The sequence below is a fragment of the Pseudoalteromonas sp. CO348 genome (assembly GCF_004208845.1).
Taxonomy (GTDB): Bacteria; Pseudomonadota; Gammaproteobacteria; order Enterobacterales; family Alteromonadaceae; genus Pseudoalteromonas; species Pseudoalteromonas maricaloris.
Map to the genome: position 1 here is coordinate 115343 of NZ_SGPI01000010.1, position 57671 is coordinate 173013.

52 protein-coding genes (2 of these 52 running past the window's edge) are annotated in these 57671 nt (G+C 44.2%); 25 read left to right on the forward strand and 27 right to left on the reverse strand.

The window, feature by feature from the left end; genetic code table 11:
- Together EXT48_RS03185 and EXT48_RS03190 are read right to left on the reverse strand one after the other, a co-directional pair.
- On the reverse strand, positions 1–989 hold the 5' portion of the coding sequence (locus EXT48_RS03185) for a methyl-accepting chemotaxis protein (RefSeq protein WP_045988951.1). 652 nt of this gene lie to the left of the window's left edge; only the first 989 of its 1641 coding nucleotides appear in the window; the start codon lies at positions 987–989; its stop codon lies off the left edge, out of view.
- A 375-nt stretch (positions 990–1364) separates the two neighbouring features.
- Positions 1365–3596 carry a S9 family peptidase gene (locus EXT48_RS03190; protein ID WP_069022973.1) on the reverse strand — a complete coding sequence of 744 codons (2232 nt, stop codon included), beginning with the start codon at positions 3594–3596 and terminating at the stop codon, positions 1365–1367.
- Between the two features lie 112 nt (positions 3597–3708).
- On the opposite strand from EXT48_RS03190, the gene EXT48_RS03195 reads away from it, so the two are divergent.
- Together EXT48_RS03195 and EXT48_RS03200 are read left to right on the forward strand one after the other, a co-directional pair.
- On the forward strand, positions 3709–4101 hold the full coding sequence (locus EXT48_RS03195) for an HIT domain-containing protein (RefSeq protein WP_069022971.1): 393 nt from the start codon (positions 3709–3711) through the stop codon (positions 4099–4101).
- A gap of 136 nt (positions 4102–4237) precedes the next feature.
- Entirely contained in the window at positions 4238–4519 is a 282-nt protein-coding gene (locus tag EXT48_RS03200; RefSeq protein WP_069022969.1) for a hypothetical protein, read from the forward strand.
- Positions 4520–4566: 47 nt separating this feature from the next.
- Here EXT48_RS03200 and EXT48_RS03205 read toward each other — a convergent pair whose 3' ends face one another.
- Positions 4567–6267 carry a Zn-dependent hydrolase gene (locus tag EXT48_RS03205; RefSeq protein ID WP_069022967.1) on the reverse strand — a complete coding sequence of 567 codons (1701 nt, stop codon included), beginning with the start codon at positions 6265–6267 and terminating at the stop codon, positions 4567–4569.
- A 393-nt stretch (positions 6268–6660) separates the two neighbouring features.
- On the opposite strand from EXT48_RS03205, the gene EXT48_RS03210 reads away from it, so the two are divergent.
- Complete coding sequence (locus EXT48_RS03210; RefSeq protein ID WP_017216375.1) at positions 6661–7500, forward strand: HDOD domain-containing protein; 840 nt, start codon at positions 6661–6663, stop codon at positions 7498–7500.
- A gap of 50 nt (positions 7501–7550) precedes the next feature.
- On the opposite strand, the gene EXT48_RS03215 is transcribed toward EXT48_RS03210, so the two are convergent.
- From EXT48_RS03215 to EXT48_RS03225, 3 genes are all read right to left on the reverse strand, one after another.
- Positions 7551–8444, reverse strand: a complete 894-nt coding sequence (locus EXT48_RS03215; protein ID WP_045988947.1) for an EamA family transporter — start codon at positions 8442–8444, stop codon at positions 7551–7553.
- 350 nt (positions 8445–8794) lie between these two features.
- Positions 8795–9709 carry a recombination-associated protein RdgC gene (gene rdgC / locus EXT48_RS03220; protein WP_010606126.1) on the reverse strand — a complete coding sequence of 305 codons (915 nt, stop codon included), beginning with the start codon at positions 9707–9709 and terminating at the stop codon, positions 8795–8797.
- 157 nt (positions 9710–9866) lie between these two features.
- Positions 9867–11627: a sensor histidine kinase gene (locus EXT48_RS03225; RefSeq protein WP_010372128.1), complete on the reverse strand. Its 1761-nt coding sequence runs from the start codon at positions 11625–11627 to the stop codon at positions 9867–9869.
- A gap of 198 nt (positions 11628–11825) precedes the next feature.
- On the opposite strand from EXT48_RS03225, the gene EXT48_RS03230 reads away from it, so the two are divergent.
- From EXT48_RS03230 to EXT48_RS03295, 14 genes are all read left to right on the forward strand, one after another.
- A complete protein-coding gene (locus EXT48_RS03230; protein ID WP_010372125.1) occupies positions 11826–12191 on the forward strand; it encodes a response regulator in 366 nt (121 codons plus the stop codon).
- 240 nt (positions 12192–12431) lie between these two features.
- Positions 12432–14846: a bifunctional aspartate kinase/homoserine dehydrogenase I gene (gene thrA / locus EXT48_RS03235; protein WP_130163593.1), complete on the forward strand. Its 2415-nt coding sequence runs from the start codon at positions 12432–12434 to the stop codon at positions 14844–14846.
- A 5-nt stretch (positions 14847–14851) separates the two neighbouring features.
- Positions 14852–15790 carry a homoserine kinase gene (gene thrB, locus EXT48_RS03240; protein WP_130163556.1) on the forward strand — a complete coding sequence of 313 codons (939 nt, stop codon included), beginning with the start codon at positions 14852–14854 and terminating at the stop codon, positions 15788–15790.
- Positions 15790–17073: a threonine synthase gene (gene thrC / locus EXT48_RS03245; RefSeq protein WP_130163557.1), complete on the forward strand. Its 1284-nt coding sequence runs from the start codon at positions 15790–15792 to the stop codon at positions 17071–17073. Before thrB ends, thrC begins: the two co-directional genes overlap by 1 nt.
- Before the next feature lie 257 nt (positions 17074–17330).
- The gene (gene glyA, locus EXT48_RS03250) at positions 17331–18587 is read left to right on the forward strand and encodes a serine hydroxymethyltransferase (protein WP_010372111.1); all 1257 of its coding nucleotides are present in this window, start codon (positions 17331–17333) and stop codon (positions 18585–18587) included.
- Positions 18588–18672: 85 nt separating this feature from the next.
- The gene (gene nrdR / locus EXT48_RS03255; RefSeq protein WP_010372109.1) at positions 18673–19122 is read left to right on the forward strand and encodes a transcriptional regulator NrdR; all 450 of its coding nucleotides are present in this window, start codon (positions 18673–18675) and stop codon (positions 19120–19122) included.
- Positions 19119–20231, forward strand: a complete 1113-nt coding sequence (gene ribD / locus EXT48_RS03260) for a bifunctional diaminohydroxyphosphoribosylaminopyrimidine deaminase/5-amino-6-(5-phosphoribosylamino)uracil reductase RibD (protein WP_130163558.1) — start codon at positions 19119–19121, stop codon at positions 20229–20231. The genes nrdR and ribD overlap by 4 nt, the downstream gene beginning before the upstream one ends.
- Position 20232: 1 nt before the next feature.
- Positions 20233–20889: a riboflavin synthase gene (locus EXT48_RS03265; protein ID WP_010372102.1), complete on the forward strand. Its 657-nt coding sequence runs from the start codon at positions 20233–20235 to the stop codon at positions 20887–20889.
- 28 nt (positions 20890–20917) lie between these two features.
- Entirely contained in the window at positions 20918–22030 is a 1113-nt protein-coding gene (gene ribBA, locus EXT48_RS03270) for a bifunctional 3,4-dihydroxy-2-butanone-4-phosphate synthase/GTP cyclohydrolase II (RefSeq protein ID WP_069022948.1), read from the forward strand.
- Between the two features lie 116 nt (positions 22031–22146).
- The gene (ribE, locus tag EXT48_RS03275) at positions 22147–22611 is read left to right on the forward strand and encodes a 6,7-dimethyl-8-ribityllumazine synthase (protein ID WP_010372096.1); all 465 of its coding nucleotides are present in this window, start codon (positions 22147–22149) and stop codon (positions 22609–22611) included.
- A gap of 11 nt (positions 22612–22622) precedes the next feature.
- On the forward strand, positions 22623–23033 hold the full coding sequence (nusB, locus tag EXT48_RS03280) for a transcription antitermination factor NusB (protein WP_010372094.1): 411 nt from the start codon (positions 22623–22625) through the stop codon (positions 23031–23033).
- A gap of 43 nt (positions 23034–23076) precedes the next feature.
- Positions 23077–24039 (forward strand): thiamine-phosphate kinase, encoded by a 963-nt coding sequence (gene thiL, locus EXT48_RS03285; protein WP_130163559.1) that lies wholly within the window; start codon positions 23077–23079, stop codon positions 24037–24039.
- A gap of 8 nt (positions 24040–24047) precedes the next feature.
- Complete coding sequence (locus EXT48_RS03290; protein ID WP_010606135.1) at positions 24048–24530, forward strand: phosphatidylglycerophosphatase A; 483 nt, start codon at positions 24048–24050, stop codon at positions 24528–24530.
- A gap of 24 nt (positions 24531–24554) precedes the next feature.
- Entirely contained in the window at positions 24555–27635 is a 3081-nt protein-coding gene (locus EXT48_RS03295) for a ligand-binding sensor domain-containing diguanylate cyclase (RefSeq protein ID WP_130163560.1), read from the forward strand.
- A gap of 99 nt (positions 27636–27734) precedes the next feature.
- Here EXT48_RS03295 and dxs read toward each other — a convergent pair whose 3' ends face one another.
- The 3 genes from dxs to xseB all read right to left on the reverse strand — a co-directional run bounded on the left by dxs (position 27735) and on the right by xseB (position 30911).
- The gene (gene dxs, locus EXT48_RS03300) at positions 27735–29606 is read right to left on the reverse strand and encodes a 1-deoxy-D-xylulose-5-phosphate synthase (RefSeq protein WP_045988938.1); all 1872 of its coding nucleotides are present in this window, start codon (positions 29604–29606) and stop codon (positions 27735–27737) included.
- Positions 29607–29772: 166 nt separating this feature from the next.
- On the reverse strand, positions 29773–30672 hold the full coding sequence (gene ispA / locus EXT48_RS03305; RefSeq protein ID WP_130163561.1) for a (2E,6E)-farnesyl diphosphate synthase: 900 nt from the start codon (positions 30670–30672) through the stop codon (positions 29773–29775).
- Positions 30672–30911 carry an exodeoxyribonuclease VII small subunit gene (gene xseB, locus EXT48_RS03310; RefSeq protein WP_045988936.1) on the reverse strand — a complete coding sequence of 80 codons (240 nt, stop codon included), beginning with the start codon at positions 30909–30911 and terminating at the stop codon, positions 30672–30674. Before xseB ends, ispA begins: the two co-directional genes overlap by 1 nt.
- A gap of 234 nt (positions 30912–31145) precedes the next feature.
- Here xseB and pomA point away from each other — a divergent pair, with 234 nt between their 5' ends.
- The 3 genes from pomA (at position 31146) to EXT48_RS03325 (ending at position 33536) form a co-directional block, all read left to right on the forward strand.
- Complete coding sequence (pomA, locus tag EXT48_RS03315) at positions 31146–31913, forward strand: flagellar motor protein PomA (RefSeq protein WP_069022938.1); 768 nt, start codon at positions 31146–31148, stop codon at positions 31911–31913.
- A 2-nt stretch (positions 31914–31915) separates the two neighbouring features.
- On the forward strand, positions 31916–32845 hold the full coding sequence (locus EXT48_RS03320) for a flagellar motor protein MotB (protein ID WP_069022936.1): 930 nt from the start codon (positions 31916–31918) through the stop codon (positions 32843–32845).
- Positions 32846–33014: 169 nt separating this feature from the next.
- Positions 33015–33536, forward strand: coding sequence for a hypothetical protein (locus tag EXT48_RS03325; RefSeq protein ID WP_130125885.1), 522 nt, complete (start codon positions 33015–33017; stop codon positions 33534–33536).
- Positions 33537–33596: 60 nt separating this feature from the next.
- Here EXT48_RS03325 and EXT48_RS03330 read toward each other — a convergent pair whose 3' ends face one another.
- From EXT48_RS03330 to leuS, 15 genes are all read right to left on the reverse strand, one after another.
- Positions 33597–34799, reverse strand: coding sequence for an aromatic amino acid transport family protein (locus EXT48_RS03330; RefSeq protein ID WP_188249488.1), 1203 nt, complete (start codon positions 34797–34799; stop codon positions 33597–33599).
- Between the two features lie 253 nt (positions 34800–35052).
- Entirely contained in the window at positions 35053–36129 is a 1077-nt protein-coding gene (locus tag EXT48_RS03335; RefSeq protein WP_010372068.1) for a lipopolysaccharide assembly protein LapB, read from the reverse strand.
- A 216-nt stretch (positions 36130–36345) separates the two neighbouring features.
- Positions 36346–37311, reverse strand: a complete 966-nt coding sequence (lipA, locus tag EXT48_RS03340) for a lipoyl synthase (RefSeq protein ID WP_017216358.1) — start codon at positions 37309–37311, stop codon at positions 36346–36348.
- Positions 37308–37961, reverse strand: a complete 654-nt coding sequence (gene lipB, locus EXT48_RS03345) for a lipoyl(octanoyl) transferase LipB (RefSeq protein ID WP_130163564.1) — start codon at positions 37959–37961, stop codon at positions 37308–37310. The genes lipA and lipB overlap by 4 nt, the downstream gene beginning before the upstream one ends.
- A gap of 19 nt (positions 37962–37980) precedes the next feature.
- A complete protein-coding gene (ybeD, locus tag EXT48_RS03350; protein WP_010372058.1) occupies positions 37981–38259 on the reverse strand; it encodes a DUF493 family protein YbeD in 279 nt (92 codons plus the stop codon).
- A gap of 164 nt (positions 38260–38423) precedes the next feature.
- Entirely contained in the window at positions 38424–39587 is a 1164-nt protein-coding gene (locus EXT48_RS03355; protein WP_039493684.1) for a serine hydrolase, read from the reverse strand.
- 41 nt (positions 39588–39628) lie between these two features.
- Positions 39629–40402, reverse strand: coding sequence for a septal ring lytic transglycosylase RlpA family protein (locus tag EXT48_RS03360; protein WP_010606150.1), 774 nt, complete (start codon positions 40400–40402; stop codon positions 39629–39631).
- On the reverse strand, positions 40402–41508 hold the full coding sequence (gene rodA, locus EXT48_RS03365) for a rod shape-determining protein RodA (RefSeq protein WP_017216356.1): 1107 nt from the start codon (positions 41506–41508) through the stop codon (positions 40402–40404). Before rodA ends, EXT48_RS03360 begins: the two co-directional genes overlap by 1 nt.
- A complete protein-coding gene (mrdA, locus tag EXT48_RS03370) occupies positions 41505–43373 on the reverse strand; it encodes a penicillin-binding protein 2 (RefSeq protein ID WP_130163566.1) in 1869 nt (622 codons plus the stop codon). The genes rodA and mrdA overlap by 4 nt, the downstream gene beginning before the upstream one ends.
- Before the next feature lie 2 nt (positions 43374–43375).
- A complete protein-coding gene (rlmH, locus tag EXT48_RS03375; protein WP_010372039.1) occupies positions 43376–43846 on the reverse strand; it encodes a 23S rRNA (pseudouridine(1915)-N(3))-methyltransferase RlmH in 471 nt (156 codons plus the stop codon).
- Position 43847: 1 nt separating this feature from the next.
- The gene (gene rsfS, locus EXT48_RS03380; protein WP_130163594.1) at positions 43848–44165 is read right to left on the reverse strand and encodes a ribosome silencing factor; all 318 of its coding nucleotides are present in this window, start codon (positions 44163–44165) and stop codon (positions 43848–43850) included.
- Between the two features lie 52 nt (positions 44166–44217).
- Positions 44218–44853 carry a nicotinate-nucleotide adenylyltransferase gene (nadD, locus tag EXT48_RS03385; protein WP_130163567.1) on the reverse strand — a complete coding sequence of 212 codons (636 nt, stop codon included), beginning with the start codon at positions 44851–44853 and terminating at the stop codon, positions 44218–44220.
- A complete protein-coding gene (gene holA / locus EXT48_RS03390) occupies positions 44850–45893 on the reverse strand; it encodes a DNA polymerase III subunit delta (protein ID WP_130163569.1) in 1044 nt (347 codons plus the stop codon). Before holA ends, nadD begins: the two co-directional genes overlap by 4 nt.
- Positions 45893–46405: an LPS assembly lipoprotein LptE gene (gene lptE / locus EXT48_RS03395; protein WP_010606155.1), complete on the reverse strand. Its 513-nt coding sequence runs from the start codon at positions 46403–46405 to the stop codon at positions 45893–45895. Before lptE ends, holA begins: the two co-directional genes overlap by 1 nt.
- Positions 46389–48977 carry a leucine--tRNA ligase gene (gene leuS / locus EXT48_RS03400; RefSeq protein WP_045988933.1) on the reverse strand — a complete coding sequence of 863 codons (2589 nt, stop codon included), beginning with the start codon at positions 48975–48977 and terminating at the stop codon, positions 46389–46391. Before leuS ends, lptE begins: the two co-directional genes overlap by 17 nt.
- Positions 48978–49225: 248 nt before the next feature.
- Here leuS and EXT48_RS03405 point away from each other — a divergent pair, with 248 nt between their 5' ends.
- From EXT48_RS03405 to EXT48_RS03425, 5 genes are all read left to right on the forward strand, one after another.
- On the forward strand, positions 49226–50302 hold the full coding sequence (locus EXT48_RS03405) for a PepSY-associated TM helix domain-containing protein (RefSeq protein WP_165384081.1): 1077 nt from the start codon (positions 49226–49228) through the stop codon (positions 50300–50302).
- Positions 50303–50482: 180 nt separating this feature from the next.
- Complete coding sequence (locus tag EXT48_RS03410) at positions 50483–52618, forward strand: TonB-dependent receptor (protein ID WP_130163571.1); 2136 nt, start codon at positions 50483–50485, stop codon at positions 52616–52618.
- A gap of 134 nt (positions 52619–52752) precedes the next feature.
- Entirely contained in the window at positions 52753–53211 is a 459-nt protein-coding gene (locus EXT48_RS03415) for a hypothetical protein (RefSeq protein WP_017216346.1), read from the forward strand.
- 71 nt (positions 53212–53282) lie between these two features.
- Positions 53283–55712: a Lon protease family protein gene (locus EXT48_RS03420; RefSeq protein WP_130163573.1), complete on the forward strand. Its 2430-nt coding sequence runs from the start codon at positions 53283–53285 to the stop codon at positions 55710–55712.
- Complete coding sequence (locus tag EXT48_RS03425) at positions 55699–56178, forward strand: FKBP-type peptidyl-prolyl cis-trans isomerase (protein WP_130163574.1); 480 nt, start codon at positions 55699–55701, stop codon at positions 56176–56178. Before EXT48_RS03420 ends, EXT48_RS03425 begins: the two co-directional genes overlap by 14 nt.
- A gap of 362 nt (positions 56179–56540) precedes the next feature.
- On the opposite strand, the gene EXT48_RS03430 is transcribed toward EXT48_RS03425, so the two are convergent.
- The 3 genes from EXT48_RS03430 to EXT48_RS03440 form a co-directional block, all read right to left on the reverse strand.
- Positions 56541–56771: a hypothetical protein gene (locus EXT48_RS03430; protein WP_045990621.1), complete on the reverse strand. Its 231-nt coding sequence runs from the start codon at positions 56769–56771 to the stop codon at positions 56541–56543.
- A gap of 68 nt (positions 56772–56839) precedes the next feature.
- The gene (locus EXT48_RS03435) at positions 56840–57166 is read right to left on the reverse strand and encodes a hypothetical protein (protein WP_130125892.1); all 327 of its coding nucleotides are present in this window, start codon (positions 57164–57166) and stop codon (positions 56840–56842) included.
- Positions 57163–57671, reverse strand: partial view of a DUF4178 domain-containing protein gene (locus tag EXT48_RS03440; RefSeq protein ID WP_010606163.1) — the 3' portion only. It continues 130 nt past the right edge of the window; the window shows 509 of its 639 coding nt (coding positions 131–639); its start codon lies beyond the right edge, outside the window; it ends in the stop codon at positions 57163–57165. The genes EXT48_RS03435 and EXT48_RS03440 overlap by 4 nt, the downstream gene beginning before the upstream one ends.

Genomic DNA, 57671 nt, shown 5'->3' on the forward strand with positions numbered 1-57671 from the left:
GAATGCTCTGCAGTGTCTGCATTGCTACTGATCTCACGAACTTGCATGGTCATTTGTTCAGCAGCCGTGGCGACTTGGCGGCTATTGTCATTTTGCGACTCAATAAATGCCAAGTTTTCTTCGCCAGCCGCTTTTACCTGATTGGCCAAAGTTTCAACTTCTTTGGCGTTATGGGCCACTGTCGCGATGGAATGACGCATCTTCTCAGTATACAAGTTGAAATATTTGGCAAGCGCGGTTATCTCATCTTTGCCGCTTTCGTCGAGTTGTCGAGTCAAATCGCCTTCGCCTTGAGCGATATCTTTCATCATGTCTTTGGCTTGTTGAATGGGGGTGATGATGCTCTTACCTATGATTGCACTAAATGGGAATAGCAAAATAATAAGCACCGCCATCTCAATTAATAGCAAATTTCGAATGTGTGCAAACTCAGCTTCGATAGTGTCGAGGTACACACCGGAGCCGATGATCCAACCCCAAGGTGTAAACGCTTTGACGTAAGATATTTTTTCGACAGGAGCTTCTTTACCGGGCTTTGGCCAAAGGTAGGGAACAAACCCCGCACCACTTTTTTCTGCCACTTGTACCATTTCAACGAATAAGCGCTTGCCAGTGGGATCTTTTGATTGGCTGAGATCTTTGCCGTTGAGCTCGCTTTTAAATGGGTGCATCACCATTTTTGGGTGATAGTCGTTGATCCAAAAGTAATTATTACCTTCGTATCGTAAAGCGGCAACGGCATCAAGGGCTGCGGATTTCGCTTGCGCCTCTGGGAGTTTCCCAGATACATATTGTTGATGAAAGTAAGCCACTAAACTATAGGTATTTTCAACAAGGTTTTGAGTTTTATGATATTGCTGCTTTTCGAGAGCATCATACTGTTGCGATAAGCTTACTGCGCTTTGAAGGATAACGCCGATAATAACTACAATGATAAGTAACGCGAGGCGCTGGAAAATGGTGAGATTTCGAAAAAACTGTTTGGACATAACGCAATCCTTATGTCGTTTTTATTATTGAAAGTAGAAGCGCAAACGCCTCATCAATTCATACTAATTAATCTTAGTAGTAATACCAATTGCGTTAATTCTCCAACCAATTTGAAGGGTGAAATACCATATTAGCTTCGTTAAAAATTTCTCATTTAGAACAACTAAATAGCAAAATTTTTGCCTTGCTACTAAAGCTATTTCTCCGCTTCAAATAGCTCATTTACTTAATGCAATTGATATATAACTTGGATAGAACAATAATTTCAGTTTTTCTTAGTCTAGAAGAATAAACAATTAGACCAATGGACTAGAACTAAATGGAGAGAAAAGAAGAAGTGCCCAGCTCATAGGAAGCTGGGCGCTATTAAGTGTTTACTTAGCTTCAACGTCAAAATGACGATTAAAGAAGTCAGTAATGGTTTGATGCAAGTGGGTTTGTACTTTTTTGCCACGCAAGCTGTGCTTCGAGCCTGGATAAGTCATCATTTCAAATGGCTTAACCTCGTCCTGCAACTGCTTAAATAGTTTCGTTGCATGGGTAAATAGTACGTTATCGTCCGCCATACCGTGATAAATCATCAGCGGGCCTTTTAGTCCATCAGCATAAGGGAACACCGCGCTTTGCTCATAGCCCTTAGCATTTGTATCTGGGTGACCCAAGTAACGCTCAGTGTAATGCGTGTCATATAGAGCCCAATCTGTTACTGGCGCACCAGAGACACCAGCTTTAAAGTAGTCGCCTGCTTTAAACATTGTCATCAGCGCCATGTAACCACCATAGCTGTGACCATAAATACCAATACGCTCAGGGTCGACGTACTCTAGTGTACGTAAGAACTCAACGCCTTTAATTTGGTCAGCCACTTCCACTACACCTAAGTGCTTGTAGATTGGATCTTCAAACTTTTTACCACGGTTGTATGAACCTCGGTTATCTAATTGGAAAATCACATAGCCTTGTTGTGCAAGATATTGGAAATACAAGTTTTTGCTACGCCAGCTGTTGGTCACGCGTTGTGCATGAGGTCCGCCATACACGTTCACAATAACCGGATATTTCTTACCGTTTTCAAGCTTTGCTGGCTTAAATAAGCGGTAATACATGGTTTGACCATCTTCCGCTTTAAGCGTGCCATATTCTGGCGTAGCTAGATTGCTCAAATAAGGCGTTAACGGATGTTCGTTATTCAGCGCATTTTCTTCAAGCCAAGTCACAAAGTCACCATTCACTTTTCGTAACGCAACGGCTGGTGGACGGTTTACAGAAGAGCTTTTATCGATAAAGGTGCGGTTATCTTTCGCCAGTACGACACTATGATAGCTGCCTTTTTCGGTAATACGTTTTGCATCACCATCTTTAAAAAGTGGTACGCTGTATAGGTGGCTTTCAAGCGGTGTGTCTTTGCGGCCGGAGAAGTATACGATACCTTTTTTCTCATCGATGCCCTGAAGGCTTTCAACAATCCAATCGCCTTTAGTAATTTGGCGGACAAGTTGGCCATTGGTTCTGTACAGGTAAAGGTGTTTAAAGCCATCGCGCTCAGATGCCCAAACGAAATGCTTTTTGTCCTTTAGGAATTCAAGGTCAAAGTGTAGGTTAATCCAAGTATCACTGGTTTCGGTCAGGGCAACCTGCTGTTTTTTGCTTTTAGTATCGTAAAAGCGCAGTTCCAGTTTTTGCTGTGAGCGATTTTGCCACTGGTATGACAATGTTTTGTTGTCTTTTAACCAATTTGCACGGGCAATATAGATATCTTTATCGTCGCCTAAATCAATCCAATCCACCTTTTGGTCATTGATCTTTACAACACCCAGTTCAATTTCAACGTTAGCAGTACCCGTATATGGATAGCGTTGATTGAATAACTTGACCTCTTCGGCATAGATTTCGTTACGAATGGCTTCTTGAACAGGGCTTTCATCAATGCGTGTGAAGGCGATTTGTTGCTCATCACCCGACCACCAATAGCCCGTCATACGGCTCATCTCTTCTTGAGCAACGAACTCAGCCATGCCGTTTTTAATTACGCCACCGCCGTCTTTAGTTAATTGCGTTTCTTTACCCGATTTAAGGTCAATGGCATAGAGGTTTTGCTCACGAATAAAAGAAACAAAGTTACCTTTTGGTGAGAAGCGAGCGTCGGTTTCGAATGCTTCCGTTTCCGTTAGTTTCTTGCTCTTACCAGAAGCGATTTCATAGTAGTACAAGTCGCCATTGAGTGGGAAAAGTAGCGCTTTGCCATCTTTTGACCATTTGTATTCTAAAATACCACGGCCAAAAATACGTTGACGCTCACGACGTGCTTTTTCTTCATCTGAGAGGTTCTCTGGGCCAGAAAATAGCGCCGCAGAATCTACCAACAAGCGGTTGGTATTGTCTTTTAGATTGTATTCCCAAAGGTCGTAACGGTTATAGTCTTCTTTTTTACCTTGAAGATAAGTAACACGAGAACCGTCAGGAGAAAATTGTAGTTTTACAGGCGCTTTACCTGAAAGAGACGGGTCGTCAAAAAGTCGCTCTAGCGTTAGTTGCTCTGCGCTAACGGTGACAGAGGCAAGCGCTAACGGAAGGGCGATGGTGTAGTGTTTAATGCGAGAGTGCACGGTAGCCACCTTGTTATATTTTTAAAGTCTGATCGGATGGTAATGAAGCCGCTTTGCAATAGCAACAAATTCGGATAGAGTGCCGAGTAAATAGGATTTAAAGAGTTTCACTATGTCATTTGAATTAGCTAAAGAATTACAACGAGACTGTATCTTAATTACCGAGTGGCCGCTGTGTAGCGTATTGTTAATGAATGACTCACAATACCCTTGGTTTATCTTAGTACCTAGGGTTGTGGGCGCGAAAGAAATTATTGATTTACCTGAGTCGCAGCAAGTTCAATTTTGGCAAGAATCGGCCAAGCTGAGTCGTTTGTTACAAGACACCTTTATCCCAGATAAATTAAATGTGGCTGCGCTTGGTAATATGGTGCCGCAACTACATGTGCACCACATCGCACGATTTAAAACCGATATTGCATGGCCAAAACCGGTTTGGGGGCTCTATCCAGCAAAACCCTATAGTGATGAGGAAGTTGAGCAGCTAAAAGCGAGTTTTGCTTAAAGCCTCAAAAAGGCCATTAGACTGTAAACACATCAAGCGCTTTACAAACTTTTAAGCTCTACGTGTTTTGTGTTTATAGCTGAAACTGTTATAACTGAAATTGACTTTTGCCGTTTTAAATCAAGGAGTACGCGATATGAATAAAAGTTTAGTTGTTATTTTGGCAGTATCATTATTATCCGCCTGTAAGGCGACTGTGCCAGAGCCTTATCAAAAAGATCGTGAACCAGAATCCAGAACTGAATATAGTGGTGTGGAAGGGTTGGCGCAGCAACAGCAGGATCAAAACTATTTGATGCGCAAAGAGCTACAAGACAAATGCGATGATGCGAAAGTAAATTTAGCGATTGCTAAATCTGACAAAGCCACAAAAGCCATCAAAAAACACCAAAGAGAAATCGAAGATTATTGTATCTAGGATTAATTACACCATGGTAGTAAGCACTACCATGGTGTGCTCGGTAATTACAGTCCTAGCACCTGCTTACCTTGCTTAAAGGTAACATCAACAGGAATGTTCGCTTTGGAAAGCTTATCTAGATCTTTTTGTAGTTCCGCTTTGATATCGCCGTGTGTGGCGATCAGTTGATCGACTTTTTGATAGTCGCCGTCACCTTGTAGCGTTAGGATAAGGTTAGACAGTTTCTCCATCGCTGCGCCCATCTTCTCCATATTCACTTGATATAAACCATCCGTGTTCTTAGAAAATGCGCCTTCTTCTTTAAAGAAGTTAAAGCGGATCATGTTCGCTTTACCATGTGCACTGGATGCGCCAAAACGTACTGAGCGGAAGATACCAGCCATAAAGGTGATGTAGTAATCCTCAAGCGTACCTTCGGTGATCTCGCCTTTTTTAAGTAGTTGCTCAACCATATATAGGCCTAGGATATCTGCTTTGCCTTCTTCAAGCGCACTGGCGTGTTCTTGCAGTGATTGGCGCACAGTACCTTTACCTGTAATAGTATTTTTAATGCCTAGACCATGGGCCACCTCATGGAACATGGTATTAGCAAAGAAAGCATCAAAGGTGATGTGCTTACGTTGCTCAGGGACGATAAGTTGGTCAGCAATTGGTACTAAGATCTTATCGAATTTTGCGCGCATGGCGTTTTTAAGCTGTAGGCGACGCGTACCTTTTTGGAGTTGCACTTCTTCGTCATTTGGCAGGTTAATCGCAATGGTTTTACTACCCGCGTTTGAATGGCCTGCATAATAAATGACGTCATATGCGTTTAAGTCAGCATCAGATCCAGGCACTTCTTGCTTGTATTTATCGTCAACTGGCAAGCCGGTTTGTAGCTCAGGTAAAAAAGCGGCAAATTTAGCGAGACGCTCACTCCACGCTAAGTCTTTAACCAGAACGTAAGACTCAAAAGCGGCGCGATAGCCAAATAGCTGGTCTTCATAGGTTTCAATTGGGCCAATTACCACATCAATCGGGTTATTCTTCATGTCCATCCAAGCGAAATCAGACGCTTGGTAGCTATTATTGACTAATGCATCTGCGCGCAAGTTTAAGTAGTTTGCAAACTCTTTGTCTTGTGCCAGTTTACTTGCTTGGCGTAAAAGCTCTGCGGCTTTATCCAATTCTGATTTATACGCGGATGAGTAAGAAGTGCTGTATAGCTTGCCGCTTTCATCGCGGCGGATAACAGAATACAGTCCTGTTTTATCTTTTACATCGGCGTTATTTAGCTCGTCTTTGGTGATGTCGCTTGGATAAAATTCTGCACCCAGTGCTTTTTCTTCAAAGCCAGAAAGAAAAACTTGGTCGCCATTTAAACGATCCCAAGGCCCATAGTTAATGTCCGCGAATTGGCGTACTTTTTCGTCTGAGATTTTGCTTAGGAATGTTGCTTTGTCTTCGCCGAACGCTTGCTGCCAAAATAAATCATCCATAATAACCGAAGCGTCGATGAGTAAAGCTAACATCTTTTTCTGGTTATCGTTTAAGTGACTCAAGTCTGTTTCTAGCGTTACTGGGGTATAAATATCTAGCCGGTCTTGAGATGCATTAACTAGCTTATAGCCTGATTGTTTAGTATCAACTTGTGCTTGCTCAGTTTGTGCACTAGGTTTCTCTGAAGAGGTTGATGGCTCAGAGCAGCCTGTTAGGGTGAGACCTGTTGCAAGCGCGATTGCAACTGAAATCATAGAGTGTTTCATAATGCTCCCTTGTTGTCTTAATTATGTGGCGATCACCTTACACGATTTTGTATCACAATACTTAGTTAACTTAGGTTGGCGTGTGATACGCAAGCCGCTGTTAACGTGAAAGGTCATCATTTGTGTCCAGCTGTGGGTCATTTTCAGTATTTTTGCGGCAAAGTTTGCCACAATACACCGTATACTATGAATTCTAACTTGCTAATTATTGAGGGTATATAAATAAAATATTATTTTTTTAGATTTTCTTAACTTTATCCGAAAGTTAGACAATACTTACGTCATAGATACTAAAAATCAGCAGTGTGACCTCCAGCAAGCAAGTGCTTACTTTTGCCATAAGCTTACGCTTGCAGTCGGGTTTTTTATTCAGTTATTAAGGGATTTGGTTTCATGTCTACAGAAAATGCTTTGCTCACGATTCTAACTGACAGAATTAATAACGACACCTTGGTATTGCCGACATTACCTGAAATCGCAGTGCGAGTTAGGCAAGCGGCAGATGACCCTGAAATTAACTTGATGCAGATGGCAGATGTTATTTCTCACGACCCGGCCCTTGCAGCACGTATGATCAAAGTTGCCAACAGCGCTTTTATGGGCCGTTCGGTGAAGGTAAACACCTTAAACCAAGCAGTAACTCGTATCGGTCTCAGACAAATCAAGAATATAGCGACTGCAATGGCGATGGAGCAGCTATTTGTTTCTAATAACAAGCTTATTAAAACTTACATGGACAAAGCTTGGCAGAAAACGCTAAAAGTTGCTTGCCAAGCGATAACAACGATGGATTTTTATCTTCGCGTCAATAAGCATACGTCGCTTAACAAAGATACAATCACTTTGGCTTCTTTGGTGTTTAATATCGGTGTTTTACCGATTTTGACAGAGGCTGAACGTCACCCCGAAGTGTTTGCCAATCCAAGCTTTTTGGCTCATGCCATCCAGAAACTAGGCGGCAAAATTGGGGGGGCAATAATGCGAGAGTGGGAATTCACCGATGAGTTTGTTGAAGTCGCAGAAAGCTGGGCAAATCCAAATTATCGGCCTGAACATGTTTGTTATGTCGACTTTATTCGTGTTGGTGCAATTGTAGAAGGTATTTTGCAGGTGTCGGATAAGTCTGCAGCGCTAAAACAGTATGAAGAAAAAGGGGTAATAAGAGAGGTGAATATGTTTGCTGATGACACTTATTTGAATGTACTCGAAGACGTTAAAACAATGTTTGCTTAGCGCCTTTTGCTTACTGTGAATACAAAGACCTCTGTTGAGGTCTTTGGCGTTTAGGGCATAGCCTCGGCCCGGGGCTTTCTAAATATTCTGCTTATCCGAGCACCTGTAACTGAAATCGTTAAGCCACATAAAATAAAACCACCCCCAACGGCTTCCATTAACATCAATTGCTCATTGAGTAATAGTGCTGAACCTACAATGCCGACAATAGGAATTAATAAAGCAAAAGGCGTCACTGCCGCGGCCTTGTGATTTTTAAGTAGCCAACCCCATATTGCGAATGCAATTAGTGTCGAGATATAACCCACATAGGCAATGGATAGCCAAGACTGTGTTGTAGTGTTTAGTAGTAAGGTCAATGGGGCATCAGTTTCAATAAAATAAGACAGTGTAAAAAGTGGCAATGGCGGCACTAGGCTTACCCAGACAATAAAGTGGAGTAAATTAACGTCTTGCAGGCGCTTCATAATGAGATTTGAAAACGACCAAAATAATGCCGCTAATAGAATGAGCACCGCGCCCAATATTGTCGTTGACCCAGAGGAGTTGATAAAAAACAAACTAAAGCCAAACGTTGCGATGCTAATCCCCACCACTTGAAAGCGATCCATGGTTTCCTTTAACAACAAAACACTTAGCAAAACCGTGAAAATGACTTGGGCTTGTAGCAGCAAAGAAGCAATGCCGGCTGATGCGTTTGACTCCATCGCAATAAACAGCAAGCTAAACTTAAGCACACCTAAAAATAGCCCAACCCCGAGCACGTTCCATACCGACGTGTTAGGAAAAGGAATGAAGAATACTGCAGGGATCGCGACTACCAAAAAACGCAAGCCTGAGAATAAAATAGGAGGCAACTCTGCTAGGCCAAATTTAATGACCGAAAAGTTAAGCCCCCAAATGATCACTACCATCAAAGCCAATGAAATGCTTTTTACATTCACGCGCGTCAAACTCCGTTTAATTGTACGAGTTACCGTTTTCGGGTATCGGGACTACCAGCGTAAACTGTCTTCGATGCCTGAAATTCAGGTTAGCAAAGCGTTACTGCCAAAGCCGAATTGCTATCATGCCATTGACGAGTAAATAAAGCGCGACAAATGCGTTGGTTAGTGCAAATAAAGTGGCGAGTCAGTAACTATACGCTCGTACTTGAGTGCGTGTAATCCGTTCGCTATTGGCGCAAAGTGACCTTGTGAAGATAAAGTATTGAGCAGGATTAAGAAAAATTGATAGCCATATCCGCTATCAATTTTTCGTACCCAGAGGCCAACAGGCCCTAGGTGATACTAAATTAAGACTCTAGGCCTTCGTCGTCACCAAGACCTTTGGTTAGATCTTCTAACAACTCTTTGATTTCTTCCGATACCAAAATAAAGTCAGCATCAAGTTTAACGGCTAGATCTTCTTTAGGGATATCCGCATTTTGGTCTTTAAGTGCTTCTGCATAGCTTAAACGCTTTAATGTGCCATCGTTTTGTAAAACGAACTTCACGCGCTCACGCCAATCTAACGCGAGTTTAGTCACACGTTTACCGTTTTCTAGGTGCGTTTTGATTTCGTCTGATGAAAGGTCATGTTGTTTTAACTTTACCTGAGCGCCGTTGTCGTCTGGCTCTTGCAACTCAGCATCGGTGCCTATTGCAAAGCCTTCAGGTGCACTAAACTCGGTGAGCCAGTGTGTTAGCTGTAAGTCTAAATCATAGTTTGCAAAAGCAGGTACAACAGGAAGCGTGCCCAGAGACTTACGCAGTAGTGCAAGTAGTTCTTCCGCTTTATTGAAGCTGGCACTATTTACAATCACCCAACCTGATTTTTGGTCGATAAAAGCAAATTGCAGGCTCGATTTTTTGAACGCTTGAGGCAATAAAGTGGCTAGGATATTTTCTTTAATATCGTCTTTTTCTTTTTTCTTTACTGGACGATTTTCTTGTTGCTCTATTTGCTCAATTTTTTCGGCGACCATTTCATTGACTACGGCTGCAGGAAGCACTTTTTCTTCACGCTTAGCACACACTAAGATACTGTCTTGAGAAAAATGTGAAAGCATCTGACCATGTTTACCGAAGGCTTTTGTCCAGCCAAAAGTGGTCATGTCTTGGCTACCACAAGGACGAAAAATATCCTGCTCGAGTGCTTTTTCGAAATCTTCTTGTGCGTAAGTTACATCTTGTTTGAATTTGTAGCAGATTAAGTTACTGAACCACATAGAAATATGCCCGTCTGGAATAAAATTGCGGTCATCATAACAAAAAGGTCACGGCTTGTATTCCACTAGATGATGTTTGGTGGTGGGGGATATATCTTGCGCCAATACGCCACTTTGCAGCTTGGCGTATTGGACGGTTGTCGTGTTCTAAACTTGGTTAGCTAAACATCGCCATTGGTTTTTGTAAGTCTTTTGGGAAGCTGATGTAGTAGGTTAGGCCTTTGCCTTCTTCACTATTTACTTCGATATCCCCATTCAAAGTTTGTTTTACGAGGTTTAGGGTAATATGGGTACCAAGCCCACTGCCACCTTGATCGCGTTTGGTCGTAAAGAAGGGGTCAAACAACCGGTCTAGTTGGGCCTTACTTACGCCCTTACCGTTGTCTTTGTAGACGATATTAACCATACCATTGTCTTCTTTGATTTTAATATCTATTTGTCCTTGGTCTTGATTTTCAAAACCATGGATCAAAGAGTTCATGATAAGGTTAGTGAATATTTGGCTAATTGCCCCAGCTGGTAAATTTAGCGTCATGTCTTCAGGGCATTCAACATTCACTTGATGATGAGTTTTCTTCAATTTTGGATGTAATGAGCGGATCACTTCACCAAGGTATTGCTTCAGGTTAATAGTACGAACCGCTTCACTGGCCTGATCGACTGCAATTTGTTTAAAGCTTGCGACAAGCTCAGATGCACGGTCTAAATTAGTGGTAAGTAGGCTAGCACTTTGCTTTGCTTCACTAATAAATTCTTCTAACGCTTTTGGTGATAAGGTTTTTCCGTTGTACGCCGCCTCAAGCTGATCTAAACGTTCCTGTAAAAACGACGTCGCAGTCACGCCGATACCAACGGGCGTATTAATATCGTGCGTAATACCGGCAACGAGACCACCAAGTGCCGCCATTTTTTCAGAGCCTACTAGTCGCTCTTGTGCCATATTCAGCTCATCTACGTACTTCTCAAGTTCTTTTTGTTTCGTTAATAGTTCTTCTTCTGTTTGTTTTCTTAAATCAATCTCTTCTGTGAGCGTTAACTTCTGCTTTTCTAATTCATATTTTTGTTGCTGAAGATCCATCATCGCTTGGCTCAGGTTTGAGGTTTTTCGTGCGACTTCTTGTTCCAACTGAATGTTATGTTGGTCGAGCTTTTCATTGCTGATCAGCAGCTCTTTTTGAGTTTGGTCGAGTTTTTTACGATATTCAGAGACCTTATCAATTAGCTTATTGAATGCCTCTTCCATGATCTTTAGTTCATTGCGCTCTTTTGCGCCGATATCTATTTTATGGCCATCAACGTTGTCGACCTCAAAGTCTTCAATTTGCTCGGTGAGGTCGCTTAATGGCTCGGTAAGTAGCTTTCTGAAGGCAATTAAAAACAGAATAATCAAGAATGTTGTCTTGATCATCGCATTACCTATCAAAAAGTAGATAGAAATCATGATGCGGCTAAAGACGACTTCTCGGCTAGAAAATAATGTTACGTCGCCGACTTGCGTTGCACGTCCCGAGAATTCAAAAATTAATGGAAATGTATAACCAAATAAACCGGATGGCGTATCTTCGATTATTGCTTCTTCTTGAACAAGCTGCTGGCTATACAGCTCGTGAATATCTAGTGAGCGGCCAAGCTGCGAAATAATCTCACCGCTGTCATCACGTACAATAATTCCTTCGATCATGGGGATCGCAAGTAGCCCCTCAGCGGTAGTAACGGTCTGCTTCGTATTGAGTTCCCAAATGGCACGGGTCAAACTGCGGCTAAAGGTTTTTTGCAGCATGGTAAGTTCATTGCGAATATAGTCTTTGGTATTGACGTATTCAGCAACGATTTGACCACATGTGACGACAAAGGTTAGAAGGAAGTAAACCGACAGCACATTGGTGAGCAATTTTTTTGAGAGGCTTTTTTGCAGCATGAATTAAGCTGAGCTCCTACGGTAAGTTCATCGCCTTTGTATAATCTGTTTTTAAAGTTAGCCAATAAATGGTTAAAAATAAATAATTATCTTCATTAATTATGCTTTTTAGCGCCTTACCTAGGAAAGTTTAATGTGTTATAAGATAGCGATATCCAGTGACCGTTTTATTAACGATAGTACAAGACTGACCACTTTATGAGTTATTCCGTCTTAGTTTGCGATGATTCGGCTGTCGCCCGTAAACAAGTCATTAAAAACTTACAGAGCAAATTAGACCTGACCTTGCACCAAGCACAGAATGGCCAGCAGGCGATTGATTTACTGAAAACTCAGCAAATAGATTTATTGTGCCTGGATTTAACCATGCCAATACTTGATGGGATTGCTGTGTTAGAGGCAATAAAAGCACACCGAATTGAATGTTTCGTGGTGGTTATTTCGGCAGATGTTCAGGCCAAGATGAAAGAAAGAGTAGCAAATTTGGGGGCGTTAGGGTTTTTAGAAAAACCGGTTAAAGCAGAGCAGTTATTAGGATTACTGCACCAGTTTGGGATCCGATAACTTATCTATGCAAATTACAAATGTCACTATTAGAAATTTGCATAATCTATTTTGCTCTTTCGTATTGACAGCGCGGCTAAACTTCAGGCACTCTAAAATTATGAAAACGAATATTATCACTACGACCATTATTACAACCACCATCCTAACGGGATAGTGGCATAGGTCAGTGCGAGTTTGAAAAAGGCCTGTGTTCACTAAGAACACAGGCCTTTTTTGTTTTTGGAATGAGGAAAAATGATGCGAGTACTAAAGTTTGGAGGGTCTTCCCTCAAAGATTTTGCCTGTTTACAAAGAGTCAGAGAGCTAGTTAAAGACCATGGCCAACAACAAGCGCTTATCGTGCTGTCGGCTCCCGGTGGCATGACAGATCAGCTCGTTGAGCTTGCTGATTTGGCTGGACGAGGAGAAGCGTTTGACTCCCAGTGGCAGTCATTTACTTCCCGCAGCCAAGGCTTATACGATGAAGTACAAGCGGTGTACGGTGGTGTTGTAGGCTGGCCTGACTTTGAATTACTTAAGAATAAATTAGATGGGGCCAAGTTACTGGGACACTGCCCAGATCAAGCAAGAGCCTATGTTATTAGTTTTGGTGAACGCATTAGCGTTGCGCTGATGGACACTATGCTGCAATCAGACTCAGTGGCGCTCAATGCTGACGCTTGTGTAAAAACGCAGGGCGGGTATCTTGATGCCGAGGTTGACCTTAAGCTAAGTAAGCTATGTTTTGCAGAATTAGTGCGTGCCCAAGCGTCGCGTTTTTATATCATGGCAGGATTTACGGGAAGCAATGAAGCGGGCGAGCTGACAACACTTGGTCGCAATGGTTCTGACTACTCTGCGGCAGTCGCTGCTGCGTGTCTTGAAGCCGAAATCTGCCAAATCTGGACTGACGTTGATGGTGTCTACAGTGCAGATCCTCGCCTAATAAAGAAAGCGACTAAGGTTGACGTGCTATCTTATAAAGAAGCGATGGAGCTATCTTATTTTGGCGCTAAAGTGTTGCACCCAAAAACCATTTTACCTTGCGCCAAAGCAGATGTGCCTTGTGAAATTAAAAATACTCATGACCCAGAAGTGCCGGGTTCACTGATTTGTGCTCAAGGCGGTGGCGAGGCTCCGGTAAAAGCGCTTTCGAGTCTCGATAAACTGGCTATGTTGACCGTGGCAGGACCTGGGATGAAAGGCAAGGTTGGCATGGCTGCTCGGGTCTTTTCCGCACTGGCAGCAGATAATGTATCCATCGTACTTATTACGCAATCTTCTTGTGAATTCAGCATCAGTTTCTGTGTCCATGAGCAAGACTTAACACTTGCGCTGGCTGCGCTTGAGCAGGCATTTGAGCTTGAAACGCAAGCAGGTTTAATCGACCCAATTGAAGTGCAGCGTAACCTTGCTATCGTTACTTTGGTTGGCGACAACATGAAAGCGCACAAAGGTCTTGCGGCCAAATTCTTTGCGTCACTTGCACAGGCTCAGGTGAATATTGTTGCCATCGCGCAGGACTCAACGGAGAGTTCTATTTCGGCGGTGGTTGACGGTGAACTTTGCCAAGATGCGGTAAAAGTGTGTCACGAAAACTTCTTCACGCACGTGCCATCCATCGATGTTTTCTTGATTGGCTGCGGTCTAGTGGGTCAAGAATTAATGAAGCAGTTTCATAAGCAGCAAGCATGGCTTGAAAAACGCAATATCCGTTTGAATCTCTATGGCATTGCAAACTCAAGTAAGTGTTACTTAGACCCAGAAGGCGTACCGTTTGATAACTGGGAGCTGGCGCTTGAGAAAGCTGAGTCGGGCTTTGATTTACAACAGGTGAGCCAGTTTGTTAGACAAAATCATTTAATTAACCCTGTGATTGTCGATTGTAGTGCGGCTCAATTCGTTGCCGATGGCTATTTAGACTTTCTTAATGCGGGCTTTCACGTCGTTGCGGCCAACAAAAAAGCCAATACTGGCAGCTATGAGTATTATCAGTCACTGCAGCAGGCTGCACTTGCTAAGCGCCGTCACTTTCTATACGAAACCAACGTTGGCGCCGGACTCCCTGTATTAGACAACCTTAAATTGCTGTTTGGCGCAGGAGATGAATTGCTTTCATTCAGTGGTATTTTGTCTGGCTCGCTATCGTATATCTTTGGCGTATTGTCGGATGGTTTATCGCTATCGGAAGCGACAGAGAAAGCCAAACAAAGCGGTTTTACAGAGCCAGATCCGCGCGATGACTTATCTGGTACGGATGTCGCGCGTAAGCTGCTTATCATTGCCCGTGAATCGGGGCTGCCGTTGGAGCTCAGTGATATTGAAGTTGAATCAGTATTACCTGAAGGGTTTGCTGAGGGCGCCAGTGTTGATGAATTTATGGCGCAATTACCGCAATTAGATGATGCTTTCGCAGCGCGTATTGCGGCGGCCAAAGCACAAGGCCAAGTGCTACGCTATGTCGGTTCAATCGTTGACGGTAAATGCCGCGTTGGCATTGAAGCGGTAGATAAAGAGCACGCTCTGTACGATATTCGCGATGGTGAAAACGCACTGGCTATTTTAAGCCAATATTATCAACCAAAGCCTTTTGTGATCAGAGGTTATGGCGCGGGCGCAGAAGTGACCTCTGCTGGCGTATTTGCTGATATCCTAAAAACGCTGTCGAGGTAGGAGTTATGAAAACGTTTTATGCACCAGCGTCAATGGGCAATTTTTGTGTTGGCTTTGACGCCCTTGGCGCCGCACTCCAGCCTATTGATGGCAGTTTACTGGGTGATCAGGTCAGCGTTGAAGCCGCAGAGCGTGATACGTTCAATTGTATTGGTCCATATGCCGAAAAGCTCTCCGCCGATCCTAAAGACAATTTGGCGTTCCAGTGTTTACAGCACTTCAAACAGTATGTAGCTCCCAGCATGCCTGCGGTTGCCATGACCTTGTATAAGGGCCTTCCTGTTGGTTCAGGTCTAGGCTCTAGCGCATGCTCTGTGGTTGCCGCTTTCGCTGCACTCAATGATTTTGCCAATACGCAATTAAACCAAGAGGCGCTCATTGAATTGATGGCCGACTTTGAAGCAAAAGTCAGTGGCGGTCGTCACTACGACAACATCACGCCATGCTACCTTGGTGGACTACAACTTACTGCGGACTGCATTCCAAGTAAAGCAATCAGCGTTGCGCATGATGAAAGCTGGTTTTATGTTATTGCATATCCTGGCTTTGCATTGAATACAGCGAAAGCAAGACAAGCACTACCGCAGCAATTTTCTTTGCATCATACGGTGGAATTTGCCCAGCGACTGTCTGGCTTTTGTTTATTGATGCAGTCAGGTCAATTTGACAAAGCACTGTCGATGATGAAAGACAGTATTGCCGAGGAAGCGAGAGCGCCACTCATTGCTGGCTTTTGTGAGGCAAAAGACGCGCTACCAGCTTTAGGTGCTGAGCTGGTGAGTATTTCAGGGGCAGGGCCCACACTATTTGCTATTTGTAAGTCTGAGCAACAGGCAAATGCAGTGCAGCAGTGGTTGCAACAAAATTACATTAATGAAGCGGGTTTTAGCCATATTTGCCGATTAGATGCGCAAGGCACAAGAGAATTAAGGGATCAAAAGTAATGAAATTAGTGAATTTAAAAGACGAACATCAGGTTGTTTCATTTGTTGAAGCGGTAAAAATCGGTTTAGGTCGTAACCAAGGGGTCTTTTTTCCTCCTACATTTGAGCGTATTGCGGATGTTGATGCACTACTTGAATTACCTTTTGCAGAGCGTAGTGCCAAGGTATTACATCACCTTATTGGTGATGAACTACCACAAGATACGCTCAATGCGATGGTAAAACGCGCCTTTAATTTCCCAGCTAAGTTAGTCGAAGTTACTAAAAATCAGCATTGTTTAGAGCTTTTTCATGGACCAACACTGGCGTTTAAGGACTTTGGCGGCCGCTTTATGGCGGAATGCATTAGCATGTTTAATCAAGGTGAGCGCGTGACTATCCTCACCGCAACAAGTGGTGACACTGGCGCCGCCGTTGCCCATGCATTTTACGAAAAAGAAAATGTCGATGTGGTGATCCTTTATCCTCATGGCAAAATTTCGCTTGCCCAACAAAAGCTGTTTACAACACTTGGGAAAAACATTCATTGTTATGCTGTAGATGGCAGCTTTGATGACTGCCAAGCGATGGTAAAGTCAGCATTCCTTGATGACGAAGTAAAGCAAAAGCTTGGTCTTAATTCGGCAAACTCCATCAACATCAGTCGTTTAGTGGCGCAAGTATGTTATTACTTTGAAGCGCTAGCGCAATTACCTAAATCGCAGCGTGATAAAGTGCATGTTTCAGTGCCAAGTGGTAACTTCGGTAATGTCTGTGCAGCAATGATTGCAGCGGCGGTTGGATTACCTATTGCCAAGTTAAGTGCCACGACAAACCAAAATGATACTGTGCCCCGTTACATTGCCTCGGGTGAGTGGCAACCAAACGACACTTTAGAGTCACTCTCTAATGCGATGGACGTGAGTAAACCTAATAACTGGCCTCGTGTTGAAATCATGTTAGAAAGAGGGGATTTTAACAAACATGACTTTTATTCACGTTCGGTGTCAGAAGCGCGGACTCAGGCGGTAATGCAAGAATTACATGACAAAGGTTACTTGGCTGAGCCGCACACTGCGATAGCCTACGAGGGATTAGCGCTGGACTCTCAAGCGGATGAAACCGGAATTTTCCTTGCCACTGCGCATCCTGCGAAATTTAAAGAATCTGTAGAAGGTGTTTTAAATCAGCAGCTTGATATGCCTAAACCATTGAACGATGCATTGCAAAAACCATGTTTGGCAGAGCCGCTTAGTGCAGATTATGATGCTTTGAAGGCGGCAATGTTAGCAAAACTCAACTAAATCAGAGAACCTGTCTGAGTGGGTAGAACGTCCACTCAGATAAGGTCAATTTCAAGACTATATTAGCTTTTCAAATGCAACTTGGGTTGTCTTATTTAAAATATTAATGTTTAAATAAAAAAATATCATCGCGATAGGGGTGTGAAATAAATTCAATCCCTGCTTAAATATGCCCATGCTGATTTCATAGGCAAACTGGTTATCTTGTGATGCTAGATTGTCTTTAAAAATACCCTTACGTTTACCTAGGAGAAACCATGTTAGAACGTAACATGAATATTGCAGATTTTGACCCAGAACTATTTGCAGCGATTGAAGCAGAAACTTCACGTCAAGAAGAGCACATCGAGCTTATCGCTTCTGAGAACTACTGTAGCCCACGTGTACTTGAAGCGCAGGGTTCTCAGCTAACAAACAAGTATGCTGAAGGTTACCCAGGTAAGCGTTACTACGGCGGTTGTGAGCACGTTGACGTGGTTGAGCAGCTCGCGATTGACCGTGCCAATGCGCTATTTGGTTCGACTTACGCTAACGTTCAGCCTCACGCTGGCTCACAAGCAAACGCGGCGGTATTCCAAGCGCTACTTCAGCCACATGATACCGTGCTAGGTATGAGCCTTGCCCACGGTGGTCACTTAACGCACGGTTCACACGTAAACTTCTCTGGTAAAACGTACAATGCTATCCAGTACGGTCTAAACGAAGAAACTGGCGAAATCGATTACGCGCAAGTTGAAGCGTTAGCACTTGAACACAAGCCAAAAATGATCATCGGTGGTTTCTCTGCGTACTCAGGGATCGTTGACTGGGCGAAGTTCCGCGAAATCGCTGATAAAGTAGGCGCTTACCTACTTGTTGATATGGCGCACGTTGCAGGTCTAGTTGCCGCTGGTATTTATCCAAGCCCAGTGCCTCATGCACACGTTGTAACAACAACAACGCACAAAACGCTAGCGGGTCCTCGTGGTGGTCTTATCATCTCTGCTTGTGATGATGAAGAAATCTACAAAAAGCTAAACTCTGCCGTATTCCCTGGTGGCCAAGGTGGTCCTCTATGTCACGTTATCGCTGCGAAGGCGGTTGCGTTCAAAGAAGCACTACAGCCAGAGTTCAAGTCATACCAAGAGCAAGTGGTTAAAAATGCACAAGCTATGGTTGCGGTACTTCAGGAGCGTGGTTATAAAGTGGTTTCTGGCAAAACTGAAAACCACCTGTTCCTACTTGACCTGATTGATAAAGACATCACAGGTAAAGATGCAGATGCAGCGCTTGGCCGTGCAAATATCACAGTAAACAAAAACTCCGTACCAAACGATCCACGTTCACCGTTCGTTACTTCTGGTCTGCGTATAGGTTCTCCTGCAATCACTCGTCGTGGCTTCAAAGAAGCTGAGTCGAAAGAGCTTGCTGGCTGGATCTGTGACGTACTAGACAACATCAATGATGAGTCTGTACAGGCACAAGTGAAAGAAAAAGTAAAAGCAATTTGCGCTAAATTACCTGTTTACGCATAATTTCGCTCACAAAAAAGCAGTTTTTTGTTATGATTAAGGCCGCATTCAAGCGGCCTTTTTTGTTTTTGAGTCAACGAGAGCGTCTATGCATTGTCCATTCTGTACAGCCAAAGATACCAAAGTGATAGATTCACGTTTGGTTGCTTCCGGCCACCAAGTCCGTCGCCGTCGTGAGTGTATTTTATGCCACGAACGCTTTACTACCTTCGAGGGCGCAGAGCTCTTAATGCCGCGCGTGATAAAGCAAGATGGTACCAGAGAGCCTTTCAATGAAGATAAGCTACTCAATGGCATGCACCGAGCGCTGGAAAAGCGCCCAGTCAGCACAGAACAAATAGAAGAAGTAGTACACCAGATTAAATCTCAAATTCGTGGTACGGGTGAACGCGAAGTACCAAGCGACATGATTGGCGAATGTATTATGGAAGCCCTCAAAAAGCTCGATAAAGTGGCTTATGTGCGATTTGCTTCAGTATATCGCTCTTTTGAAGATATTCGTGAGTTTGGTGAAGAAATTGCGAGGTTGGGGGATTGAGCCAGTTCACAGCGCAAGACCATGATTACATGAGCCGCGCCATCACGCTTGCAAAGCGCGGTAAATACACCACAACACCTAATCCAAACGTCGGCTGTGTGATCGTAAAAGACGGTGAAATCGTCGGCGAAGGCGCGCACTTAAAAGCAGGTGAAGGCCATGCTGAAGTGCATGCGCTTAAGCAAGCTGGAGCTAAAGCCGCTGGTGCAACTGCCTATGTAACGCTTGAGCCGTGTAGTCACTATGGCAGAACGCCGCCGTGTGCTAAAGGTCTGATTGACGCAGGCGTCAGCAGAGTGGTTGCAGCCATGGTTGATCCCAACCCACAAGTTGCAGGGCGTGGATTGGCAATGTTAGAGGCCGCGGGAATTGCAACGGCTTTTGGTTTGTTAGAGCCACAAGCAAGGGCACTGAATACCGGATTCTTGAAGCGAATGGAGCATGGATTGCCATTCGTGACTTGTAAGCTTGCCGCTTCTCTTGATGGTAAAACCGCACTAAACAATGGCCAGAGCAAGTGGATTACCTCAGCGGAAGCGCGCTTAGACGTACAGAGCCACCGCGCGCAGAGCTGTGTGGTCTTGACCGGAGCGGATACGGTTATGGTAGACAACGCCAGACTCAATGTTCGTGAGGAGTTTTTGCAAGACACCGATTATCCTCAATCTGAGCTACGCCAGCCGATACGTGCGATTATTGACTCACAAAATCGTCTGACACCAGATCTTGCGCTATTTAAAATTACATCTCCGGTGATTATTTTTCGCCGTACTATTGATAATTCAGCGCAATGGCCTCATTTCGTAGAGCAAATTGTCGTGCCTGAAATCAACGGTAAGCTCGACCTAAAAGCCGTGCTCAACAAGCTGGCTGAAAAGCACTGTAATTATGTTTGGTTAGAAGCCGGTGCCACCCTTGCGGGGGTAATGCATGAACAAGGGCTAATCGATGAATATATCGTCTATTTGGCACCGAAAATAATTGGCGCTGGAAAAGGGCTGTTTAACACCACGCCACTGAGTGCCATGTCGCAAATACCAGAGTTAGTGTTTGGCGACGTTTGCCAAGTGGGGCCTGATCTCAAACTTATCGCGACTAAAGAGAAGTAAAATGTTTACAGGTATTATCGAAGCAACAGGAACATTAACTCAATTGCAGCTCAAGGGCGGCGATTTAATTGTTCGTGTGACCACGACATCTCTTGATATGAGCGATGTAAACTTGGGTGATAGTATTGCCACTAACGGGGTTTGCCTGACCGTAACTGAGAAGTTTCATGATGGCTTCAAAGCCGATGTTTCTAACGAAACCTTAAGTTTGACGCGTTTTGCCGAGTACCAACAAGGCCAAAAGGTAAATCTTGAAAAGGCACTGCAGCCGATTTCACGTCTAGGCGGTCATTTGGTGTCAGGCCATGTGGATGGTATTGCTGAAGTGGTTGAGATAACCGCTAATGCCAGAGCGACTGACTATTGGTTAGCCGCGCCGTCATCGCTAATGAAGTATATTCCGTATAAAGGTTCGGTTGCCATTGATGGTATCAGTTTGACGGTCAATGCCGTGGAACAAAATCGCTTTAAACTGACCATAGTGCCACACACGGCGCAAGAAACGACGATTGCAGGTTTTCAAGTCGGGTCAAAACTAAACCTAGAGGTTGACCAAATCGCCCGCTACCTCGAAAGACTAATTCAGGGTGAGCCAAGCGCTGCCAGCGAGTCCACTCTCACAACCAGTCTATTGGCGAAAGCTGGCTTTATAAAGTAGCCACAGACAAAGTAAAAATGGGAAAACTATGAGTTTAAATAGTGCTGAGGAAATCATCGCGGACATTAAAGCCGGTAAAATGGTTATTTTGATGGACGATGAAGACCGAGAAAATGAAGGTGATCTGATCATTGCAGCAGAGCACATTACACCAGATGCAATTAATTTCATGGCAACATATGGTCGCGGGTTAATCTGTTTGACCATGACACAGGAGCGCTGTGAGCAGCTGAACTTGCCACTAATGGTGAAAACCAATGGCGCTCAGTTCTCTACCAACTTTACTTTGTCTATTGAAGCTGCAAAAGGCGTAACGACGGGGATTTCAGCGGCAGATCGTGCTCGTACAGTGCAAGCTGCAGTTGCCAAAGGTGCGGTGCCTGAAGATATTGTACAACCTGGTCATATCTTCCCAATCATGGCGCAACCAGGCGGCGTTTTAACGCGTGCAGGCCATACTGAAGCTGGATGTGATTTAGCACGTTTGGCGGGATTGGAACCTGCATCTGTGATTGTTGAAATTCTAAATCCAGACGGCACTATGGCACGTCGCCCACAACTAGAAGTATTCGCAAAAGAACACGATATTAAAATCGGCACCATTGCTGATTTAATTGAGTATCGTAATTTAAACGAAACCACTATCGAAAAAGTAGCAGAGTGTAGACTGCCTACTGAGTTTGGTGAGTTTAATCTAGTGACGTACAAAGACACCATTGATAATCAACTTCACTATGCGATGGTAAAAGGCGAGATAAAATCGGAAGAAGCCAATTTAGTACGTGTGCATCTGCAAAGCACGTTTAACGATATTCTTCATTCAGATCGCAGCGCGGATAGAAGCTGGACACTGCAAAGTGCCATGAAGCACATCGCCGACAACGAAGGTGTATTAGTCATTCTTGGTAAGCAAGAACGCAGCGAAGAGATGGAAGCGCTGGTTAAGGCATTTGCTGCGGAAGATGCGGGTGAACAGGTGAACTACCGTAAATTCCAAGGTACTTCGCGCACCGTAGGTGTGGGGTCGCAAATTTTGGCTGATTTAGGCATTCAGAAAATGCGCCTAATGAGTCTACCGAAAAAATATCATGCACTGTCTGGTTTCCACTTAGAAGTGGTTGAATACGTCGAACCAAAATAATTCCAAAATGCCAAATTGATCGCAATCGCCTATATTCAGATAGTAGGCGATTGCCACATTACTGTGCTATCATGCGCCTCAATTTGGCAATTGCTCATACAGATTAGGAACATCTAATGAAAGTAATCGAAGGTAATAAATACGCTCCTGGCAAAAAATTTGCCATTGTCATTTCACGTTTTAACGATTTTATCGGTAGCAGCTTACTTGAAGGCGCTGTAGATGAATTAAAACGTACCGGTGGTGTTAGCGATGAAGACATCACGGTTGTATATGTACCGGGAGCGGTTGAACTACCACTAGCAGCAAAACGCGTTGCGATGAAAAAAGAGCACGACGCGATTATTGCGCTAGGTGTGATTATTCGTGGTGGTACGCCACACTTCGATTTAGTTGCTAACGAGTCTAACAAAGGCTTAGCTAGCGTTTCATTAGATTATGACATCCCTGTTGCTTTTGGTGTACTTACTACTGAAAGCATTGAGCAAGCTATCGAGCGCGCGGGCACTAAAATGGGCAACAAAGGGGGAGAAGCCGCCCTTGGAGCTCTAGAAATGGTGAACGTGCTAGAGCAAATTTAAGAGGAATCTCAGTGAAACCAGCAGCTAGACGCAAAGCACGTGTACTTGCTTTACAAGCTATTTATTCTTGGCAGCTAAGTGGTAACCCAATTGCCGATATCGAACAGCAAATGCTGATCGAAAACGACGTAACGAAAGTCGATGTAGAATACTTCAAAGACTTAGCACGTGGTGTTGTTGTTAACCAAAAGCAGCTAGACGAAGCAATTCGTCCGCATTTAGCTCGTCCACTTGAAGAATTGGATATGGTTGAGCTTGCCGTGTTACGTGTTAGTGCTTATGAGCTTAAATTCCGTGAAGATGTGCCATACAAAGTGGCTATCAACGAAGGTATTGAGTTAGCGAAAATGTTTGGCGCTGAAGAAAGCCACAAATTCGTTAACGGTGTACTGGACAAAGCGGTTAAGTTTATTCGCAAATAAGCTTTACTATAGGAATAGCCGGCCTTGGCCGGCTTTTTTGTGTATGAAAGAATTTGAGCTAATCAATCACTATTTTAAAGGTCGTGGCATTATTCGCCGAGATGTAGAGCTTGGGATCGGTGATGACTGCGCCTTAGTTTCAGTTCCTGCTGGCAATCAGCTTGCGGTAACAACGGATACGCTAGTTGCGGGTGTGCACTTTTTTGAAGATATTCCACCACGGGCGCTTGGCCATCGTGTGATTGCGGTAAACCTTAGCGACTTAGCTGCAATGGGCGCGGAACCTACTTGGGTGTCACTTGGTTTAACCATACCCAACGCTGACTTGGAGTGGTTAGAGGCCTTCACCGAAGGCATGCATGAAATCGCCGAGTACTATAACGTACAAGTAATAGGTGGCGATACAACGCAAGGTCCATTGACTATCACTATATGTGCAAAAGGTATTGTACCAACTGGTAAAGCACTCAAGCGCTCAGGAGCGCGAGTGGGTGATTGGATTTATGTAACAGGTCCACTTGGTGACGCAGGGCTTGCTATTGAAGCGCGAAAGCAGGACTGGACGCTTGAGCCAAAACATTACAAAGCGGCGCTTGAAAAGTTTCACTACCCAGCGCCACGGGTTGCAGCTGGCCAAGTGCTTAGAGGGCTTGCTACTTCAGCAATCGATATCTCAGACGGTTTACTTGCGGATCTTAAGCATATTTTACGTAGCTCGTTAGTTGGCGCTAAGATAAATGCCGATAAAGTCCCACAATCTGATGCGCTGCGCTCAAGTCTTGATGAAGATGCACGCATGCGGCTCGCGCTCGGTTTTGGTGATGACTACGAGTTACTCTTCACGGTCAATGATAATAACAAAAATGCCGTGGAAACCAGATTGAAGCAATATGGTGTTGAGCCAGTTTGCATTGGCCAAATTACGGCTAATAATGGCGAAATTCAATTGCTCAAAAAAGGTCAACCTTACCAGCTCGCAGGGCTTGGTTTTGAGCATTTTAGCTAGGAGTTGGTTTGGCTAAGCAATATGTATTTAATTTAAAGAAGCCGCATCAATTCTTTGCACTCGGGTTTGGTCTTGGTTTAGCGAAAAAAGCACCAGGTACTTTTGGTACCTTCGCCGCATTACCGTTTATTTTTGCAACCCAAGGTGCACCAATTTGGCTGCAATGTCTGGTTGCGATTGTCATGACATTATTTGGGATTTGGGTGTGTGGTAAAACAGCGGACGATGTTAATGTTCATGACCATCCAGCCATTGTCTGGGATGAAGTGGCAGGCTTTTATATTACCATGATAGGGGCGGCACTTAGCTGGCAGTCATTAATCGTTGGCTTTATTTTGTTTCGCTTTTTCGATATTTTGAAACCGGGTCCGATAAGATGGCTCGATAAACGTTTGCACGGTGGCTCTGGGATTATGCTAGATGATGTATTAGCTGGCATTTTTTCATTGATTTGCGTGCAAGCTTTGTTTAAAACTGGCATTTTAGTCTAACTGTGCTGATGTGATGGAATCGAGATGACAAGGCTATTGTTTTTCATTTTCACTTTGCTGCTACCAATTACGAGTTTTGCGGCGATAGATGATTACGTAGTTAAACAGTGGAATATCCAAAGTGGATTACCGTCACAAAGCGTTAAGAGTGTCGTTCAAGACAATCAGGGCTACATTTGGCTCGGAACTCAGTTTGGCCTAAGTCGGTTTGATGGTCATCAATTCCAAAACTTCAATACCCAAAATACCGAATTTTTAAATAGCAATGCCATTAATAAATTGGTGGTGGATCGATTTGGCATGCTCTGGGTTGGCACGCGTCGAGGATTGTTAAGACTCAACCCCAAAACCTTAGAAGCTCGACGTTTCGATCTGCAGGGGCCTGTACGGGATATCTTGCAAGATGAAGATGGCGGGATCTGGATTGCTGCGAATGGTCTGTATTATGTTTCTGCGAAAAAGCTGACGTTAGCCGCTAATAACATCGAACAAAGTACGTTAGATGTTACCCAAATCAATCAAATTGTAGGTTCCGTGACTAAAATGGCGCTGGTGCCAGATGGCATTTGGTTGGTAAATGAACGTCACTTACTTAAAATCAGCGAATCAAACAATCGCACTGGCGATGGGGTTCGGCTTGAATTGGCAAGCAAAGTGTCATTACCGGAACAGTTAGCGCAAACCATCATACATGACTTAGCTTGGGTCGATGGTAAGTTGTTCTTAGCATCAGAGCTGGGCGCCTATTTTCTGGATATAGATGAAGTACTACGTCGTTACCAAGAAGTGGGTAACAATGCGGTATATAAGTTTCTTAACGATAAAGAAGGTGGCCTGTGGGTTTCCACTTATGGGCGATTGTTATACCGACAAAATAATGGTATTTGGCAAGCTGTTGAGCCCATTCAATTAGATCAGAGCATCTGGTTTGCCGATATTTTTATGGATAACGATAATAATATCTGGCTCGCTAGTTTAAATGAGGGACTTTGGCTAGCTCACTCAGGTAAGGTTGAGCGTCATCATATCGGCCAGCGGACAAATCAAGCTATTTCAGCAATCACTCAAGGCCCCAATGGCCAATTGTGGGTAGCTAGCAGAGAAGGTCTTGGTATTATCGGGTTAAATGATAGTTATCAACCCGTGCTCACAAGTGCTCAGTTAAATCGCTCTGTAATACACGACTTAGAATTTATCGGTGAAAAGCTCATTCTTGGTACTGACCGTGGCGCGCTTATCTATGAAGATGGCACACTGCAAAAGTTAAGTGAGCGTGAGCTCAGGCAAAATCCGGTATTTTCTCTCAGCCCTTCAAATCGTGGGGGGATGTGGTTTGGTACTGGCAGGGGCTTGTATCGTCTTGATTACAAGGGGATAACGCCGTTCGCCTATAATGCCTTTCTCGGTAGCCAATTCGTCACTTTTGTTGAAGACTTCCCTAGATACGGCTTCATTGGTACAAATAAAGGGGCTTATCGTTACAATGATAAGGGGATCGAAAAAATTGGTTCTCAAACGTCATTGGATACCGCTTATATCACCAGTATTTTGCATTTGGATACCGTGACGACTTTAGTTGGTTCTCTCAACGATGGGCTATTCTATCGTACCTCAGATGGTGATTGGTACCAGCTTGATGCTTCAAATGGATTGCCTTACGGATCGATATTTTCGCTGCATTATGACAAGAGCAATCAGCTCATCTGGGTGAGCACAATGAAAGGGGTATATCGCATGCCCGTTGCGCAATTCGGTCACGTTATAGAGAGTTTGCAAGTTGAACAAGTAATAAGCCCATTCGATAGGCAGCTTGATGGCAGACCAAGCCAATGTTGTTCAGGACTTGGGCATGATGCCGTGGTTGAAACCGAGTCAGCTATTTTTTACCCCAGCTTACAAGGCGTTGTTGAAATCCCTAAAAATGTCCAGCTTTTTGGTGGTGGGGATTTATTGCCAAGGCTAGAGTCATTGTCTACCCACGATAGAGTATTTAGTACAGAATCATTAAATCAAGTGATCCAGCTTGATACATCTGAGCGTGATTTAACCATTAATTATACTGCAATCGATTTTTACGCGCCGCATAGCATTGAATTTAGATACAAGCTAGAAGGGCACGATACGCAATGGCGTGATGCTCAGTCACGCCGCGAAGCAATTTATACCAATTTACCACCTGGCAACTTCACCTTTGTTTTAGAAGTTAAGCGCCAAGGGCAAGATTGGGAGCAGGCGAAGGTGCTTAACTTATCTATTACGTTACCGCGCCGTTTCGATGAGACGATTTACTTTAGGCTGTTTATCACTTGTGCGTTTATCTTTATGTTCTATCTCATTTTCTGGGTATTTAGAGCACAAGAAAGAAGGAAGCAAGCCGCGCTAGAAGCGTTGATAGCAGAGCGTACGACAGAGCTCAGAAAAGCCAACGAAAAGCTTAATCAAGTCAATACTCAGCTTAAACTTGTAAGTCACTCAGATGAATTGACGGGGCTACGTAGTCGTCGCTTCCTCTTTGATCAGTTACCAAAAGATGTAGAGCATTATCAGCGCAATGCACAGTCATTACAGGCTCAAAATAAGAGTTTGGTATTGATGATCATGAACATTGATGATTTTAGCAAAATTAATGATTCTTATGGTCCAATTGGCGGTGATAGTTGTTTGCAGCAATTAGCGACGTTACTCAATACACGGACACAAGGTTCTGATTATGTTGTCCGTTGGAGCGGTGATGAATTCCTATTACTACTACGTGACTTTAGCAGAGACTATATCGAAGAGTATGTCAGCGACTTATGTAAGGCGATTGCTGAAACGGATTACCGCTTACCGAACGGTAAAACGACTAAATTGACGGTGTCGATGGGGTGGTCTTATTATCCATTGCCACTACTAGGCGGTAAGGTCATTGGTTGGGAATCATCTGTGAACCTAGCTGATATCGCATTACATCAGGTCAAACAACGTGGCGGTGATGGTGCTGCGACAATCATCTTTGACGATCAATTGGATGCATTCGAATTTGAGCAAAGCGCGAACATAGAGTCTCAGCTACAACTTTTGCAAAGCAATGGACTTGCGGAAGTAAGAGTGTGGATGAGGTAAAGCTCATCACTAGCTCTTAAACTGTCAACGTATTGCAGGACGAGAGGCAGAGCATAAAAAAGGCTTCCAAATGGAAGCCTTTTTTAGAACAGCTCAAAGTCAAGACTGTGGATTTAGCCAAGTCTTAATTTGCTGACTTATTCCTTCGCTGCTTAAACCCAGTTCGGCATGGATCTCGGTTTGTGAACCATGCTTAATAAACTCATCAGGTAGGCCGAGTAGTTTGATTGGCTTTAGATGGCCTTGGGCTAATAGATATTCGCTCACAGCTGAACCTGCACCACCAGCAATAGCGTTGTCCTCAAGTGTTACAAAGCGCTCGTGAGTTACCACTAACTCTTCGATAAGTGCGGTATCTAAAGGTTTTACAAAGCGCATATCAACTAGTGTCGCATTTAGCTCTGCGGCAACGGCTTGAGCGTTTTCAAGCAATGTACCAAAGCTTAAAATAGCCAGCTTTTCACCTTTTCTTACTACCTTGCCCTTACCAATTTCCAGCTCGCTCATTTCTGTACTAATCTCTGTGCTTCCCGCACTGCCCCTAGGGTATCTTACCGCAGCTGGCTTATCTAGGCGGTGACCAGTATAGAGCATTTGACGACATTCATTGAGGTCGCTTGGTGCCATGATCACCATATTAGGAATGCAGCGCAAAAAGCTTAGATCATAAGCCCCTTGGTGCGTTTCACCATCGGCACCAACGACACCTGCGCGGTCAATAGCAAAAAGTACTGGCAGATTTTGTAGTGCAACATCATGAATTAATTGGTCATAAGCACGTTGTAAAAAGCTTGAATAAATAGCAACAATAGGATTCAAGCCCTCACAGGCAAAGCCTGCACCAAGCGTAACAGCATGTTGCTCCGCAATTGCAACGTCAAAATACTGGGCTGGGTACTCTTTAGAGAAACGCACCATGCCAGAGCCTTCACGCATTGCAGGTGTTATAGCCATCAGCTTATTATCTTGTGCGGCCATATCACAGAGCCAGTCACCAAATACTTTTGAAAAGGTCGGTGCGCTGGGTTTTGATTTGGGTAAGCTGTGCACGGTTGGATCAAACTTTGGTACGCCATGGTAGCCAATAGGATCCGCCTCTGCAGGCTTATAACCTTTCCCTTTTTGCGTTTTAACATGCAATAACTGTGGCCCCTTAAGGTTACGCATATTGCGCAGCGTATCAACTAGGGTGCCAACATCATGTCCATCGATTGGGCCAATATAGTTAAAGCCAAGCTCTTCAAAGAAAGTACCTGGGATTATCATCCCTTTTAAGTGTTCTTCCATTCTGCCAGCAAGTTCTTTAACTGGCGGTACACCAGCTAACAGCTTTTTACTGCCTTCACGAATATTAGTATAGAAGCTACCAGATAGGATCTTAGCGAAATGGTTTGTAAGTGCGCCAACGTTTTCTGAGATAGACATTTCGTTGTCGTTCAAGATCACGAGCATGTCCGGATTAACATCCCCCGCGTGGTTCATGGCTTCAAACGCCATACCAGCAGTCATTGCGCCATCACCAATAATAGCAACAGTTTTACGGCCAATTGCTTCTCTTTCAGCGGCAATAGCCATTGCAAGCGCTGCAGAAATCGAGGTGCTTGAGTGACCAACACTAAAGGTATCGTATTCACTTTCCTCTCGATATGGGAAAGGGTGAAGCCCATCTTTCTGGCGAATAGTATGCATCTGGTCACGGCGGCCAGTTAGGATCTTATGGGGATAAGCCTGATGACCTACGTCCCACACCAATCTATCCTGTGGTGTGTTGTAGACGTAATGCAATGCAACGGTCAATTCAACCGTGCCAAGACCTGAAGCTAAGTGACCGCTGCTTTGAGAGACTGAGTTTAGCAAATACTCTCGTAATTCATCACTTAACACAGATAACTTATGCTGGGGTAATTGACGAAGTTGACTTGGGTCGTCAATTAACGCGAGTAAAGGATACTTGCTACTATCAAGTTTCATGGTATTTATCAGAGTCCTAGTGAGTCTTTGCTGAGTATTTACCCGCGCAGCTCACTTCATAATTATTAAAATTCGTCACCAACTGGTCATAATATTATGTTAGCCAGTATTTACAAAGTACTTGTGAATATTTTCTTAGCTTGGCGTAGTTATTTTATACGTCAGCTTAATATTCTCGATCTATGATGTATTTTGCTAAATCTGCAAGTATTTCTGTGTCACCATCTATTTTCGTAAGCGCATCTAGTGCTTCATCTATCAACTGTTCAGCTTTTTCTTTTGCTTGCTCTAAGCCTAACAGTGCAGGGTAGGTAGACTTATTATGTTCTATGTCAGAGCCTTGTGGCTTACCAAGCACTGCCGTGTCACCTTCTACATCAAGAATGTCATCTCTGACTTGGAATGCAAGGCCTATTGCACGACCATAAGTGCGTATTGCATTACATGCTTGCTCGGTAACTTGCTCTGGGTTGCCGCATAAGATCCCAAGCTCTACAGCACAGCTTAGCAGTGCACCTGTTTTTAGCTTATGAATACGTTCAAGTTCGTCTATGGAAATTGAACGATTAGTAGCAGCTATATCAAGTGCTTGGCCACCAACCATGCCTTGTAGACCCGATGCTTTAGCTAGCGCGGAAATCATTTTTATTTGCGCATGGTGGCTTACTGCGAATTGATGCTCACTTAACAGCTCAAACGCCAGAGTTTGTAAGGCATCGCCAGCTAAGATAGCTGCCGCTTCATCGAATTGAATATGGCAGGTTGGACGGCCGCGCCTAAGTTCATCATCATCCATCGCGGGTAAATCATCGTGCACCAACGAATAGCTATGAACACACTCTATTGCTGCAGCGGCCTTGTCTAAGTCTTCTGGAGCCGCACCAAACAATTCACCAGTGCAGTACACCAAAAACGGTCGCAAGCGTTTACCACCATTTTCTATACTGTAGCGCGTTGCGGCTTTGATATTTTCTTCAGTATCAAGCACATTATCAAAATAGTGTAAAACGGTGGTTTCTACACGAGTCTTAGCAGACAGGAGTTTTTCTTGTAATTTTGCTGACATTAGGCTTCGTTTTCAAATGGCTGTAATTGCGCATGCTCATCTTCGCCCATTAAAATAGCGACCTGCTGCTCAGCTTGCTGAAGTTTTTGGTTTGAAGCTTTTGCGAGCTTTATCCCACGCTCAAATTGTTTAAGTGCTTGATCCAGAGGTAAGCTACCATTTTCCATGTCTGCAACGATTTGTTCTAATTCTTGCATGGCCTCTTCAAAGCTCAAGTTATCAGGTTTTTTTACCGCCATATGTCACACTGACCCGTAAAGTAAAAGTGTGGCAATTTTAGGGGGATTGCGCGCCAAGGTCAAAAAAACCAGAGACTTTTTGATCTGACGGAGTATCGGCATTACAAGATCTGCTATAAACTCGCATTTTAAACACTTTTTAATATAATAGTGTTAAGTTGTAGAGAAACTTGCCGATAACTCAAACAATAATAACTGCGTGATTTATCACAAATAACTTCCCTCGGAGGACATGTGGATTTAGCAACGGTAATAGGGATCCTGGGTGCCATAGGTTTGATTGTAATGTCGATGGTACTGAGTAGTGATGGCCAGATCGCTATGTTCTATAACACGCCTTCCGTCGTTATCGTATTTGGTGGTTCAATTTTTATCGTATTGTCTAACTTTACGCTTGGACAATTTTTCGGCATTGGTAAAGTGGCCGGGAAGGCCTTCATGTTTAAGATTGAAACCCCTGAAGAGCTGATTGAAAAAGCCGTTGAGCTTGCTGATTCTGCGCGTAAAGGTGGTTTCTTAGCGTTAGAAGAAGCTGAAATTCCCAACCAATTTATGCGTAAAGGCGTTGATATGTTAGTCGATGGCCATGACGCTGATGTTGTGCGCGCCACACTGCAAAAAGATATTGCTTTAACGTCCTCAAGACACCAGTTAGGCGCCGGTTTATTTAAATCCCTCGCTGATATAGCGCCTGCGATGGGTATGATCGGAACACTCATCGGCCTAGTTGCTATGTTGTCTAACATGGACGACCCAAAAGCAATCGGGCCTGCCATGGCTGTTGCACTTTTAACAACTTTGTATGGTGCGTTCTTAGCTAACGTGGTTGCGATCCCAATTCAGGTTAAGCTTGAGCTTCGTAAAGATGAAGAAGAGCGAAATCAGCGGCTCATCTTAGATGCTATTTTAGGTATTCAAGATGGCCAAAACCCGAAAGTCATTGAAGGCATCTTGAAAAATTATTTGCCTGAGTCTAAACGTGGCGCTGAGGCTGAGGAATAACCATGTCAGATGAGAATGAATGTAAATGTCCTCCCCCAGGTCTTCCCGCCTGGATGGGGACATTTGCTGATCTGATGTCATTACTGATGTGCTTCTTTGTACTGTTACTGGCATTTTCTGAAATGGACGTGCTGAAGTTTAAGCAAATTGCCGGGTCGATGAAGTTTGCTTTTGGTGTGCAAAACAAAATTGAAGTAAAGGATATCCCAAAAGGTACCAGTGTTATCGCGATGGAATTTACTCCTGGTAAGCCAGAACCAACACCAATTGAAACTATCCAACAACAAACCGTAGAAATGACGCAACAGATGCTTGAATTTCAGGCTGGTGATGAATCGTCTGCGGGTGGTCGGCAAGAGCAGCGGGGCAATAAGCGTGGTGGTGAGTCAGCCAGTACAGCTCAAGAAATGGCGTCAACGCAAGCAATCGCATCCGCAGATCAAGAACAAGTTAATGAGCTTGTTAAAAAGATTGCGCAGCAGCTAGAAAAGCAAATAATGGATGGTGCGATTGAGCTTGAGTCTCTAGGGCAGCAAATCATTATTCGTATCCAAGAGAATGGTTCTTTCCCCGCAGGTAGTGCGTTTTTACAACCTAAATTTGAACCAGTGATTGCCGAAATTGCAGAGCTACTCAAAGATGTACCCGGTGAAATTACTGTCTCGGGTCACACAGACGATTTTAGAGTCACTAACGAACTTTACTCCAATAACTGGGATTTATCGGCGACGAGAGCGGTCGCTGTTGCGACTGTGATGGAGCGCGTTCGTGGTTTTGATAAGAACAGAATGGTCGTGGTTGGTCACGCAGACACCAGACCGCTTGTTCCCAATGACAGTGATGCTGATAGACGCCGCAATAGGCGTGTTGAAATCTCGATTTTACAGGGTAAACCTAAAGAGTCAGATCCTATTGAAGTGAGGCAAAATTAATTACAGTTTATTGCCAAATTACAGGGAATTCGCTAAAGTTCTAGCTGCTCTACAAACTCTCGATAAGGATAAAATGATGGACATTAAAAATTATAGATTACCAGGTGATAACGGCTCTGGCGGCGATGATGAAGCTGAAAAAAAGCCAAGTGTAACAAAGTAATTAATTATGTGGTCCGCGTGGGAGCCTGTTAGGCTCTTCTTTTTTGAGCATAGCGTTTGGGTATCTTTTATCGCGGTTATTTTATGTCTCGCAGTTCGTGATATAAAAGCGTTAAGATATGCAACTCTAATTGCGTTGTTTTATGTCTTGGGAATTCTGAATTCTGATTATATTAGGGCTGCTGATCCTGATAAAGTTTATCGGTATATCTATTGGGCCCTTTCAGACATTGTCTTCATGGCAATTATTGCTTACTGGGCTGTTAAAGATAAGATGTATCTATGGCAAAGTATTCTTGCCCAAATAATCATTATTCCAGCACCGCTATTACAGTTTTTTAGACTTGTCGACAGACATTTTATGGATCTGTCCTATTCAACTTACCTGTACCCTACAATTATTCCTATGGTTAATGTGGCTACTCTGTGTTTAGCATTTGTGCCAGTCTTTACCTTTTGGAAACTAATGCAAGATAGAAAAGAAGCGAGACTGGCTAGGGAAAATAGATTAGCAGAAACGACTAGTTAACCTAAACCTCGGATAATTAATGCCTTATCCAAGGTTCAGGTTAATTTGCAGTTGTTTTGCTTACCCTAAACTAGGAATAAGGCCAGCCATTTGCATTAGCTGAGAGGTGATGATCATCACACCAAAAATGGCGGCAAGTCCTAGTCCAAGCGTACCACCTTTAACCTGATATCCATCATTACCTCTAACTTTTCTCTGTTTCCATACCATAGCAACTGGTAGAAATACCGCTAACACCACGAGCGCAATTGCCGCATATCCCAGTGCCATGATAAAGCCCTTTGGATAAAAGAGGGCAAAGCCAAGCGGTGGTAAAAAGGTAATGAACGCCGTTTTTACACGGTCTTTCTTAGTATCTTGCTTTTTAAAGGCATCTGCAAAAAAGTCGAATAAGCCGAGACTAACACCTAAGAATGAAGTCGCGAGAGCAAGATCTGCAAAAACCGTCACAAATAATTGTACGTTGTCGTTGTGCGCGATAGACGAAATGCTGGTGACAAAACCCGGCAGCCCCTCACTTGCCATTAAGCTCTCTTGCCCCATAACACCTTGGCTTAGTAGTTGCCAAAATACATAGATGATAAGCGGGAGGGAAGCACCAAACATCATTACTTTACGTAATTGGCGGATATCTACACCCACGTACTTAACGATTGATGGGATTGAGCCATGAAACCCAAATGAAGTGAAAATTACAGGAATTGCCGCAATAACAAGTCCTTGCTCCACTGGCATATCGATAAGATGTTGGCCATGAACATAGGGAGTCAGGATAAAAAACAAACTCGCGAGCACGATAACTTTAATGGTAAATAGTAACTGGTTAAGCTTATCGACGGTACTTGTGCCTAATGTCACTATGGTTGCTATGATAACAGCAAGCAATACTGAGCCGAGTTGGGGAGTGATCCCGTCACCTAGTACACTAACCAGTTTGCTTTGAAGTTGTGCACCACCTCCCGCGATGTAAGCTGCGCACAGTGCATAGAATAAAAATACCATAGAAAAGTTAGCGACATATTGGCCCGTTTTACCGAGCAAGTTTTTCGCCAGTGTATTTAGCGTTGCGTCTTGATCTGCGTATTGATGTACTTCCAACATAAGCAAAGCGGTATAGGTCATTAACAACCATGTGATTGCTAATAATGCGATAGCGGTAGAAAAGCCGAGTCCTGCTGATGCAATAGGGAGGGCGAGCATACCCGCGCCAATTGTAGTACCTGCTACAATCAGCATGCTGCCCAAAGTTTTATTCTTAAGCACGTTTTGCCCCTGATTATTATTATCTGGTGAGGCAAGATATAACGAATAGCGAGGAAATGAAACCGTTTTGCTGCTAATACCAATTCGCGTATAAAATTTATGCGTTAAAAACAAATAAGCCGCATATCAATATGCGGCTTATTCTACTCACTGGTATTTTCATCCAGTGAGTTTGTGCTTGTACCTTTAACTTTTATATAAAGTCTTCATCTCTCATGAAAATGCACCGTATCAAGCTAACTTACCTAAGAGTCTATTGCGCTCGTACTAAATTGTCAAACCAATCTTGACCTCTCGAACTGAGCGACTTTAGCACAATAAGGTCACTTTCACCGTCGGGCAGCTTCAATCTTAAATGCTCATCAAGCGCAATTGCACGTTCCAAATGGCTGCGGATTTCACCCAGCGTCCGGACCATACAATCTAGCTCCTCAGGTAAGCCTTCGCTAAAATCTATACGAGTCTGGTAACAGGCTATATTCCAATGCATACGAGCTCTGACGGACTCACTCATATCTGAGATGGAAAGTGCGCTTTCTAGCAGCTTGATGGCTTCTGCGAGCTTACCATCTCGGCTGAGTGCTCTGGCTTTTATGCCAATTGCTCTTGCATGGTTTGGATGAATGTTGGTAAGAATGTCATCACAAACCTTAATTGCTTCATCGTATTGTGTGTTTGCAATCAATTCCCTAGCGCGTTGGAGTGCGATTTCTACGGTATTCTTACGTGCTATTTCATACTCTTCTTTAACCTTTTGTTGGATGTCATTGAATTCATCTTCGCCAACGTAGCGCTTGTAGGCGCTAGAAACGAGTCCTACACCACCAAAACCGCTTAAAATAGAGAATGAAAAGATTTTAATCCAAGTCCAAAATGCTTTATCAGAACCGGTAATTGAGTCGTTTTCCCGCTTCAAATTGTGCTCAACGACCACTTTGATTATACGGTTGATCTCAACGGCGTTATCGTTATGCGCAGATGAAAACATCGCCACGGGAATGAGTATCTCGTCATTGTTTTGATGGTGGGAGTCGTGCTCCCCATTTTGATATGATTTAAATGCATACTTACTGACTGGGCTGAAGTCAGCAGCGCCCGCCATGGTGAGCACACCGATTGCCATAAATGCTGAGATCACACCGGCTAGAATGACACCGAATCCACCTAAGTCCCAATACTCTGGGGCGGCGCTATTCGCACTCTTAAACTTAGGTTTGCGAAACTTATATGACGACGTTGAGCGCATCGCTTGTAAGAGCCCGCCTAAGCTGCCTCCAAGTACCACAACGGCAATAAAAATAGCGTAAAAGCTGATTGGTCCGTATTCCATATTATTATTCTAAGTAACCTGAGCTGGGGATAATTAAAGCCTTGTTACCACTATAACTCTCTGGCTATACAAGGATGTAAATTAAGCGAATTTTGGCTATTTTACATTGAATTTACATGAATGCGTAGAGGGGAAGTCGGAAATTGTATGGGTATTGCTCCTACTGACGACTAGGAGCAATATCCGTGTTACTTGAACTTAAGTTCGGAGCAGAAGTTATTTTACTTCTTTACCGGCGGCTTGCTGATCTGCATGGTAGCTAGAGCGTACAAATGGTCCGCAAGCCGCGTGGCTAAAGCCTATTTCGTCGGCATACTCTTTTAGCCCATCAAACTCAACCGGTGGCACGTAGCGCTTGACTGGCAAGTGGTGCTTTGAAGGTTGCAGATACTGGCCTACGGTAAGCATATCTACGTTATGCTCGCGCAAGTCTCTTAAGACTTCTTCAATTTCAGAGATTTCTTCGCCTAGTCCAACCATCAGGCCTGATTTAGTTCTTACTTCTGGATGTGCTTCTTTAAAGCGGCGTAGTAATTCGAGTGACCACTTATAATCGGCACCAGGACGCGCTAGCTTGTAAAGTCTCGGTGCAGTTTCAAGGTTGTGGTTGAATACATCTGGCGGTGTTTCACTCAAGATCTCAAGCGCTCTATCCATACGACCACGGAAATCAGGCACAAGAATTTCGATTGTAATACCTGGGTTGTGCTTACGGATCTCACGAATACAGTCAGCAAAGTGCTGCGCACCACCGTCGCGCAAATCGTCACGGTCAACAGAGGTAATAACAACGTAGCTTAACTTCATGTCTTTGATGGTAAGTGCAAGCTTTTCCGGCTCTTGAGCGTCGGGTTTTAATGGACGACCGTGGGCCACATCGCAGAATGGACAGCGGCGAGTACAAATTGCACCTAAAATCATAAAGGTTGCTGTACCGTGATTAAAGCACTCAGAAAGGTTAGGGCAAGACGCTTCTTCACAAACAGAGTGCAAGCCGTGCTTACGCATTGCTTGTTTAATGCCATCGATACGCTCACTTGATTTTGGCAAACGGATCTTTAACCACTCAGGCTTTCTCAGCATTTCTTCGCGTTCTGTTGGCATGACTTTAACTGGGATCAATGCCATTTTTTCAGCATCGCGGAGCTTTACCCCTGGCTCCATTTTGACTGGTTTACTCATACGTTTTCAAACCCTTCAGTGTATTCGACATGCTCAGCATTAATGCGTTTTAGCATGTGTTTTACCAGACCAGCCCCCGCATCAGCGACGGTTTGAGGTCCATTAATTTCGCTACTTTGCACCATATTCATGCCCGCATAACCACAAGGGTTTATTCGTAAAAATGGGTTAAGGTCCATATTAACGTTGAGTGCGAGACCATGAAACGAGCAGCCACGGCGGACTCTGAGTCCAAGAGATGCTATCTTGCTATCGTTGACGTATACACCTGGTGCATCGGCTTTAGCATAAGCCTCTATCCCATATTCTTTTAGGGAGTCGATAATGCTTTCCTCTAGCCAAGTGACAAGTTCACGTACCCCTATTTTCAATCGTCGTAAGTTGAGCAGTACATAAAGCATTTGTTGCCCAGGACCGTGGTAGGTAACTTGACCACCGCGATCCACTTTTACGACGGGAATGTCGCCCGGCGCCAGTACATGCTCTTCTTTACCGGCTTGACCTTGTGTAAAAACAGGTTCATGTTCCACCAGCCAGATTTCATCCGCAGTGGTGTCATCACGTTCATCGGTAAAAGATTGCATTTTGTGCCAAATTGGCTCGTAACTACAAAGGCCAAGTTGGCGCACAATTAACTTACGAGATTCCATAACTAGGGGTCCTTACCAACTACAGGATGTAACGGACGTCTTCGATGCCACCGATCTCGGTATAAATCTGCTCGATATGCTCTTTGCTGGTTACGGTAACGACAAGAGATACGGCTTCATAGGTGCCTTTGCTGCTTGGTTTAACCTTTGGTGCATAATCACCCGGTGCAATAACCTGCAGTTTAGCTAGGATCTGATCCGTCAAATCGACATTTGCAAGGCCCATAATCTTGAATGTAAATGGGCAAGGAAATTCTAAGTATTCATCAAACTTAGTATTTTTAACTGGTTTTACCACGACGGTATCCTCACAACGAACTACTTGCTGACGCCCTTATTTGGCCACTTAGATGCTCTTTCAAGCCAGGAGCTGCCAAGGTCGTCATTTATTGGCCGCATTCTATCATTTTTGACGCAAAAAAAAACGCCTCATGATGAGGCGTTCACTTACATAAAATGGGGTTATTGCGAGATCTGTAAACGTAGGTAGTCGTAGATCTTGCTAAAGAATCCACCTTCTTGGATCTCTTCAAGCGTAACCAGCGGGTATTGTGCTACGTCTTCACCTTCAAGCTGTAAGAATAAAGTACCAACTTTAGTGCCTTTTGCTAGCGGCGCTTCGAGTGTCTTATCTAGCTCAAAGTTAGCCTTTAAGTTCTTGCTTTGACCACGTGGGATAGTAATTGGCGTGTCTTCCATAATGCCAAGCGATACGGTTTCTTTGTTACCCATCCATACGCGCTGATCGGCAAAAGCGTCACCAGCTTGGTAAGGAGTAATGGTTTCAAAGAAACGGAAGCCGTAGTTAAGCAACTTTTTGCTTTCAACTTTACGCGCTCGCTCACTCTCTGTGCCCATGACTACTGCAACAAGACGCATATCATCTTTAATCGCTGAAGTAACAAGGCTGTAGCCGGCATCTGAAGTATGGCCGGTTTTAATGCCGTCCACTTCAAGGCTTGCATCCCAAAGTAGTGAGTTTCGGTTATATTGCTTTATGCCGTTGTATGAAAAAGACTTTTTCTTGTATAAAGCGTATTCGTCAGGTACATCACGAATAAGCGCGGCACCTAGGGTCGCCATGTCTCTTGGGGTGGTGTAATGCTCATCGGTGTCTAGACCATGGCTATTGATAAAGTGACTATTCGTCATGCCTAGCTTTTCAGCATGTGCATTCATCAGATCGGCAAACGCACTTTCACTACCAGCAATGTGCTCGGCCATTGCAACACAGGCATCGTTGCCTGATTGAATAATGATCCCGTGGTTTAAGTCATCAACACTGACCTGCTTACCCACTTCGATAAACATCACCGATGAACCAGGGAAATTCTTAGCCCACGCTTTTTCACTAATGGTGACTTGATCTGATGGACTAATGTTACCTGCCGCGATTTCAGTACCAATAACATAACTGGTCATCATTTTGGTTAAACTTGCTGGCGCTAGCTTAGTATCGGCTTCACCTTCTGCAATTACCTTTCCAGTTGTGAAATCAACAAGGAAATAGCCTTTCGCATTGATCTGCGGCGGCGAAGGAATAATTTGTGCGCTGGCACTCATAATAGAGAAAGTGCACACCAGTCCAAGGACTTTTTTAACGATTTTTGGTTTGATAGAAGTCATTATGCTCGCTTTTTTGTTTATCGGCATTCATTGCGGTTATTCTAAAGTTCCTGCTCACTGTAAAGCAAGAAAGCACGACTAAATTGACCTTGTTGTAAGGTTTTTAGTAAAGATTGTGCTTGATTGTCGTCGGTAATTGGGCCGACTCTAAGCTTGTACAGGTTGTTTTCAAACGTGATGGGTGTACCTAATCCCAATTCTTGTTTTAACTGACCTGCTAATAACTGTATGTTCTCAAGTTTACTGCCAGCAGCAACTTGCACATAGGTTAGCCTTGGAGACTCGCGCGATAGAGTAATGGCTTCGACCTTAACGCGCGCTGTACCCTGAAGGTGATAGCCTAGCTTATAGGCGGCAGCGTAAGACAGGTCGATTAATCTATCGTCGTGGAATGGACCTCGGTCGTTAATTCTAACGATTGCAGAGCGTCCATTGTCTAAGTTTGTTACTTTGGCAAAGCTCGGAAGTGGCAGCGTTTTATGTGCCGCTGTCATATCGAACATATTAAAAATTTCACCATTTGAGGTGTGGTAGCCGTGGAACTTACGGCCGTACCAAGAGGCGATGCCTTGTTGCTGATACCCATGCTCGTCTGAGATTGGTGTGTAACGTTTTCCAAGAACAGTGTAAGGGCGATTGGCACTCACGCTCTTTTTCTCGTTGGTGACAATGGCATCTTGCATTTCCAGTTCGGTAGGCTCGCGCAGTGGCGCTTTATCATGGCGAATATGATAGCGACTTCCACAAGCGCTGAGCACGCTTAACAGGGCAAATACTAAAACCAGTTTTGAAATTAGGGTAATACGAACTGTCATTATTTTAACAACATCCTCTTATCTGTTGCGATTGCCATAATAATGCCAAAACCGGCCATTAAGGTCACCATCGATGTGCCACCATAGCTAATTAGGGGCAGAGGTACACCGACTACTGGCAAAAGACCAGAAACCATTCCGATATTTACAAAGACATAGACAAAGAAGGTCAACGTCAGTGCTCCCGCAAGCAGCTTACTGAAAGCGTCTTGTGCCTGTACTGCGATATATAATCCGCGACCAATTATAAAAAGATACAAACTGAGTAATATGGTGACACCCAACAAGCCAAATTCTTCGCTCAGCACCGAGAAGATAAAGTCGGTATGGCGCTCGGGTAAAAACTCTAATTGAGATTGGGTGCCATGTAGCCAACCTTTGCCTTCCACGCCACCGGAGCCTATCGCAATTTTCGATTGGATTATATGGTAACCAGAGCCCAGCGGGTCGCTTTCTGGATCTAAAAAGGTCAGAACACGTTGCTTTTGATAGGCATGCATTCCGTAATGCCAAAACGCATAGCCGCCGGGGACCGCAAGTAACAAACCAGAGCCGATTAAACGCCAACTTAACCCAGCTAAAAAGAGCGCAAAAATACCTGAGCTGGCGATTAAGATAGAAGTACCTAAGTCGGGTTGCTCTTTGATCAGGATAGTTGGCACTAACACAATCACAAAGCCGATTGTTAAATTCAAAATACTAGGAGGTAAGTGAGAGCGGCCAATAAACCAAGCGACCGTCATGGGCACTGCTAGCTTCATTATTTCAGAAGGTTGAAAGCGGGTTACACCTAAATCGAGCCAGCGCTGAGCCCCTTTACTACTGACTCCAAAAAACAGCACGGCGACGAGCATACCAAGCCCTAAAAGGTAAACGGGAATTGCCACACGCTTAAGTGTATTGGGGGAAAACTGCGCCATAAATAGCATGGCAACTAACGCACCAAACATGCGTGTGCCGTGGCGCATCATCATGCCCATATCTTGTCCACTAGCACTATACACAATCGCGAGACTACCAATCATCATAGTGATCAAGGCTGCAAATAACGGTAGGTCGATATGGACTTTTTCAAATAGCGAACGCGGCTTATTCAGCGGGCTCATTGCTGTTGCTCCTTCTCAAGCGGGTAGGCTGAAAAGTAATAATCCATCACTTGTCGTGCCATTGGCGCTGCGATAGCACTACCTCCACCTTGGTTTTCGACAACCACAGTGATAACAATTTGAGGGTCATCAAAAGGTGCAAAACCTACGTAGATACCATTGTCTCTGTGTTTTTCTTTTAGCTTTTTGGCATCGTATCTTTCGCCCTGAGCAATGCTGACAACTTGTGCGGTACCTGTTTTACCTGCGTGGTCATAGGTCACGCCCTTAAATGCGCTTTTTGCGGTACCTATTTTTACTGTGTTGTGCATGGCTTTTAATGCAATATCCCAGTGATAAGGGTCTTTCAACACAACGGGTGGTTTTTCTTCCGTAAATAGTTGTTCTACTTCAGTGTCTTGCTTAGAGATTTGTACTAAGTGCGGTTGGCGGTGTATACCTTTATTGACCAAAATGCTCAGCGAGTTCGCTATTTGCATCGGAGTGGCAGTCCAGTAGCCTTGTCCTATCCCAACAGAAATCGTATCTCCCGGGTACCACGACTCTTTAAAACGTTCTCTTTTCCATTCAACCGATGGCAAAATGGCGGAGGTTTCTTCATGAATATCGATACCCGAAAGCTCACCAAAGCCAAACTGGTTCATAAAGTCGCTAATTTTGGTTATGCCGAGTTTATATGCGGTTTCGTAAAAATAGGTGTCACAAGACTGTTCAATAGCCTTATACACATCAACATGCTCATGACCCCAAGGACGCCAGTCACGCCATTTATGTTTTACATTGGGAATTTGAAAAAAACCGGGATCCCAAATTTTGGTTGTTTCGGTGACAACACCTTCTTCCAGTGCAAGCACTGCGAGATGGGGTTTCACTGTGGAAGCTGGTGCATAACGGCCTTGAGTTGCACGGTTGATAAGTGGTCTGTCTGGGTTGAGCAAGGCTCGGTAGTCTTTGCCGCTGATCCCGTGAACGAACAGATTCGGGTCGTAACTTGGGTTAGAATAGAGCGCTAAAATTCCGCCATCTCGTGGATCCATAACGATGATCGCGCCTCGGGTGTCTTTTAGTACATGTTGGACGATTTGTTGCAAGCCGATATCAAGCGTTAGTACCAAGTCTTTACCTGGTTGCGGCGTTTCCATGCTTAATGTGCGAATGATACGGCCGCGATTATTCACCTCGACGCGGCGAGAGCCAACAATGCCGTGCAGCTGTTCTTCATAAAACTTCTCAACACCGAGCTTACCGATATCATGGGTGGCACGATAGTTCGTGTCTTTGCCTTCTAGCTCTAAGTCAAAGAGTTCCTCTTTGTTGAGCTTTGCGACATAGCCAAGGGCGTGTGTGAGGGTATCGCCATAAGGATAATAACGGGACAATCGAGCTTCAACGCTAAAGCCTGGCAAACGGTGTTGGTTAACCGAAAGGATCGCCACTTCTTCTTCGTTCAGACCACCTTTTAATACTTGGCTTTTGAAGCGGCGGTTATGCTTGATTTCCTTTTTGAAATCTTCTACTTCTTGCTCAGAAATTTCGATGAGTTGACGTACAGAAGCTAATGATGCTTCGAGATCTTCGACATCTTCTGGGATCACTTCAAGGTTGTAAACAGGGCGGTTTTCGGCGAGCAAGACACCATTGCGGTCGTAAATCAGACCACGGTTAGGGGCGACCGGAATGACTTTTATACGGTTATCGTTGGAGCGGGTGCGATAGGTCTCGTGCTCGGTCACCTGAAGCTTATAGACATTGTGAAACAAGATCCCAACAATAATAACGACAAAAACAAAGCCGACAAAGGCCCGTCTCGCAAAGAGGTTAGCCTCGGCAGAATGATCCCTAATCGTCGGCCGTTTTTTTATCATTATTATTCTCTGTGGTAAGGGTGATTGTTATTTAAACTCCAGCCGCGATACAAGCTCTCGGCAACCACTATACGCACCAAAGGGTGGGGTAGGGTTAAGTTTGATAATGACCATTTTTGTTCAGCCGCAGCAATACATTCTGGTGCAAGCCCTTCAGGGCCGCCAATCAGTAAGCTAACATCGCGACCGTCCAACTGCCACTTTTCCATATTGCTCGCAAGTTGGTGTGTATCCCATGGCTTGCCAGTCACTTCTAATGTTACGATCCGATTGCCTTTTGGAATAGCGGCTAAGGTTTTTTCACCTTCTTGTTGCAAAATGCGTTTAATATCTGCGTTTTTCCCCCGTTTGCCAGCGCTAATTTCAATTAACTCCAGTGGCATATCTTTGGGGAAGCGTCTTTGATATTCGGTGAAGCCAGTTTCAACCCACTTCGGCATTTTGGTACCTACTGCAATGAGTTGGATCTTCACATTAGCCCCACAGCTTTTCTAGGTCATAAAAATCACGGGTTTGGTCTTGCATTACGTGAACAACAACGTCACCCAAATCAACCAATACCCACTCACCAAACTCTTGACCTTCTTGGCCAATTGGTGTTTCTCCAGCATGACGTGCTTCTTTTGCGACATGATCGGCAATCGATTGTACATGGCGTTTTGAGGTGCCTGTACAGATCACTAAGTAATCGGTGATTGAAGAAGTTTCGCGAACGTCGAGCTTAACAATATCACGCGCTTTCATATCATCTACTTTGTCTAGCGCGAAATCTAATAACTGTTGTGAATCCAAGTTTTTGTCTCTGTATTTCAAATAATCGGCGATTTTAACATGCTTTATGGGGTTAATCAGCATACAAGCCATGGCTATTTATATAATCTATGACAGAAGCGGGCAGCCAATGTTCCAAATATTCTTTGTCATGCTGTGCAATTGCAGCTCTTATTGTACTCGATGCAATGTCTTTTTGCTCACCGTGAAGGAAATAGCAGTGTCCAGCCTTGGTGGTTTGGAGTCTATTTGAGCTATCTGTGCGTGCTTTGGCTAAATAAGCCGAGACTTTAGTATCTGGTGAGCAGTGTTCTTTTGGGCGTTGATACACCACTAGGTGACACAGCTTTGTGATTTCTTGCCATTGATACCAAGTGTGTAGGCTATTAAACGAGTCCATACCTATTAAAAATAAAATCGGCTGATCCTGATATTCGTTACGCAGCTCTTGCAGTGTTAGCAGGCTGTAAGAGGGTCCTTGTCGGTCAAGCTCACGTCTATCAATAACCAGTTTTTGTTGCCCTGATAGCAAATTTGCAAGCATCGCTAGGCGATGCTTGTCACTGATACTGGGCTTTTGTTTATGAACCGGTATGGCACAAGGTATAAATTTTAACTCAGCCAGACTTAGCTCGTCGACGCAGCGCATCGCCATATTTAAATGGCCTAAATGCGGAGGATCGAAAGTACCACCAAACAAAGCAATCATACATGCTCACTCTGGCTAATTGGTAACGGCATTGCTATAGGTGTAGCAAAGGCTAGCGCGATATGTGCTAGAGCTTGATATGGCGCAGTGAGCCTTGCTTCTTTATATGCAGTATCAAAGTCTGCCATCATACAGAGCAACTGTTTCATTTGCTCTAGCGTTAATCTGTCTAACGCTTGCTGCGTGATGGTTTGCTGATTTTTCCAGACATTATGCTTTTTATAGGCATCCGCAAGCGTAGTGCCGGTTTGCCACAAGGTTTTAACACCCAGCAGGGTGCGTGCTTGGTTTTGCAAGGTCCAGAGAATACTCGCGGGCTCTACATTATCGCTGGCGAGCTTATTCAATACTTTGATGATTTGTTTAGGGTTGCCACTTAGCAATCCGGTATTTAAATCAAAAATATCGAACTTAGATTGATTTAATAAGCCGCTCAGCAATTGCTGTTCATCAACCGGGTTTTTACCAAATAGTAAGGAGAGCTTTTCGAGCTCCTGATGCGTTGCAAGCAAGTTGCCTTCTGTGGCGACGAGGAGGGCGCGCTTGCCTTGTGGTGACACAGACAGCTTCAGCCGCTTACATTCATCGTCAAACCAGCGTTCAAGATGACGGCCCGTTAACGCATAGCAAGGGACAAACAGACCTTTAGGCTCTAATGCTTTGAACCAAGCGGTGCGTTGAATGTCTTGACCCGCGCCCAGCCCTTTAAAAATAACAACGACATCTGGATTGACCTGTTCGGCTAAAGACTTTAAAACCGCAACACCTTGGGTAGGAACTTTTTGCTCGTTAAAGTCGAACTCGATGAGCGTACGTGCACTGAACAAAGACATACTGTTGTACTGTGCACTGAGCTCTTGCCAGTCAAATCCCGGAAGTAGCGCAAATTTAATGACTTCGTCAAAGCCTTGCTGCTTGGCTGCGGTTCGTATGGCAAGTACACATTCGCCTTGCTGAAAGGGTTCTTCACCAAAGACCAGATAAAAAGGGGCAAGCCCTTTACTTAGGTAATTGGAGAGTTGATTGGCATAACAACGCATTACAGTTGCGACAACTCTCGAATAATACGTTGGCTTGCAAGACGGCGCATCTCGGTTAGGATCAGCTCAAGCTCTTTTGCCTTTGCTAGCGCATTGTCTGGGTCGTCCTGATAGTTACGATAAAGCTCGAACATTTGTTTAACGGGTTCTTGGCCCGGACGACTCAATCGGTACGACACGCGATACGCCAGTTCATACTGAGCAACCTGACCATTTTTGAACAAACTGAGTGTTTGACGTTCAAGTGAGTCATTGTACAAGTACAACTCAGCAGCTTGTTTGGTATTTTTTGGTGTAAGGGATACCTGAGCGCGCTGAAGATCGGACTGTAGCTGTTCAAACAAGGCTGAACGCTTGTCGTCACCGCTTAAGGTGATTTCTTTTAGATCGTCAGGAAGGTAAGAGGCTTGCTTGAGGTGAAAACCGCAGCTCGCCACGAAGAAGCAAGCTAGCAAAACTGCTAGCTTGCTGGTGTGCCAAAATAGGCTACGCATCTTAGTTTGCAACCACATTAAGTAGCTTACCAGGAACATAGATCACCTTACGGATGGTCTTGCCGTCAGTAAACTTAGTGACGTTTTCTTCGCTAAATGCAATCGCTTCAACTTGCTCTTGCGTTGCATCTGCCGCCACGGTGATTTTAGAGCGCAGTTTACCGTTGACTTGTACAACAATAAGCTTTTCATCTTCAACTAGCGCGCTTTGGTCGATAACAGGCCATGCCGCATCAAGAATATCACCAGCCTTGCCAAGCTCAGCCCATAGCTCGTGACACATGTGCGGTGTGATAGGCGCAAGCATGATCACCATGGCTTCTAGCGCTTCGTTTGCTAGTGCAATGTCTTGCTCATCGCTAAGTGGCGCTTTGATAAGCTTATTTGAAAGCTCCATCACCGCCGCAATTGCCGTGTTGAACGTTTGGCGACGTTCGATATCGTCTGTCACCTTTGCAATGGCTTTGTGGATGTCGCGACGTAGCGTCTTTTGCGCTGCATTTAGTTTGCTTAAATCAAGCTCGGCAGTACCTGCTTGCTTTACGTCAACTGCGTATTTCCAAATACGACGAAGGAAACGGTGCGCACCTTCAACGCCTGAGTCAGACCATTCAAGCGTTTGCTCTGGTGGAGCCGTAAACATCATGAATAAGCGAACCGTGTCAGCGCCGTATTGCTTGATAACCGTTTGCGGGTCAATACCATTGTTCTTCGACTTAGACATTTTGCTCATGCCTGCAGAGAATACCGGCTCGCCGTCTTCTTTATGCCACGCTTTAGTGATGCGGCCTTTGTCGTCAGTCTCAGTTAATACGTCAGTTGGTGCGATCCAAATGTCGCCGCCTTTCTCGTCTTTGCGGTAGTAAGTGTCCGCAAGTACCATGCCTTGACATAGTAGACGCTCAAATGGCTCATCAGAATTCACTAAACCGAAATCACGCAGCAACTTGTGGAAGAAGCGCGAGTACAACAAGTGCAAGATAGCGTGCTCAATACCACCAATATATTGGTTTACTGGTAGCCAGTAGTTTGCAGCACCTGGTTCAAGCATACCTTCATCGTAACGTGGGCTACAGTAACGTGCATAGTACCAAGATGATTCCATAAAGGTGTCGAATGTATCGGTTTCGTGGAATACCGCTTCACCATTTATCGTTGCTTTTGCCCATTCTGGATCTGCTTTAATCGGTGAAGTTACCCCATTCATGACTACGTCTTCAGGTAGACGAACAGGGAGCATGTCTTCAGGTGCCGCAAGCTCAGAACCATCTTCTTTGTTCAACATTGGGATTGGCGAACCCCAGTAACGCTGGCGGCTCACACCCCAATCGCGAAGACGGAAGTTTACTTTACGTTTACCCACGCCAAGTGATTCTAGTTTAGTCGCGATGGCGTTAAATGCGCCTTCAAAGTCTAGGCCATCGAACTCGCCAGAGTTGATAAGCGTGCCTTTTTCGGTAAACGCTGCTTCGGCCAGATTGGCTTCTACTTCTGCGCCGGCTAGAGGCTGAATAACTTGTTTGATCTCAAGACCATAAGCTGTTGCAAACTCATAATCACGTTGGTCGTGACCTGGTACTGCCATCACGGCACCTGAGCCGTAATCCATCAGTACAAAGTTAGCTACCCAAATTGGCACTTCTTGCCCTGTGAGTGGGTGGATAGCCGTAAAGCCAGTTGCGATGCCTTTTTTCTCCATTGTTGCCATATCCGCTTCGGCAACTTTGGTGTTCTTGCACTCTTCAACAAAACGTGAGATTGCATCGCTGTTTTTCGCCGCTTCTTGAGCTATTGGGTGACCGGCCGCAACTGCCACATAAGTCACGCCCATAAAGGTATCAGGGCGGGTGGTGTATACGGTGAAGCTTTCGTCGTTGTCGGCGCGTTTAAAGTCGATTTCAACGCCTTCTGAGCGACCAATCCAGTTACGCTGCATGGTTTTAACTTGCTCAGGCCAGTGGTCAAGCTTGTCTAAGTCATCCAATAACTCTTGTGCATAATCGGTGATCTTAATGAACCATTGTGGAATTTCTTTTTGCTCGACAATGGCACCAGAGCGCCAACCACGGCCGTCAATTACCTGTTCATTTGCCAGTACCGTTTGGTCAACTGGATCCCAGTTTACCGTTGACATCTTTTTGTATACTAAGCCTTTTTCGTAAAGCTTAGTGAAGAACCACTGTTCCCACTTATAGTATTCTGGGTGACAAGTCGCGATTTCACGATCCCAGTCGTAACCAAAACCAAGTAACTTAAGCTGGTTGCGCATGTAGTCGATATTTTCGTAGGTCCATTTCGCCGGTGCGGTATTATTTTTAATTGCCGCGTTTTCAGCTGGAAGACCAAACGCATCCCAACCCATAGGTTGCATAACGTTTTTACCTTGTAGGCGTTGGAAACGAGAAACCACATCACCAATGGTGTAGTTACGTACGTGACCCATGTGGAGGCGACCACTTGGATATGGGAACATTGAGAGACAGTAGTACTTCTCTTTACTTTCGTCTTCGACAACTTTGAAGGTATTGTTTTCTTCCCAGTACGACTGTACTTTGGCTTCGATATCTTGCGGGTTATATTGCTCTTGCATCTAGGTTTCCAAACATCTGGCAAAATTAATAGAAAATTGCTCGATAGCATACCCGAAATTGGCCAGCAATCACAGCACCTAAAGTGGAATTATTTTAGTCGATTGCCGCGGACTAAAGGTGGTGTCGAAGTGAAGATAAACGACGCGAAGACCAGCACCGGTAAAAGGGGAAGTTTTGTGCTGTTGCAAGTAAGAGTTATTATCACTTACTATTGCTAAATATCGAAAGAAGTTTGAGAATTCCCTTGATAAAATTGTGGTTACGCCGTGCTCACCTAGTAATGGCGCTAGTATCTGGTGCGTTTATTATTTGCTTAAGCTTAACTGGGGCACTGCTTATATATGCCAAAGATATTCAATATCTTACTCAGCCTCAGTTGTGGCGAGTTGAGCCACAGTCTGAGCCTCTTGGGGTAGAGCAAATAGTCACCTCAGTTGAATCTACAACCGCTGAAAAAGTTTCACTGTTTATGCCTGAGCAGCAACCGGATTTGGCATGGCAACTGAAGTTGTCTAGCGGTGATTATGTTAGCGTTAACCCCTACAGTGGCGAGATCCTTCATCGCTACGAGTATTATTCTACGATATATGGCTTTACGATGGCGCTACACCGTTGGTTGTTGTTTGAAGGTGCTGACAACAAAAAGCCGCTTAGAGATTGGGTATCTATTTGTGCACTTGTACTCATTATTGAGTTAGTGTTGGGTTTTTATCTTTGGGTAAAGCCTAAAAATCGCTTGAAACGGCTAGTGATAAAGCCAAAAGCTAAGCTAAGGATCCTGCTTTATCAGTTACACACCGTATTGGGGGTATATTTGCTTTTACCTATACTGCTCATTGCCTTCAGTGGTATGGCGTTTAACTGGCAGCCGCAAACTAAGGCTGTGGTTGAGTGGTTGAGCTTTGACGAGGTCGAAGCAAGACCAAAGCCGCCCACTATTGCGGTTAATTTTCACAGCTTACCCTATGATTTAAATAGCGCTACAACACGCGCGCAATCTATCTTCCCAGACAGTCAGCTGTTCCGTATCTATATGCCTGACAAAGCGTCCGACAGCATCGCTTTCAGAGTTCAAAATCCAGGCGAAAGTCATGCCTATAGCTGGGTTTGGGTAAACCCTTATAATAGTGAGGTAGTAGCGCAATATGATGCGTCAAAAGCGGGAGTCGCTACGCAAGTTTGGAACTTTAAGTACAAGTTTCATATTGGTGATTTTGCAGGACCCATCGTGCAATTTGTCTGGTTAATACTTGCCTTAGCTCCGACCTTTTTCACGGTATCCGGCCTGTATTTTTGGTTACAACGCCATCGCAGGAAGAGGTAATTAACTTCACTCTAAGTTACTGTTATGTAGATATAATTGCAAAAAGTGGTGCAGAGTAGGATAATTTTTCAGTAAAGGGTAATGCAAATTATTCACATTTGCCTTGTTTTTACTGAGGTTTGGCAATATTATATTGCCGCTTTTTACATCATTATTATTCTAAATCCAGCAAGGATAACCATGTTAAAAACTACTCTCAGTATGGTAGCGTTGGCTGTTAGCGCAGCAGCCATTGCAGACGATACCAATGTTAAAGATCTTCAAGCTGCAGATATGGAGCATATCGTGGTCTCGGGCAGTCGTGTGTTTGAAAGCATCGATGAAGTGCCTGCCTCTATTACGATTATTAATCAAAAACAAATCGAAGATCATTTAAAAGTAAATCCAGAACTACAAAGTTTGTTATCTCAAATTGTTCCTGGTCTTGCTCCGGATACGGGTAGTTCAAGTAATACTGGGCAATCGTTGCGTGGACGTGCACCACTGGTGATGATTGATGGTGTACCTCAGTCTACACCACTGCGAAATGGTTCTTTAGGTGTAAAAACGCTCGATCCAAGTGCCATCGCCCGTATAGAAGTGATCAAAGGGGCAACCTCAATTTATGGTAATGGTGCTTCGGGCGGGATCATTAACTACATCACCAAGCAGGCCAAAAGCGATGGCAAACCAGAAGGTGAAATTAGCCTATCTAGCCGCTTTAGCGCAGTAAAGCTTGCAGAGAGCGCAGGTGCTCGAATTGCGGGCGCGATTAATGGCCGCGTTGACCAGTTTAGTTATTTAGTCACGGCAAGCTATGAAGAAAACGGTGTTCAGCGTGATGCTGAAGGTGATATTCTAGGTTTACAGTATGGTCTGTCGGATACCGTGACAGAAAACTACTTTACTAAGCTTGGCTATGACTTTGATGGCGATAAACAACTGCAGTTTAGCTATAACTTCTACAGTTCACAGCAAAAAACGGACCTAGGTGATGTGTTTGGCAACATCAATTTAGGTGAAAAATCTTACGCTATTCACGTGCCACCAGCTCAGCAGAAACAAGGTAAGCCACAAGGGCCAGAAGGTAATGAAAACATTACGTTGAAATACACCGATATAGAAGTTTTTGCTAATACACAAATGACGCTTGATGCGTATATGCAAGACATTGAGAACGTGTTCTTCTTCTCTCCAAGCTTAGCAAACCCTGATGAAGGATACACTGGCGGTCAATCTATTATCCGTTCTGAAAAAAAGGGCGCGCGTGCAACATTTAATACCTTGGTTGATTTTGACAATGTCCAAGCTACCTTCATTTATGGTATCGATGCGTTGAATGATGTGACCTCACAGCCACTTGTCGATGGTCGTATTTGGGTGCCGGAAATGGACATGGAAAGCATCGCAGGTTACCTACAGACCAAGTGGATTGTTGCCGATGACCTAGTGTTAAAAGCGGGAGTGAGACAAGAAAGTATTGATCTTGCGGTAGCTGATTACCAAACACTAAAACTTTGCCGTTCAGCGGATCAGTGCTCTGTGCCACTTAACGTGAAAGGCGACACCATTGACTATGACGCCACAACGTACAACGTGGGTGTTAAATATAACGCGAATGAAAAGTTTAGCCCATTCGCCAGTTACTCGCAGGGCTCTGATATCTCGGATATTGGCCGTCTGCTGCGCAGTGCAACGGTAGAAGACATTGGTCAAATTCAAACAGAAGCGTCGATTGTTGATAACTACGAAATCGGTTTTAACTCTCAATTTGAGACGTTACGATTTGAATTTGCGGCATATAGAAGTACGTCTGAGTTTGGTACAACGAATAAATTCAATGAAGTAACCGGAGTCTATGAGCCAGTTCGAGCACCACAAAAAATATGGGGTTATGAGGCACTTGTCGATTACAAGATCAACGACACGCTAAAACTTATTGCCACATATAGCTATGTAGAGGGTAAAGATACCGAAACCGATACTTATCTTGGCTCTAGACAAATTAGCCCACCAAAGCTTACGGCAAACCTAAACTGGCAGCCAGTTGATGCGTTATCTATGACGTTAAGCTGGTTACATGTGGGCGACCGTAAACGTTTCGAGCGAGACGATAAAGGTAACTATGTTGGAGATCAAGGTCCAATTGACAGCTATAATGTGGTTAACTTTAGTGGTCAATATCAATTCGACCAAAGCTGGCAAGCTTTTGTTGGTATTGAGAACCTATTTAACTCAGACTACTTCCCAGCTCGCGCACAAGCCTATACGTACGGTGGCTACAACATTAAAGGCCTTGGTACAACAGCAACCGTTGGTGTGAAGTATCGTTTTTAAGCTAATAGCAATGACTTTTGGCTTCATAATCTGAAGCAAAATGGGTTTGCTGAGCACCAAGTTCAGCAAACCCTAATACAATGAATGGTATATCTGGTCTACACTTAACCTATTGGCGAAACAGGAGTGTAGCAATGGCGGATTATCAAAAATGGCTGGATCAATTTTCCGATTGGCTCAAAGACGTCAAAGAACATGAAATTGACGATTTATCTAAGCGATTCTGGGAAGCGCAGAGCGCACTGAAAGACTACACCAAACAAACCTATGATGATTATAGTTACTATCTAAAACGTGACTTAGAACATCTTCTCGAAAACAAATCCTTCTATGATGAAGCGGCTTGGAGCGAACTCAAAGCCAACATCTTATTTGAAATATCCCAATTAGAAGATAGAACTCAACTTGAGTGGTCCGCACTTTTAAAAGATTTTGAACACCAAGGCATTTATAAAGAAGGTGAATGGATAGCTTTGGGACAATTAGTGTGTAAGAATTGTGGCTATAAATTAGATGTTTATTATGCCATCAAGATCCCAGCTTGCAGCGAGTGCGGGCATGGGGAATATACTAGAAAAGCATTAGCGCCCTAAAGTGTGGGCGCTCAGCTTGGAAGCACCAAGTTGAGTAGACTAACGTATGCGAATAATACAAAGAAGTTAGAATGACCAAATCTAAATTGTCGTCTGAAAAAGCACTGCCTGCGAGCCAGCTCGCGCCATCAGTTTCGTTGACTCACATAGAAAATTGTATCCAAAATCCTTACCCAGAAGCGCTACCGTTTATTGGCCAGCAACGCGCTCAAACTGCACTAGACTTTGCCTTGGGAATGGAGCTTCCCGGTTATAATGTGTATGTTATGGGAGAAGCGGCGCTAGGTCGTTTTACCATGGTAAAAGACAAGCTTGAGGCCCACAGTAAAACTAAGCCAACGCCCAAAGAATGGTTGTACGTCAACAACTACGACGACCACCGCGAGCCTATCGCGTTATTTATGCAGGCGGGTGAAAGTAAGCAGCTTGAGGCCGATATTGACGCCTTTATTGATGAGATCTTAGATACTTTTCCTGCAGCTTTTGACAATCCGGGTTATCAACGCAAGAAAAAGTCGCTAGATAAAGAATTCGAACAAAAATACGATGCTGCGATCACCGCTGTTGAGCAGCAAGCTATGAATATGAGTGTTGCACTGATAGAAGATACGGGGACAGTTGGCTTTGCTCCTGTGGTCGATGGTAAGCAGCTCAGTGATACGGAGTTTTCGGCTCTGGACGAGCATGTTCAGGCACACTTTTTAACCGCAATTGAAACATTAGAAGATGCCCTAATCGAGTCGCTTATTGAGCTGCCCAGATGGAAGCGTGAATCTTCTGAGCGCTTGCGTAATCTTAAAAAAACCACCATCGAAGTGGCGACCAAACCGCTATTAAAAGCGCTTGAGCATAAGTATGCCGCACACATTGGCGTGCTGCGTTATCTTAAAGATCTGAAGGTTGAAATTGTCGATGCGGTATTAGATTGGCTAGACGACGATAGTAGCAACAGCGACGAAAACAAAGATGACTTTGACTCAAAGGGAATGCTCACGGACTTTTTTGCGCCCAATATTCTGGTTGAGTTTAAAGAGGACGACCCTGCGCCTGTGGTGTATGAGCCAAATCCGACCTTTGGTAATATTTTTGGTAAGGTGGAGTATGCAACCTCTCAAGGTAATTTGATCACCAGCTATCGCTCTATTCAAGCAGGTGCATTGCACCGCGCCAATGGCGGCTATCTGATCATGGATGCTGAAAAGGTCATGGCTAACGCGCAGGTGTGGGATGGCCTTAAACTGTCGTTAAAAACCCACCAAATTAAAAATGACCTACCGTATCAAGACAATTCGGTGGGCAGCAGCTTTACCTTAAAGCCGCAGTTAATTCCGTTGGATGTCAAAATTATTCTTTTGGGTTCGCGAGACCTGTATTACACCATTGGTGAATACGATGAAGAGTTTGCAGAGCTATTTAGAGTGCTGGCCGATTTTGATTACTATTTACCAAGCTCGGACAAAATGCAGTACCAATTCATCACGAAGGTGATGGAATACTGTAATGATACCTTGAAGATTGAGCTTAGCTCAGCGGCGCTGGCGCGTATGCTTAAATTTAGCTATCGCCAAGCGGAGCACCACAGTAAGCTTTCGGCGCGCTTTGCTGATGTTTTGGAGCTGGTGGCAGAAGCCAGTTTTTATGCCAAGCAAGATGGCGTAAACCAAATTGCCGCTAATCACATCGATGAAGCGATAGCTGGAAAAGAATATCGAACAGGACAGTTAAGTGAAAACATGCTCAGCGATATTCAAGAAGGGCATACCTTGATTGCAACCGAAGGCACCGCAATTGGTAAGGTAAACGGCCTGACGGTACTGCATATTGGTGACACCGCGTTTGGTACGCCTGCGCGTATTACCTCTACGGTATACGCGGGTGCTGACGGGGTGATTGACGTTGAACGTGAAGTAGACTTAGGTAAGTCAATTCACTCAAAAGGCGTGATGCTGCTTACGGGTTACCTAGGTAACAAGTATGCGCAAGACTTTAGCCTGACGCTTAGCGCAAATATCGCCATTGAACAAAATTATGGTTTTATTGACGGTGATAGCGCATCACTTGCAGAACTTTGTGCGCTGCTATCGGCGGTGACGCAACTCCCCGTAGATCAATCATTAGCGCTCACTGGCTCAATTAACCAACACGGTGAAGTACAAGCCATTGGTGGTGTAAACGAAAAAATCGAAGGTTTCTTTAAACTCTGCAAAATGCGAGGCCTCACAGGTAAGCAAGGGGTGATCGTCCCTGAATCTAACAAGGTCAACTTAGTGTTAGATGATGAAGTGATTGCAGCTGTTGAAAAAGGCTTATTCCATGTCTATGCCGTTGCCACAGTAGATGAAGCGCTTAGCTTGTTAATGGATAGACCAGCAGGCGAGCTCGGTGACGAAGGCTATCCCGAAAACAGTATCAATGCAGTTGCAATGGCGAAACTTGAGCGTATTGCAAAAGTAGTAAACGGCGATGATGACAAAGGAGAAGAAAGCCATGACGACAACTAATGTTATCCTCGTTATTGTTGCACTGGTGATTGCGGTGGTGTTTTTTCGAGGTGGTCAGAAACAGAAGCAGCTTGCGCAGTTTAATCGAATTCAAGCGGCAGACTTTTTGAAAGAAAACGAAAAGCGCACAGAGGTTCATAAAACTGACTCAGGTCTTCAGTACGAAATAATCACTCAAACTGACGGTGGCAAACAGCCAAATGCAACGAGCAAAGTTAAAGTGCATTATCATGGTACTTTACTTGATGGCTCCGTATTCGACAGTTCGGTACTGCGTGACCAACCCATCAGCTTTGGACTTAATCAAGTGATCTCGGGTTGGACAGAAGGTGTGCAGTTGATGAGCGAAGGGGACAAATACCGCTTTTGGATTGGTCCGGACTTAGGCTATGGTGACCGCGCAGCAGGTAAAATCGAACCGGGTTCGTTATTAGTGTTTGAAGTTGAGCTGCTCGCGGTAGAGTGATGTTCTCAAAGCGATGAAGCTCTAGCAGCTATCTTTATTTGCCCAAGCGTGATTAACCGACGCTACAATTGTTAAAGTGGGCTGCTAGAGAGGAATGATGTTATTTAAGCTCAGGTTATTTAACCTGAGGTTTGGATAAGGAATGTTCCAACTCATTGTTGCTAAAGCACAACTTGGTTTTTTCCTTGTCTAGCCAGAGAGTTTTAGGGAAAACACCGCTTCCGCGTCCTGCTCTCGCTAAGGTACCTACATCCTATAGGCAAGGCGAATTTACGCACCAATAGCTGGCTATTGGAAGTGAATTCAACGCAGTTAGCGCTAAAACTAGCTGCTAGAAAGGCATTAATTATCCGCAGCTCAGGTTATTTAGAGCCATTCTGTGCTGATTTTGTGACAAGGACGTCACAGAGAACATTTTTGAAGATATGTATGCATGCAGCTAATGCTCCGAAAATGAGTAGGTTTGGAGTTAGTGGGTCATCTTCCAATAAGTAGTTATTCAATAATGCTATTAGTAACATCATGATGACTACGAAAATAAGTGGTTTCACACTATGTTTATCAATACTTTTCTTAATCTCTGCTTCTGTCATCGTTCCCTCTTAGGTTGTAGCTTTAACTATTTAAAATAGTTGGAGAATTAATGGATTGGTATTACTGCTTACTTGTTTCTTTTATCTGAGTAGCGACTGAGTAGCATATTGGCGACCTGTTGCTTTACGGCCCGTTTGTCGTGGGGGTCAACGCCAAAACGTTCCGCCAGTAGTGCGATTTCTTCATCGGTTAGATTGAAGGATAAGCGTTGCCGAGTTTTCTTCGATTTAACTTCTAAATCAAGGATCTTTCTGATCATATCGGATGGCGTTAGCTCTTCGTCTATTGCCTGTTTTTTAATACTTTTTTGTACTTCCGTGGTTAAATCGAAGGCCATTTGTGTGGCCCTCAATGCCACTTCTTGACGTTTCCACTTGTCTTCTCTTGTGGTCACGAGTTCGCTCCAGGAAATAGGTCGACAATATCGCTCAGTGGGCGACACATGGTTAGTGACACGTCAGTTTCCCCTCCATCCCAGATCTCGATATTGATAGCGAACTTTTCGTCAGGACTAAGTAACTCGATAACTTCACATACTTCGCCACTTTCATCTTGATAGCGTGGCAAAGCGCGGCCGCGATAATCGCTATCGTAAAAATAGCAAACGTAGGGCGCTTCACTTTGTTGATAGCTTTTACCTAAAAATCGCTCGAAAATCTCTGGAGTAGCGTGGGTGTCGATGTGGGTCAGTGCTTCTTCATCGAAAATACGCGCAAATTCATCAAGCGTAAAAATAGCGTCGACGTCTTCTCTTTGGATTTTGATAGAGAAATTCGCGTATTCCTCACCGTCACTTTGTTCAATTTGCAAAAAAGTAATGTTACCTGAATCACTTTCGAGAACAAATTCATATGCAGCGCTGCGTTCAAATTGGTAAGTTTGTACGCCAACCACTTTTA

Bases quoted from the DNA above. Each gene is read 5' to 3' on its own strand.
- ribE (WP_010372096.1), top strand. From the start codon at position 22,147: ATGAAAGTAATCGAAGGTAATAAATACGCTCCTGGCAAAAAATTTGCC.
- nadD (WP_130163567.1), bottom strand. From the start codon at position 44,853: ATGATTGCTTTGTTTGGTGGTACTTTCGATCCTCCGCATTTAGGCCAT.
- EXT48_RS03430 (WP_045990621.1), bottom strand. From the start codon at position 56,771: ATGACAGAAGCAGAGATTAAGAAAAGTATTGATAAACATAGTGTGAAA.
- EXT48_RS03425 (WP_130163574.1), top strand. From the start codon at position 55,699: ATGACGACAACTAATGTTATCCTCGTTATTGTTGCACTGGTGATTGCG.
- thrC (WP_130163557.1), top strand. From the start codon at position 15,790: ATGAAATTAGTGAATTTAAAAGACGAACATCAGGTTGTTTCATTTGTT.
- xseB (WP_045988936.1), bottom strand. From the start codon at position 30,911: ATGGCGGTAAAAAAACCTGATAACTTGAGCTTTGAAGAGGCCATGCAA.
- nrdR (WP_010372109.1), top strand. From the start codon at position 18,673: ATGCATTGTCCATTCTGTACAGCCAAAGATACCAAAGTGATAGATTCA.
- dxs (WP_045988938.1), bottom strand. From the start codon at position 29,606: ATGAAACTTGATAGTAGCAAGTATCCTTTACTCGCGTTAATTGACGAC.
- EXT48_RS03195 (WP_069022971.1), top strand. From the start codon at position 3,709: ATGTCATTTGAATTAGCTAAAGAATTACAACGAGACTGTATCTTAATT.
- EXT48_RS03225 (WP_010372128.1), bottom strand. From the start codon at position 11,627: ATGCTGCAAAAAAGCCTCTCAAAAAAATTGCTCACCAATGTGCTGTCG.
- lipB (WP_130163564.1), bottom strand. From the start codon at position 37,961: ATGGAATCTCGTAAGTTAATTGTGCGCCAACTTGGCCTTTGTAGTTAC.
- rodA (WP_017216356.1), bottom strand. From the start codon at position 41,508: ATGAGCCCGCTGAATAAGCCGCGTTCGCTATTTGAAAAAGTCCATATC.
- glyA (WP_010372111.1), top strand. From the start codon at position 17,331: ATGTTAGAACGTAACATGAATATTGCAGATTTTGACCCAGAACTATTT.
- EXT48_RS03355 (WP_039493684.1), bottom strand. From the start codon at position 39,587: ATGACTTCTATCAAACCAAAAATCGTTAAAAAAGTCCTTGGACTGGTG.
- EXT48_RS03205 (WP_069022967.1), bottom strand. From the start codon at position 6,267: ATGAAACACTCTATGATTTCAGTTGCAATCGCGCTTGCAACAGGTCTC.
- EXT48_RS03210 (WP_017216375.1), top strand. From the start codon at position 6,661: ATGTCTACAGAAAATGCTTTGCTCACGATTCTAACTGACAGAATTAAT.
- mrdA (WP_130163566.1), bottom strand. From the start codon at position 43,373: ATGATAAAAAAACGGCCGACGATTAGGGATCATTCTGCCGAGGCTAAC.
- EXT48_RS03295 (WP_130163560.1), top strand. From the start codon at position 24,555: ATGACAAGGCTATTGTTTTTCATTTTCACTTTGCTGCTACCAATTACG.
- EXT48_RS03200 (WP_069022969.1), top strand. From the start codon at position 4,238: ATGAATAAAAGTTTAGTTGTTATTTTGGCAGTATCATTATTATCCGCC.
- holA (WP_130163569.1), bottom strand. From the start codon at position 45,893: ATGCGTTGTTATGCCAATCAACTCTCCAATTACCTAAGTAAAGGGCTT.
- EXT48_RS03420 (WP_130163573.1), top strand. From the start codon at position 53,283: ATGACCAAATCTAAATTGTCGTCTGAAAAAGCACTGCCTGCGAGCCAG.
- ispA (WP_130163561.1), bottom strand. From the start codon at position 30,672: ATGTCAGCAAAATTACAAGAAAAACTCCTGTCTGCTAAGACTCGTGTA.
- thrB (WP_130163556.1), top strand. From the start codon at position 14,852: ATGAAAACGTTTTATGCACCAGCGTCAATGGGCAATTTTTGTGTTGGC.
- ribBA (WP_069022948.1), top strand. From the start codon at position 20,918: ATGAGTTTAAATAGTGCTGAGGAAATCATCGCGGACATTAAAGCCGGT.
- lptE (WP_010606155.1), bottom strand. From the start codon at position 46,405: ATGTGGTTGCAAACTAAGATGCGTAGCCTATTTTGGCACACCAGCAAG.
- EXT48_RS03325 (WP_130125885.1), top strand. From the start codon at position 33,015: ATGTGGTCCGCGTGGGAGCCTGTTAGGCTCTTCTTTTTTGAGCATAGC.
- thiL (WP_130163559.1), top strand. From the start codon at position 23,077: ATGAAAGAATTTGAGCTAATCAATCACTATTTTAAAGGTCGTGGCATT.
- EXT48_RS03335 (WP_010372068.1), bottom strand. From the start codon at position 36,129: ATGGAATACGGACCAATCAGCTTTTACGCTATTTTTATTGCCGTTGTG.
- EXT48_RS03360 (WP_010606150.1), bottom strand. From the start codon at position 40,402: ATGACAGTTCGTATTACCCTAATTTCAAAACTGGTTTTAGTATTTGCC.
- lipA (WP_017216358.1), bottom strand. From the start codon at position 37,311: ATGAGTAAACCAGTCAAAATGGAGCCAGGGGTAAAGCTCCGCGATGCT.
- EXT48_RS03230 (WP_010372125.1), top strand. From the start codon at position 11,826: ATGAGTTATTCCGTCTTAGTTTGCGATGATTCGGCTGTCGCCCGTAAA.
- EXT48_RS03320 (WP_069022936.1), top strand. From the start codon at position 31,916: ATGTCAGATGAGAATGAATGTAAATGTCCTCCCCCAGGTCTTCCCGCC.
- leuS (WP_045988933.1), bottom strand. From the start codon at position 48,977: ATGCAAGAGCAATATAACCCGCAAGATATCGAAGCCAAAGTACAGTCG.
- EXT48_RS03415 (WP_017216346.1), top strand. From the start codon at position 52,753: ATGGCGGATTATCAAAAATGGCTGGATCAATTTTCCGATTGGCTCAAA.
- EXT48_RS03410 (WP_130163571.1), top strand. From the start codon at position 50,483: ATGTTAAAAACTACTCTCAGTATGGTAGCGTTGGCTGTTAGCGCAGCA.
- thrA (WP_130163593.1), top strand. From the start codon at position 12,432: ATGCGAGTACTAAAGTTTGGAGGGTCTTCCCTCAAAGATTTTGCCTGT.
- EXT48_RS03265 (WP_010372102.1), top strand. From the start codon at position 20,233: ATGTTTACAGGTATTATCGAAGCAACAGGAACATTAACTCAATTGCAG.
- rdgC (WP_010606126.1), bottom strand. From the start codon at position 9,709: ATGTGGTTCAGTAACTTAATCTGCTACAAATTCAAACAAGATGTAACT.